The organism is Virgibacillus oceani (genome assembly GCF_014638995.1).
In the GTDB taxonomy this organism is placed as follows: domain Bacteria; phylum Bacillota; class Bacilli; order Bacillales; family Amphibacillaceae; genus Virgibacillus_E; species Virgibacillus_E oceani.
Genome location: NZ_BMFR01000017.1, coordinates 1 through 57671 on the forward strand (window position 1 = coordinate 1; position 57671 = coordinate 57671).

69 protein-coding genes, 2 pseudogenes and 2 other annotated features are annotated in these 57671 nt (G+C 39.6%); of the genes and pseudogenes, 67 read left to right on the forward strand and 4 right to left on the reverse strand.

Annotated elements, in window-relative coordinates:
* Positions 1-655 precede the first annotated feature (655 nt).
* Positions 656-1198: pseudogene (locus IEV74_RS15830) on the forward strand (reverse transcriptase domain-containing protein); the annotation flags it as partial.
* 671 nt (positions 1199-1869) lie between these two features.
* Here the strand turns inward: IEV74_RS15830 and IEV74_RS15835 are convergent.
* The 3 genes and pseudogenes from IEV74_RS15835 to IEV74_RS15840 form a co-directional block, all read right to left on the reverse strand.
* The gene (locus tag IEV74_RS15835) at positions 1870-2055 is read right to left on the reverse strand and encodes an NUDIX hydrolase (protein ID WP_308419008.1); all 186 of its coding nucleotides are present in this window, start codon (positions 2053-2055) and stop codon (positions 1870-1872) included.
* Between the two features lie 27 nt (positions 2056-2082).
* A pseudogene (locus IEV74_RS19950) lies at positions 2083-2139 on the reverse strand (hypothetical protein); the annotation flags it as partial.
* On the reverse strand, positions 2139-3065 hold the full coding sequence (locus tag IEV74_RS15840; RefSeq protein WP_188456350.1) for a hypothetical protein: 927 nt from the start codon (positions 3063-3065) through the stop codon (positions 2139-2141). The pseudogene IEV74_RS19950 and the gene IEV74_RS15840, both read right to left, overlap by 1 nt.
* Before the next feature lie 188 nt (positions 3066-3253).
* Here IEV74_RS15840 and IEV74_RS15845 point away from each other — a divergent pair, with 188 nt between their 5' ends.
* From IEV74_RS15845 to rpsI, 66 genes are all read left to right on the forward strand, one after another.
* Positions 3254-3952 (forward strand): MgtC/SapB family protein, encoded by a 699-nt coding sequence (locus tag IEV74_RS15845; protein WP_188456351.1) that lies wholly within the window; start codon positions 3254-3256, stop codon positions 3950-3952.
* A gap of 253 nt (positions 3953-4205) precedes the next feature.
* On the forward strand, positions 4206-4673 hold the full coding sequence (locus tag IEV74_RS15850; RefSeq protein WP_188456352.1) for a CtsR family transcriptional regulator: 468 nt from the start codon (positions 4206-4208) through the stop codon (positions 4671-4673).
* A gap of 15 nt (positions 4674-4688) precedes the next feature.
* Complete coding sequence (mcsA, locus tag IEV74_RS15855) at positions 4689-5225, forward strand: protein-arginine kinase activator protein McsA (protein WP_188456353.1); 537 nt, start codon at positions 4689-4691, stop codon at positions 5223-5225.
* The gene (gene mcsB / locus IEV74_RS15860) at positions 5222-6286 is read left to right on the forward strand and encodes a protein-arginine kinase McsB (RefSeq protein WP_188456354.1); all 1065 of its coding nucleotides are present in this window, start codon (positions 5222-5224) and stop codon (positions 6284-6286) included. Before mcsA ends, mcsB begins: the two co-directional genes overlap by 4 nt.
* A gap of 16 nt (positions 6287-6302) precedes the next feature.
* On the forward strand, positions 6303-8729 hold the full coding sequence (gene clpC / locus IEV74_RS15865; protein WP_188456355.1) for an ATP-dependent protease ATP-binding subunit ClpC: 2427 nt from the start codon (positions 6303-6305) through the stop codon (positions 8727-8729).
* Between the two features lie 380 nt (positions 8730-9109).
* The gene (gene radA / locus IEV74_RS15870; protein ID WP_188456356.1) at positions 9110-10483 is read left to right on the forward strand and encodes a DNA repair protein RadA; all 1374 of its coding nucleotides are present in this window, start codon (positions 9110-9112) and stop codon (positions 10481-10483) included.
* A gap of 187 nt (positions 10484-10670) precedes the next feature.
* Positions 10671-11768, forward strand: a complete 1098-nt coding sequence (locus tag IEV74_RS15875) for a PIN/TRAM domain-containing protein (RefSeq protein ID WP_188456357.1) — start codon at positions 10671-10673, stop codon at positions 11766-11768.
* Between the two features lie 120 nt (positions 11769-11888).
* Positions 11889-13358, forward strand: coding sequence for a glutamate--tRNA ligase (gene gltX, locus IEV74_RS15880; protein WP_188456358.1), 1470 nt, complete (start codon positions 11889-11891; stop codon positions 13356-13358).
* A gap of 43 nt (positions 13359-13401) precedes the next feature.
* Positions 13402-13615, forward strand: a binding site (T-box leader).
* Between the two features lie 179 nt (positions 13616-13794).
* Positions 13795-14454: a serine O-acetyltransferase gene (gene cysE, locus IEV74_RS15885; RefSeq protein WP_188456359.1), complete on the forward strand. Its 660-nt coding sequence runs from the start codon at positions 13795-13797 to the stop codon at positions 14452-14454.
* On the forward strand, positions 14445-15845 hold the full coding sequence (gene cysS, locus IEV74_RS15890; protein ID WP_188456360.1) for a cysteine--tRNA ligase: 1401 nt from the start codon (positions 14445-14447) through the stop codon (positions 15843-15845). The genes cysE and cysS overlap by 10 nt, the downstream gene beginning before the upstream one ends.
* A gap of 2 nt (positions 15846-15847) precedes the next feature.
* Complete coding sequence (locus tag IEV74_RS15895; RefSeq protein WP_188456361.1) at positions 15848-16246, forward strand: Mini-ribonuclease 3; 399 nt, start codon at positions 15848-15850, stop codon at positions 16244-16246.
* On the forward strand, positions 16247-16990 hold the full coding sequence (gene rlmB / locus IEV74_RS15900; protein WP_188456362.1) for a 23S rRNA (guanosine(2251)-2'-O)-methyltransferase RlmB: 744 nt from the start codon (positions 16247-16249) through the stop codon (positions 16988-16990). It abuts the gene before it with no gap.
* Between the two features lie 3 nt (positions 16991-16993).
* Positions 16994-17503 carry an NYN domain-containing protein gene (locus tag IEV74_RS15905; protein WP_188456363.1) on the forward strand — a complete coding sequence of 170 codons (510 nt, stop codon included), beginning with the start codon at positions 16994-16996 and terminating at the stop codon, positions 17501-17503.
* 137 nt (positions 17504-17640) lie between these two features.
* Positions 17641-18291: an RNA polymerase sporulation sigma factor SigH gene (gene sigH, locus IEV74_RS15910; protein ID WP_188456364.1), complete on the forward strand. Its 651-nt coding sequence runs from the start codon at positions 17641-17643 to the stop codon at positions 18289-18291.
* A gap of 169 nt (positions 18292-18460) precedes the next feature.
* The gene (gene rpmG, locus IEV74_RS15915; protein WP_188456365.1) at positions 18461-18610 is read left to right on the forward strand and encodes a 50S ribosomal protein L33; all 150 of its coding nucleotides are present in this window, start codon (positions 18461-18463) and stop codon (positions 18608-18610) included.
* Positions 18611-18642: 32 nt separating this feature from the next.
* Positions 18643-18819, forward strand: coding sequence for a preprotein translocase subunit SecE (gene secE / locus IEV74_RS15920; RefSeq protein ID WP_188456366.1), 177 nt, complete (start codon positions 18643-18645; stop codon positions 18817-18819).
* Positions 18820-19055: 236 nt separating this feature from the next.
* On the forward strand, positions 19056-19589 hold the full coding sequence (gene nusG / locus IEV74_RS15925; protein WP_188456367.1) for a transcription termination/antitermination protein NusG: 534 nt from the start codon (positions 19056-19058) through the stop codon (positions 19587-19589).
* Positions 19590-19888: 299 nt separating this feature from the next.
* Positions 19889-20314: a 50S ribosomal protein L11 gene (rplK, locus tag IEV74_RS15930; protein WP_188456368.1), complete on the forward strand. Its 426-nt coding sequence runs from the start codon at positions 19889-19891 to the stop codon at positions 20312-20314.
* A gap of 248 nt (positions 20315-20562) precedes the next feature.
* Entirely contained in the window at positions 20563-21255 is a 693-nt protein-coding gene (rplA, locus tag IEV74_RS15935) for a 50S ribosomal protein L1 (RefSeq protein ID WP_188456369.1), read from the forward strand.
* A 48-nt stretch (positions 21256-21303) separates the two neighbouring features.
* Positions 21304-21450: a sequence feature (ribosomal protein L10 leader region), on the forward strand.
* Positions 21451-21585: 135 nt separating this feature from the next.
* Positions 21586-22086 carry a 50S ribosomal protein L10 gene (rplJ, locus tag IEV74_RS15940; protein WP_188456370.1) on the forward strand — a complete coding sequence of 167 codons (501 nt, stop codon included), beginning with the start codon at positions 21586-21588 and terminating at the stop codon, positions 22084-22086.
* A gap of 56 nt (positions 22087-22142) precedes the next feature.
* The gene (rplL, locus tag IEV74_RS15945) at positions 22143-22508 is read left to right on the forward strand and encodes a 50S ribosomal protein L7/L12 (RefSeq protein WP_188456371.1); all 366 of its coding nucleotides are present in this window, start codon (positions 22143-22145) and stop codon (positions 22506-22508) included.
* 97 nt (positions 22509-22605) lie between these two features.
* On the forward strand, positions 22606-23208 hold the full coding sequence (locus IEV74_RS15950) for a class I SAM-dependent methyltransferase (RefSeq protein WP_188456372.1): 603 nt from the start codon (positions 22606-22608) through the stop codon (positions 23206-23208).
* Positions 23209-23696: 488 nt separating this feature from the next.
* Positions 23697-27233 carry a DNA-directed RNA polymerase subunit beta gene (rpoB, locus tag IEV74_RS15955; protein WP_188456373.1) on the forward strand — a complete coding sequence of 1179 codons (3537 nt, stop codon included), beginning with the start codon at positions 23697-23699 and terminating at the stop codon, positions 27231-27233.
* 121 nt (positions 27234-27354) lie between these two features.
* On the forward strand, positions 27355-30957 hold the full coding sequence (rpoC, locus tag IEV74_RS15960) for a DNA-directed RNA polymerase subunit beta' (RefSeq protein WP_188456374.1): 3603 nt from the start codon (positions 27355-27357) through the stop codon (positions 30955-30957).
* Between the two features lie 168 nt (positions 30958-31125).
* On the forward strand, positions 31126-31380 hold the full coding sequence (locus tag IEV74_RS15965) for a 50S ribosomal protein L7ae-like protein (RefSeq protein WP_188456375.1): 255 nt from the start codon (positions 31126-31128) through the stop codon (positions 31378-31380).
* A gap of 138 nt (positions 31381-31518) precedes the next feature.
* On the forward strand, positions 31519-31932 hold the full coding sequence (rpsL, locus tag IEV74_RS15970; RefSeq protein WP_099156801.1) for a 30S ribosomal protein S12: 414 nt from the start codon (positions 31519-31521) through the stop codon (positions 31930-31932).
* A 46-nt stretch (positions 31933-31978) separates the two neighbouring features.
* Positions 31979-32449 (forward strand): 30S ribosomal protein S7, encoded by a 471-nt coding sequence (gene rpsG, locus IEV74_RS15975; RefSeq protein WP_188456376.1) that lies wholly within the window; start codon positions 31979-31981, stop codon positions 32447-32449.
* Between the two features lie 42 nt (positions 32450-32491).
* Positions 32492-34570: an elongation factor G gene (fusA, locus tag IEV74_RS15980; RefSeq protein ID WP_188456377.1), complete on the forward strand. Its 2079-nt coding sequence runs from the start codon at positions 32492-32494 to the stop codon at positions 34568-34570.
* A gap of 120 nt (positions 34571-34690) precedes the next feature.
* The gene (gene tuf, locus IEV74_RS15985; RefSeq protein WP_188456378.1) at positions 34691-35881 is read left to right on the forward strand and encodes an elongation factor Tu; all 1191 of its coding nucleotides are present in this window, start codon (positions 34691-34693) and stop codon (positions 35879-35881) included.
* 637 nt (positions 35882-36518) lie between these two features.
* The gene (rpsJ, locus tag IEV74_RS15990) at positions 36519-36827 is read left to right on the forward strand and encodes a 30S ribosomal protein S10 (RefSeq protein ID WP_188456379.1); all 309 of its coding nucleotides are present in this window, start codon (positions 36519-36521) and stop codon (positions 36825-36827) included.
* Between the two features lie 31 nt (positions 36828-36858).
* Positions 36859-37488 (forward strand): 50S ribosomal protein L3, encoded by a 630-nt coding sequence (gene rplC, locus IEV74_RS15995; protein ID WP_188456380.1) that lies wholly within the window; start codon positions 36859-36861, stop codon positions 37486-37488.
* A gap of 26 nt (positions 37489-37514) precedes the next feature.
* A complete protein-coding gene (rplD, locus tag IEV74_RS16000) occupies positions 37515-38138 on the forward strand; it encodes a 50S ribosomal protein L4 (RefSeq protein WP_188456381.1) in 624 nt (207 codons plus the stop codon).
* The gene (gene rplW / locus IEV74_RS16005) at positions 38138-38425 is read left to right on the forward strand and encodes a 50S ribosomal protein L23 (protein ID WP_188456382.1); all 288 of its coding nucleotides are present in this window, start codon (positions 38138-38140) and stop codon (positions 38423-38425) included. The genes rplD and rplW overlap by 1 nt, the downstream gene beginning before the upstream one ends.
* A gap of 31 nt (positions 38426-38456) precedes the next feature.
* Positions 38457-39287 carry a 50S ribosomal protein L2 gene (gene rplB / locus IEV74_RS16010; RefSeq protein WP_188456383.1) on the forward strand — a complete coding sequence of 277 codons (831 nt, stop codon included), beginning with the start codon at positions 38457-38459 and terminating at the stop codon, positions 39285-39287.
* A 57-nt stretch (positions 39288-39344) separates the two neighbouring features.
* The gene (gene rpsS / locus IEV74_RS16015; protein WP_188456384.1) at positions 39345-39623 is read left to right on the forward strand and encodes a 30S ribosomal protein S19; all 279 of its coding nucleotides are present in this window, start codon (positions 39345-39347) and stop codon (positions 39621-39623) included.
* An 18-nt stretch (positions 39624-39641) separates the two neighbouring features.
* Positions 39642-39983, forward strand: a complete 342-nt coding sequence (gene rplV / locus IEV74_RS16020) for a 50S ribosomal protein L22 (RefSeq protein ID WP_188456385.1) — start codon at positions 39642-39644, stop codon at positions 39981-39983.
* Between the two features lie 3 nt (positions 39984-39986).
* Positions 39987-40628 carry a 30S ribosomal protein S3 gene (gene rpsC / locus IEV74_RS16025; RefSeq protein ID WP_188456386.1) on the forward strand — a complete coding sequence of 214 codons (642 nt, stop codon included), beginning with the start codon at positions 39987-39989 and terminating at the stop codon, positions 40626-40628.
* Positions 40629-40647: 19 nt separating this feature from the next.
* Positions 40648-41082 (forward strand): 50S ribosomal protein L16, encoded by a 435-nt coding sequence (gene rplP, locus IEV74_RS16030; protein ID WP_188456387.1) that lies wholly within the window; start codon positions 40648-40650, stop codon positions 41080-41082.
* On the forward strand, positions 41072-41272 hold the full coding sequence (gene rpmC, locus IEV74_RS16035) for a 50S ribosomal protein L29 (protein ID WP_188456388.1): 201 nt from the start codon (positions 41072-41074) through the stop codon (positions 41270-41272). Before rplP ends, rpmC begins: the two co-directional genes overlap by 11 nt.
* Positions 41273-41297: 25 nt before the next feature.
* Positions 41298-41561 carry a 30S ribosomal protein S17 gene (gene rpsQ / locus IEV74_RS16040; protein WP_088051834.1) on the forward strand — a complete coding sequence of 88 codons (264 nt, stop codon included), beginning with the start codon at positions 41298-41300 and terminating at the stop codon, positions 41559-41561.
* Positions 41562-41603: 42 nt separating this feature from the next.
* Positions 41604-41972 carry a 50S ribosomal protein L14 gene (rplN, locus tag IEV74_RS16045; protein ID WP_188456389.1) on the forward strand — a complete coding sequence of 123 codons (369 nt, stop codon included), beginning with the start codon at positions 41604-41606 and terminating at the stop codon, positions 41970-41972.
* Positions 41973-42009: 37 nt separating this feature from the next.
* Positions 42010-42321 carry a 50S ribosomal protein L24 gene (gene rplX, locus IEV74_RS16050; RefSeq protein WP_188456390.1) on the forward strand — a complete coding sequence of 104 codons (312 nt, stop codon included), beginning with the start codon at positions 42010-42012 and terminating at the stop codon, positions 42319-42321.
* A gap of 26 nt (positions 42322-42347) precedes the next feature.
* Positions 42348-42887 carry a 50S ribosomal protein L5 gene (rplE, locus tag IEV74_RS16055; protein WP_188456391.1) on the forward strand — a complete coding sequence of 180 codons (540 nt, stop codon included), beginning with the start codon at positions 42348-42350 and terminating at the stop codon, positions 42885-42887.
* A 24-nt stretch (positions 42888-42911) separates the two neighbouring features.
* The gene (locus IEV74_RS16060; protein ID WP_010652082.1) at positions 42912-43097 is read left to right on the forward strand and encodes a type Z 30S ribosomal protein S14; all 186 of its coding nucleotides are present in this window, start codon (positions 42912-42914) and stop codon (positions 43095-43097) included.
* A gap of 29 nt (positions 43098-43126) precedes the next feature.
* The gene (gene rpsH / locus IEV74_RS16065) at positions 43127-43525 is read left to right on the forward strand and encodes a 30S ribosomal protein S8 (RefSeq protein ID WP_188456392.1); all 399 of its coding nucleotides are present in this window, start codon (positions 43127-43129) and stop codon (positions 43523-43525) included.
* 29 nt (positions 43526-43554) lie between these two features.
* A complete protein-coding gene (rplF, locus tag IEV74_RS16070) occupies positions 43555-44091 on the forward strand; it encodes a 50S ribosomal protein L6 (RefSeq protein WP_188456393.1) in 537 nt (178 codons plus the stop codon).
* Between the two features lie 32 nt (positions 44092-44123).
* Entirely contained in the window at positions 44124-44486 is a 363-nt protein-coding gene (gene rplR, locus IEV74_RS16075) for a 50S ribosomal protein L18 (protein WP_188456394.1), read from the forward strand.
* Positions 44487-44506: 20 nt separating this feature from the next.
* Positions 44507-45010 carry a 30S ribosomal protein S5 gene (gene rpsE / locus IEV74_RS16080; RefSeq protein ID WP_099156780.1) on the forward strand — a complete coding sequence of 168 codons (504 nt, stop codon included), beginning with the start codon at positions 44507-44509 and terminating at the stop codon, positions 45008-45010.
* A 13-nt stretch (positions 45011-45023) separates the two neighbouring features.
* On the forward strand, positions 45024-45206 hold the full coding sequence (gene rpmD / locus IEV74_RS16085; protein ID WP_099156779.1) for a 50S ribosomal protein L30: 183 nt from the start codon (positions 45024-45026) through the stop codon (positions 45204-45206).
* A gap of 30 nt (positions 45207-45236) precedes the next feature.
* A complete protein-coding gene (gene rplO / locus IEV74_RS16090; protein ID WP_099156778.1) occupies positions 45237-45677 on the forward strand; it encodes a 50S ribosomal protein L15 in 441 nt (146 codons plus the stop codon).
* Positions 45677-46969, forward strand: coding sequence for a preprotein translocase subunit SecY (gene secY / locus IEV74_RS16095; RefSeq protein WP_188456395.1), 1293 nt, complete (start codon positions 45677-45679; stop codon positions 46967-46969). The genes rplO and secY overlap by 1 nt, the downstream gene beginning before the upstream one ends.
* Positions 46970-47001: 32 nt before the next feature.
* Positions 47002-47646, forward strand: a complete 645-nt coding sequence (locus IEV74_RS16100) for an adenylate kinase (protein WP_188456396.1) — start codon at positions 47002-47004, stop codon at positions 47644-47646.
* Between the two features lie 195 nt (positions 47647-47841).
* The gene (locus IEV74_RS16105; RefSeq protein ID WP_099156775.1) at positions 47842-48177 is read left to right on the forward strand and encodes a KOW domain-containing RNA-binding protein; all 336 of its coding nucleotides are present in this window, start codon (positions 47842-47844) and stop codon (positions 48175-48177) included.
* Positions 48155-48373: a translation initiation factor IF-1 gene (gene infA, locus IEV74_RS16110; protein ID WP_099156774.1), complete on the forward strand. Its 219-nt coding sequence runs from the start codon at positions 48155-48157 to the stop codon at positions 48371-48373. The genes IEV74_RS16105 and infA overlap by 23 nt, the downstream gene beginning before the upstream one ends.
* A gap of 36 nt (positions 48374-48409) precedes the next feature.
* On the forward strand, positions 48410-48523 hold the full coding sequence (gene rpmJ, locus IEV74_RS16115) for a 50S ribosomal protein L36 (RefSeq protein ID WP_010095733.1): 114 nt from the start codon (positions 48410-48412) through the stop codon (positions 48521-48523).
* A gap of 24 nt (positions 48524-48547) precedes the next feature.
* Positions 48548-48913 (forward strand): 30S ribosomal protein S13, encoded by a 366-nt coding sequence (gene rpsM, locus IEV74_RS16120; RefSeq protein ID WP_099156850.1) that lies wholly within the window; start codon positions 48548-48550, stop codon positions 48911-48913.
* Between the two features lie 22 nt (positions 48914-48935).
* Positions 48936-49325: a 30S ribosomal protein S11 gene (rpsK, locus tag IEV74_RS16125; protein ID WP_188456397.1), complete on the forward strand. Its 390-nt coding sequence runs from the start codon at positions 48936-48938 to the stop codon at positions 49323-49325.
* 233 nt (positions 49326-49558) lie between these two features.
* Entirely contained in the window at positions 49559-50503 is a 945-nt protein-coding gene (locus IEV74_RS16130; protein ID WP_188456398.1) for a DNA-directed RNA polymerase subunit alpha, read from the forward strand.
* A 46-nt stretch (positions 50504-50549) separates the two neighbouring features.
* Positions 50550-50903, forward strand: a complete 354-nt coding sequence (gene rplQ / locus IEV74_RS16135) for a 50S ribosomal protein L17 (protein ID WP_188456399.1) — start codon at positions 50550-50552, stop codon at positions 50901-50903.
* A 447-nt stretch (positions 50904-51350) separates the two neighbouring features.
* Positions 51351-52190, forward strand: a complete 840-nt coding sequence (locus tag IEV74_RS16140) for an energy-coupling factor ABC transporter ATP-binding protein (protein WP_188456400.1) — start codon at positions 51351-51353, stop codon at positions 52188-52190.
* The gene (locus tag IEV74_RS16145; RefSeq protein ID WP_188456401.1) at positions 52166-53038 is read left to right on the forward strand and encodes an energy-coupling factor ABC transporter ATP-binding protein; all 873 of its coding nucleotides are present in this window, start codon (positions 52166-52168) and stop codon (positions 53036-53038) included. The genes IEV74_RS16140 and IEV74_RS16145 overlap by 25 nt, the downstream gene beginning before the upstream one ends.
* Complete coding sequence (locus IEV74_RS16150) at positions 53031-53828, forward strand: energy-coupling factor transporter transmembrane component T family protein (RefSeq protein ID WP_188456402.1); 798 nt, start codon at positions 53031-53033, stop codon at positions 53826-53828. The genes IEV74_RS16145 and IEV74_RS16150 overlap by 8 nt, the downstream gene beginning before the upstream one ends.
* 75 nt (positions 53829-53903) lie before the next feature.
* The gene (gene truA, locus IEV74_RS16155; RefSeq protein ID WP_188456403.1) at positions 53904-54650 is read left to right on the forward strand and encodes a tRNA pseudouridine(38-40) synthase TruA; all 747 of its coding nucleotides are present in this window, start codon (positions 53904-53906) and stop codon (positions 54648-54650) included.
* Between the two features lie 79 nt (positions 54651-54729).
* On the forward strand, positions 54730-55071 hold the full coding sequence (locus IEV74_RS16160; RefSeq protein WP_188456404.1) for a hypothetical protein: 342 nt from the start codon (positions 54730-54732) through the stop codon (positions 55069-55071).
* A gap of 184 nt (positions 55072-55255) precedes the next feature.
* A complete protein-coding gene (rplM, locus tag IEV74_RS16165) occupies positions 55256-55693 on the forward strand; it encodes a 50S ribosomal protein L13 (protein ID WP_188456405.1) in 438 nt (145 codons plus the stop codon).
* A gap of 19 nt (positions 55694-55712) precedes the next feature.
* Positions 55713-56105, forward strand: a complete 393-nt coding sequence (gene rpsI, locus IEV74_RS16170) for a 30S ribosomal protein S9 (RefSeq protein ID WP_099156764.1) — start codon at positions 55713-55715, stop codon at positions 56103-56105.
* Between the two features lie 962 nt (positions 56106-57067).
* On the opposite strand, the gene IEV74_RS16175 is transcribed toward rpsI, so the two are convergent.
* Entirely contained in the window at positions 57068-57490 is a 423-nt protein-coding gene (locus tag IEV74_RS16175; RefSeq protein WP_188456406.1) for a DoxX family protein, read from the reverse strand.
* Positions 57491-57671: the final 181 nt, after the last annotated feature.

Below are 57671 nucleotides of genomic sequence, written 5' to 3' on the forward strand. Positions count from 1 at the left end.
GCAGTTAAGCTCTTCAGCGCCGATGGTAGTTGGGGCTTTGCCCCTGCAAGAGTAGGACGCCGCCAGGCAAAAAGATTTAAGCTAAGATCTCATGATCTTAGCTTTTTTTAGTGTGCCAGGCATGCACACATTCTCTAGGGTTAGAGTCCCGAACCGTGAAGGCAGTAGTAGCGGTTAGCTAAAGACAAGGGTTTCTGGGGTGATCCAGAATCTGAAGGAAGTCCGAGGCAAATCTCCGCCCTGAGGAACACGAACTTCATAGAAGGCTAGGTGTATTTGGGAGAAACTGCATAACAAGTTAAAGCCCTTACTGCCGAAGGATACACGAAGTAAATGGAGTGGGGATATGGAGAGGAAGAATGCGTGCTTACCCTGGGAGGTCTGATAGGAGTGCGGTGCACACGCCGTAACCGAACATGCGAATGTTCGCTGAACTATCAGAAGTCAGCCGAAGCTGTAGTATTGAATAGCTCTAGACTATTCAAGAAGGGCTGAATCATTTAAGAAGAATTGTCACTTTGCGTACGTAATGCTTGATGAAGCAGAAACATGAAACCTTCCTAATGGAGGAAACGGTGAATCCCGTGGGGGACATTAGAAGGGCTGAAAGTTATTGCCACACAAGAAGATTGAACAATTCACGCAGGAGTTAGATATCATGTTGGAACAAATCTTATCACGGGAAAATTTAACACTCGCATTAAAACGTGTGGAACGTAATAAAGGGAGTCATGGCGTAGATGAGATGCCCGTACAAAACCTACGAACGTATGTCATGGAACACTGGACTGCCCTGCGAGAGGAACTTCAGAAGGGAACCTATTATCCTCAACCTGTTCGTCGTGTCGAAATCCCGAAACCGAACGGCGGGAAGAGGAAGTTAGGTATCCCCACCGTGCTGGACAGATTCATCCAACAGGCAATTGCACAAGTTCTCACCAAGGAATATGACCCAACGTTCTCGAAACACAGTTATGGATTCCGTCCAAACAAACGTGGACATGATGCGGTAAGGGAAGCAAGAAGTTATATTAAGCAAGGTTATCGCTGGGTTATTGATATGGATTTGGAGAAATTTTTCGATAAAGTAAACCATGACAGATTAATGCGTACCTTGAGCAAGCGAATTCAAGATTCGAACGTGTTGAAATTAATCCGCAGATATCTGCAAGCAGGTATCATGGAAGACGGAACCGTACGTACGGTGGTGTGAGAGGTCGGAGGTTAGTCACCTCCTCCTACTCGATTGTTTATAAAATTTAAATGTTGTGATATCAAAACCTCTAATATATCCTGGTCCAGCTTCAGTACTAAATACATGAAGGACTCTCACCTTTGTACGTTAACGACAACGACAATTCCCCCCAAGCTTATCGCATTTCCTTTATTCTGCTGCAAAGGTAGAACATTCGACTAGAAACGCTACTTTGCGGGGAATGACCAAATCACCCTGCATTGCAGGATGGGAGGAGTACACCTAAACGGACGCCAGAAATTTTCATATGCTTAATTACACCAATAAGGAACCAATGGTAAACCCACTTTTCACATATTCCCTGATTTTCTTCCATTCATTATTTTCTTTATGGAAGGTTTCCATGAATAATAACTTTGTATCAGTTAATTCATGATCAACTTCAAAACGTACCCAAAATACTGCAACACCTTCCTGATTCTTATTAACCTCTATTAAGATATCCTCAAAATACCATTTTGGGTTTCTGCCATTATATATTTTAAAAGCTTGTTCCCAACCCTTTTTGGCAGTTTCGTGACCCCAGTCGTCAGGTATCTAAATTTGCCCACCTAACCTTTATATCCTTTGAAAAATGACTTGCCATGTTTGAGGTATTGCAGCTATTCCGTGTTTTAACCACCCTCCTCATTAAAAACAGCAGCTTTAGTGGGATCTTTTAAAAATTCAAAAAGCATATATATTTGTGACGCAGTGTTTCTCCCTTTAGAGGTGGGTAAATTATCCTCAGAAAAAAAGTTAATATCCTTTGTTCCTAAGCCAACACTTGCTGCACCGCCAACTATCTCGCACCGTTCCATATCAAATGGATCCTTTGAGAAAGCAAGTCCCGATTGAGATAGTGCCTGTATTTTTTTTGCCCATTCTAACCATTTAAGGCTAATTAATTTGAAACACCTTCTATTCTATCAAAACTCCTTAATGTAAGAAGATTTCTTAGAGTTATGTAACCTTTCCACTCATTTTTAGCGTGATTCCATTCTTCATCGTACTGCCCAAACCATGACCAATTTGGATTCCAGCTGCCTTCACTCGTAAAATTGTTAATGACATAATCAAGGTTTTCTTCCATCTCTTCCTTCACAAACTTATAAAACGGTGAATCTGGGCTTAAGCAAACATGTAAAGGTGTAATACCATAGTCACTCCATTTGCTTTTATCGAAATTTGTTATCGCTACTGACTTTTCAAGACATTGTAGAATAGTTTCAGCAATTGATGGAGGTGCGGTATCCAATAGTCGCTGATAACAAGCAAAATCATGCATTTCGATTTGTTCCGGCAGTTCCGTTAATTCATCAAGTGCCAGTAAATTTATCATATCTAAAAAGTCCTTGGATACTAGACTATTGTAGAGATTGAAATAACTTGCAATTTCAGCACTGGGATTTGCCCAAGTATCCTCTACACCACATCTGTTCTTTTCTATATCGAAATGCCACCAAGGTGCATGAGCGAATTCATTAACTTCTTTTGGTACTGCATGCCATCTTCGCTCATCTTCATCATAATTCGTTAATAAATAGTTTATAGCCTGGTTAACGATTGCGTGGTCGGTATGCAGGTTGATTTCCTTTGCGTATTGCATGCCAATTGTTGTAGCCATTGGTGAGGAGTTCGGCAATCTGAAATCCGGTTCTATAGCATTTCCAAATCCGCCATCATTATTTTGAAACTTTTTCAGTTCTTTTGCGACTTCTTCCGGGTCACCGGATTCAAAGTGAAAATCAAATAGTGCTTTATCAATGTATCGTGCCTGTGTTTTTATAAAATTCTTAGCGAGATTAAATTGTTCTCTGGATAACTTCACATGTATCAGCTCCTTATAACATTTCCTATTTATTAAGTTCTTCATTAACAGGTGAAATCCTTTAACTGGCTTATAAAATTCCTGTGAATATCATATACATGTAAGCTATATGGCTAATTTTTTTGCTATATAATTTTACTTATATCATGTAAAATAAACTATTACATAGAAATGAGAGGGTGCGGAAAATGGTGGAGCATATTGATGAACTAATGGGTGAGCACTATTTGTTAATTATGGTGCGTGTACTCATTGCCTTAGTATTGTCCGGTGTTATCGGTTTCGAACGGGAGCTGAAGAATCATTCGGCTGGATTTCGCACACATATCTTAGTGGGAATTGGATCATGTTTGATGATGTTATTATCGCTGTATGGATTTGAAGCATATATTGATAAATATGATAATGTCCGATTTGACCCTGCGCGGATTCCGTCATATGTTATTAGTGGAATTGGGTTTCTTGGTGCAGGAACCATTATGGTTTATGGTGGAACTATTCGCGGATTAACAACAGCTGCTTCTATTTGGGCAGTTGCTGGACTTGGCCTGGTTGTTGGTGCTGGAATGTATGCTACAGCAGTGTTTACTACGTTGGTTATATTATTAAGTCTCGTTTTTCTAAATAACTTTGAGAAATTGTTTACCAAAGGAAGCTCCTCTACAATTATTGAAATTGTTGCATCGCCAAACTTACGAATTACTAACATTGTTAAAGTATTGGAGTCGTATAATATAAACTTGAAAAAGGTCGAGATCGTAAAAGTTGAAAATGATTTAAGAAACATTTTTATAAAGATTGATAGAGATATAAAAATCGACCGAATTGTATTGTTTGAGGAAATATCAAAAATTGATCATGTGAGAAATATTACAGAAAGAAGCTAACCATCAAGGGCCCCCGCAGACGATTGTTTGTGAGGGGCCATTTAACAATTCTTATGTAAAATGGCCGGATGAACAAAAGTGTGTTTCAATTTTCCCCACTTTGTCTAAAATATGTAGGGACAATGTATTTGCATCTCTCCGAATATGTCGTATAATATTAATAAAGTCAAAGATAGTCAAAGTCAAAATAATACTATATTTTATTAAAGGAAAATAAGGCTAATAAATCGAATAAAGGAGAGGAGGGTGGAGTATGGGCAATATTTCAGACATTATTGAACAGCATTTAAAGCAAATACTTCAAAAAGCGGCTCAAGACGCTATTGAGATTAAACGAAGTGAAATAGCCGATCAGTTTCAATGTGTACCATCGCAAATTAATTATGTGATTAATACACGATTTACCGTGGAAAAGGGATATATAGTGGAGAGTAAACGTGGCGGCGGCGGATATATTCGGATTATTCGTATTAAGCATCAGGATAAAGCTGAATTGATTGATGAAATTATTGAAATGATTAATCCTACCATAACACAGCAGGCAGCTGTAGATGTTTTAGAACGATTATTGGAGGAAAAGTTAATTACCGAACGGGAAGCAAAGCTAATTGCCAGTGCGATTGGACGTAATACATTAGCATTTCAGCTCCCATTACGAGATGAAGTTCGTGCTCGTATCTTAACCGCGATGTTAAGCACGTTAAAATATTTAAATAAGTAGGAGGGGGAAATAGTTATGGAATGTCAGGAATGCCAGGAACGGCCAGCCACACTTCATTTTACACAGGTTATGAATGGTACGAAAAAGGAAGTTCATGTGTGTGAAGTGTGTGCTAAGGAAAAGGGCTATATGACGTATCCCGAGGAAGGTTATTCCCTTCATAATCTATTAACGGATTTATTTAATTTTGAATCCGTACCACTTGGAAATACAAATGGTGATACATTTAGGCAGACAAAGGAACTGCAATGTCCCCAATGCAAAATGACCTTCACTGAATTTAAGCGAATAGGAAAATTTGGCTGTGCAACATGTTATCATACATTTTCTGACAGATTGGATCCAGTTTTCCGCCGTGTTCATAGTGGTAATACAAAGCATCATGGTAAAATCCCGACACGTAAAGGCGGCGACTTGCATGCTAAAAAGCAAGTGGAAAGCTTAAAAACAGAGTTAAAAAACTTAATTGAAAATGAAGCGTTTGAAAAGGCTGCAACTGTTAGGGATCAAATTAAGGAAATAGAAAAGCAGATGCGGGGTGATGATGCATGACGTTACAACAATTTATGAATGAAGCAATTAGCCCTTGGATGCGTGAGGATGGGCCTGATAGTGATATTGTTTTAAGCAGCAGAATTCGCCTGGCACGAAATTTCGCTGAAGCATCGTTTCCGCTTATAGCCAAGCAGGAGGTTCTTGAAGAAATAAAGGTGTTTTTTCAAAAAGAATATGAACATCAATCGTTTCAAGATTATCAGGATTTTGCTTTTGTACCGATACGCGGGCTGTCACCAGTTGAGAAGCGTGTTCTAGTCGAAAAACATTTGATTAGCCCACATTTAGCCAAGCATGCGGAATCAGCTGCAACGCTTATTTCAGAGAATGAGCAAGTCTCCGTTATGATAAATGAAGAGGATCATATACGAATTCAGATGTATTTTCCAGGCTTTCAATTAAACAAGGCACTTAAAAAGGCGTTTGAATTTGATGATTGGCTGGAGGAAAAAGTTAATTACGCATTCGATGAAACAAGAGGCTATTTAACAAGCTGTCCAACTAATGTTGGTACAGGGATGCGCGCATCGGTTATGATGCACTTGCCTGCATTAGCAATTACTGGGCAACTGAATAGAATGATTCCAGCAATTAATCAATTAGGTCTTGTTGTAAGAGGAATTTATGGTGAAGGCAGTGAAGCGGTAGGAAATGTATTTCAAATCTCTAACCAAATAACCTTAGGAAAATCAGAGGAAGATATTGTAGAAGATTTACAAAGTGTTGTAAAGCAATTAATTGAACATGAACGAAAAGCACGAAGCCGATTGGTGGACCAGTCGGGTACACAGTTAGAAGATCGCATCTATCGTTCCTACGGTGTATTAGAATACAGCAGAATAATAGAGTCAATGGAAGCAGCTAAATGTTTATCCAATGTTCGCTTGGGAATTGATTTGGGTATTATTAAAAACGTATCCAGACATATACTTAATGAACTAATGATTCTTACACAACCGGGTTTCCTTCAGCAGTATGCGAAGAAGACCTTAACAGCAAATGAACGTGATGTATTGCGTGCTTCACTAATACGTGAACGATTACAATTAGAAAAATAGATAGGAGGAACACTATATGATGTTTGGACGTTTTACAGAAAGAGCACAAAAGGTTTTAGCTTTATCCCAAGAAGAAGCGGTCAGACTTGGCCATAACAATATAGGAACCGAACATATTTTATTAGGGCTTGTTCGTGAAGGGGAAGGAATCGCTGCTAAAGCACTGCAATCGTTAGGTTTAGAAGTTGGGAAGATTCAAGAAGAAGTCGAACAGTTAATTGGTGTTGGAAAACAAGCAATGCAAACAATCCATTATACACCACGTGCAAAGAAAGTAGTGGAGTTATCACAGGACGAGGCAAGAAAATTAGGGCATTCTTACGTCGGAACCGAACATATTTTATTAGGCTTAATTCGTGAAGGAGAAGGGGTTGCAGCACGTGTTTTAAGCAATTTAGGTGTTAGTCTAAATAAAGCCAGACAACAGGTTCTCCAGCTTTTAGGCAGCAATGAGTCACAAGCTGGAAGACAAGGACGAAACCAATCCACGAGTGCGAATACACCAACACTTGATTCACTTGCAAGGGATCTTACAACAATAGCTAAAGAAGGGAACATTGATCCTGTAATTGGCCGCAGCAAGGAAATTGAACGCGTTATTCAAGTGTTAAGCAGAAGAACGAAGAACAATCCAGTATTGATCGGGGAACCAGGTGTAGGTAAAACAGCTGTTGCCGAGGGGCTTGCACAGCAAATAGTAAACAATGAGGTCCCGGAAACGCTGCGTGATAAACGTGTAATGACATTAGATATGGGGACGGTTGTCGCTGGGACGAAATATCGCGGTGAATTCGAGGATCGCCTTAAAAAGGTTATGGAAGAAATCCGTCAGGCAGGAAATATTATTTTATTCATCGATGAGCTTCATACATTGATTGGTGCAGGAGGAGCTGAAGGTGCAATTGATGCTTCAAATATATTAAAACCGTCACTTGCTCGCGGCGAATTGCAATGTATTGGTGCTACAACACTTGATGAATACCGTAAATATATTGAAAAGGATGCAGCATTAGAGCGCAGATTCCAGCCGATTCAAGTGGATGAACCTACACTTGAAGAAACAATCCAAATTTTAAAAGGACTCCGTGATCGTTATGAAGCGCATCACCGTGTAACCATTACGGATGAAGCGGTTGATGCTGCAGCCAATTTGTCTGATCGCTATATTACGGATCGTTTTTTACCAGACAAAGCTATCGATTTAATAGATGAAGCAGGATCTAAGGTACGATTGCGTTCGTATACTGTTCCGCCTAATCTGAAAGAATTGGAGCAAAAGTTAGAAGAAGTGCGAAAGGAAAAAGATGCAGCAGTACAAAGTCAGGAATTTGAAAAAGCTGCCTCATTACGTGACTCTGAACAGCGGTTACGTGAAGAACTGGAAACGACGAAAAATCAATGGAAAGAAAAGCAGGGCCAAGAAAACTCTGAAGTTACCGTTGAAGATATTGCGAATGTCGTCTCAACATGGACTGGTGTACCGGTATCTAAATTGACAAAAGATGAAACAGAGCGCTTGTTAAACATGGAAGAAGTTTTACACAATCGTGTAATTGGCCAAGGAGAAGCGGTGAAAGCCGTATCAAAAGCAATTCGCCGTGCGCGTGCTGGCCTAAAGGATCCAAAACGCCCAATTGGTTCGTTTATTTTCCTAGGACCAACCGGTGTCGGAAAAACAGAGCTGGCAAGAGCACTTGCAGAAGCAATGTTTGAGGATGAGGACGCAATAATCCGTATTGATATGTCTGAGTACATGGAGAAGCATTCCACCTCCCGATTGGTTGGATCACCTCCAGGATACGTTGGTTATGAAGAGGGCGGACAGCTTACGGAAAAAGTACGCAGAAAGCCATATTCAGTTGTACTGCTTGATGAGGTTGAAAAGGCACATCCAGAAGTGTTTAATATCCTTCTCCAAGTATTAGAGGATGGCCGATTAACAGATTCCAAAGGCAGGGTTGTTGATTTCCGCAATACTGTATTAATAATGACGTCAAATGTTGGAGCCAGTGAGTTAAAACGTAATAAATACGTTGGTTTTAACCTTGGAGAAGAGGGCAAGGAATACAGCGATATGAAATCCAAAGTAATGGAAGAATTAAAGAAAGCCTTCCGTCCAGAATTCTTAAATCGGATTGATGAAACAATTGTGTTCCATTCCTTAGAGAAAAAACATATGAAGAACATTGTTTCATTAATGGTCCAGCAATTACAGCGACGTCTGAGGGAACAGGATATTGATTTTTCATTAACAGATAAAGCCTTGGAAAAAATTGCTAGTGAGGGCTTTGATCCTGAATACGGTGCAAGGCCGTTGCGCAGATCGATCCAAAAAAATGTCGAGGATTTGCTGTCTGAAGAATTACTGAAGGAAACAATCGCCAAAGGCCAAAAAGTAAAAATTGGATTAAACAATAAAGGAGAATTTATTGTTTTAGCTTAGAAAAACAGATTTTGCTAGTCACAATTAGCGGAAGAAAGCCAGTAGGAAGCACCCTGCTGGCTTTTTGCAAATTACCAAAGGAATCGTATCAATGTTAATGTAAGAGTAGCGTTTCTAATATTTCTCTTCATTCTCTTACGAAGCATGCCAAACTGTAAGCCGGGTAAACAAGGACACGGATGGGATGCAAGAAATAGCAGCCCAGGCACAAACCTGGCAGTTTAATACCCATTTGTTAAGCTTGACTGCTGACTCACGGGTTCCTCCTGCTAAATGTGGCATAGATATGGAAAATTATTTATAAAATTGATAGATTGTTGTAACTTTGACGTTATGTATTTCGTATATAATAAAGGATAAGCTGAAAGGGTTGGATTGAATTGGCGAAACGTAAGACAAAATACGTATGCCAAGAGTGTGGCTATGAATCTGCAAAGTGGATGGGCAAATGCCCGGGCTGCAATAATTGGAATACATTAGTAGAAGAAATTGAAGCATCCAATATGAAGAACCGACATGGATTAGGAATAGATAAAAGATCGATAAGTAAGCCGGAAAAAATCACCGCAATTGAATCGCAAAAAGAACCACGAATGACAACATCGATGAAGGAATTTAACCGGGTGCTTGGCGGCGGAATCGTACCAGGCTCACTTATGCTAATAGGTGGGGATCCCGGAATCGGGAAATCCACGCTTTTGCTGCAAATATCATCACAGCTTGCTGAAAAACAATTGCCTGTTCTTTACATATCTGGTGAAGAATCGACTCGGCAAACGAAATTGCGAGCCGACCGTCTTGATATAAAAACAGACATGTTATACGTTTTATCGGAAACGAACTTATTTGATATTGCAAATCAGATTGAAGAAATTAAACCATCATTGGTTATCATTGATTCAATTCAAACCATTTTTCGCGAAGAAGTTACGAGTGCACCTGGAAGTGTTTCACAAGTACGTGAATGTACAGGGGAATTAATGAGGATTGCAAAAACAAATGGAATTCCGATTTTTATTGTTGGGCACGTTACAAAGGAAGGTGCCATTGCTGGTCCCAGAATGCTTGAGCATATGGTGGATGCAGTACTTTATTTTGAAGGTGAACGACATCACTCGTACCGTATATTGCGAGGGGTTAAAAACCGTTTCGGAAGTACGAATGAAATGGGGATTTTTGAAATGAAGGAATCTGGACTCAGGGAAGTATTAAATCCTTCTGAGATATTTTTGGAAGAACGATCACAGGGTGCCGCTGGTTCAACAGTTGTAGCCTCGATGGAGGGGACAAGGCCTGTTCTAGTAGAAATCCAGGCATTGATTTCACCATCGAGCTTTGGCAATCCGCGAAGAATGGCAACGGGAATTGATCATGGCCGGGTTCCCCTGCTAATGGCAGTACTGGAAAAACGTGTTGGGTTAATGTTACAGAACCAAGATGCATATATTAAAGTTGCGGGCGGGGTAAAGCTGGATGAACCAGCTATTGATTTGGCGATTGCAATTAGTATTGCGTCAAGTTTCCGGGATCAACCGACAAAGCCGGATGATATTTTTGTGGGTGAAGTTGGGTTGACTGGAGAAATCAGACGCGTTTCCAGGATTGAACAGAGAGTACAAGAAGCTGCTAAACTGGGTTTCAAACGGGTGATTTGTCCGAAAAAAAATCTGGATGGATGGACCATTCCTAAATCAATTGAAGTCATTGGGGTAGATACGGTTCAGGAGGCACTTCAGGTCGGGGTATCCAGATAAAATTCAACAATTCTAGTAATTTTTAAATTGACATCTATATTTTACTATGATAAAATTTTATGTTTATCCAATTGACTGATTTTTACAGCTATGCTATTCTTTATTTAATGTAACAGGCATATTATTTCGATTTTACGATTATTTTTCATAAATATAGGAAATAATGAAAGCTAGGAGGTGAGCAGTGGTGCTGAAAAAAATTGTGCATTTGTTTTTTGTTATTACAGGAGGTACCATTGGGTATTTATATATACCAGATATAGTAAAGTTATTAGATTTTACCGATTCGAATTGGGTTGCATCCCCATATCTTGGTTTAGTAGTAGGTGCAATTATATTATTTCTATTCTCTTATTTGGTTGCGGATTATATTGTTGGGTTTCTAAAATGGTGTGAGGATGCTCTCATCAAGGCCCCGGTAGGAGATTTGTTTTTTGGTAGTTTAGGATTAATCGTTGGTCTGGTTATCGCATTTTTAATCAATATTCCGCTGACAGATATTAAAATTGATTTAGTTTCACAAGTCTTACCGCTATTTTTAACTATTTTATTAGGGTATTTCGGTTTCCAGGTTGGCTTTAGGCGCAGGGATGAATTAACAAACTTACTAAACTTCAACCGCAAAGAGCGCGATAAAAAACGTGTATTTGAGGGGGAAGGTACTGATCAAATCCAGCCAAAAGCCAAGATACTAGATACAAGTGTCATTATTGATGGACGTATAGCCGATATTTGTCAAACCAGCTTTTTAGAAGGTACAATAGTTATTCCGCAATTTGTTTTAGGAGAGTTACAGCATATTGCAGATTCATCGGATGCTTTAAAACGAAACAGAGGGCGCCGGGGCTTGGATGTGCTAAATCGTATTCAAAAGGAATTGCCGGTTAAGGTTGAGATTTATGAAGGTGATTTTGAAGAGATACAAGAGGTGGACAGCAAGCTAATTAAACTAGCAAAAGTTATTAATGGTATCGTTGTTACAAATGACTTTAATTTGAACAAAGTTTGTGATCTTCAAGGTGTTCATGTGCTGAATATTAACGATTTGGCAAATGCAGTAAAACCGGTCGTTCTGCCTGGAGAGGAACTAATGGTGCAGGTAATTAAGGATGGTAAAGAACAAAATCAAGGTATCGCCTATTTAGATGACGGAACAATGATTGTTGTTGAGGAAGGCAGAGATTATATCGGAAAAACGATAGAGGTACTTATTACCAGTGTTTTACAAACCTCTGCTGGCAGAATGATTTTTGCAAAACCAAAATTACTTGAAAAAGCACTGTAAAAAGGGTATAACTTATAAAGGATATATAAAAGTGATAACAGTATTGTTATCGCTTTTTGTTGTAAACAAAATAAAGTGTAATTTACTATAGAAAATGCAAATTAAGGAAGGGGTAACATCATGACAAATCAAGTCCGTGTTCGTTATGCGCCAAGCCCAACTGGTCATTTACATATTGGGAACGCAAGAACTGCACTATTTAATTATTTATATGCAAAACATTTTGATGGAAAATTTATTATCCGTATTGAAGATACCGATGACAAACGAAATGTTGAAGGTGGAGAAGAAAGTCAATTACGCTATTTAAAATGGCTTGGAATTGAATGGGATGAGGGAGCGGATATTGGCGGAGATTATGGTCCATACCGCCAAATGGAACGCCTTGCTATTTATCAGAAATATGTGGATGAACTTCTCGAAAGAGGCCTGGCATACAAATGCTATATGACAGAAGAGGAGCTTGATGCTGAACGTGAAGAGCAAAAAGCGAAAGGACAAGCTCCAAAGTATTCCGGAGCACATCGTGAACTAACGTCTGAGCAAATTGCCGCGTTTGAACAGGAAGGACGTAAGCCTAGTATTCGTTTGCGCGTTCCTGAAGATACAACATACACATTCCCGGATATTGTACGCGGAAATATTACCTTTGAATCTAGTGACTTTGGTGACTGGGTAATTGTGAAAAAGAACGGCATTCCGACATACAATTTTGCAGTAGCAATTGACGATCATCTGATGAGCATTACGCATATTTTGCGTGGGGAAGAGCATATTTCAAATACACCAAAACAAATGATGATCTATGATGCATTTGGCTGGGAAGCACCGAAATTTGGTCACATGACACTGATTTTAAATGAAGAACGGAAAAAGTTAAGCAAGCGTGATCAGCACATCTTGCAATTTATTGAGCAGTATCATAACTTAGGTTATTTACCACAGGCCATATTTAATTTCATTACGCTCCTTGGATGGTCACCAGTTGGGGAAGAAGAGATTTTTGATAAAAATACACTTGTTAATATTTTTGACCCTGATCGTCTGTCAACATCGGCAGCAATTTTTGATCCGCAAAAACTAAAGTGGATGAACAATGAATATATTAAATCATTAGATATTAAAGCGGTTGTTGATTTAACCATGCCACACTTAATTGATGCAGGTAAATTGCCTAGTGATATGGATGAGGATACACGCACATGGGCAGAGAATGTTATCGCACTTTATAAGGAACAATTACGCTACGGTGCGGAAATTGTGGAGTTAACGGAGTTGTTCTTTAACGAGCATATTGAGTATGATGAGGCTGCCATGGAAGTGCTTAGTGGTGAACAAGTTCCAGAGGTTTTGCAAGTCTTTACGGATAAGCTGATTCACCTTGATGATTTTACTAAAGATTCCATTAAAGCAGAAATTAAAGCAACACAAAAAGAAACTGGACATCGTGGCAAAAAGCTTTTTATGCCAATTCGGGTTGCTGTAACTGGACAAATGCATGGCCCTGAGTTGCCAATGGCTATTGAGCTTTTAGGAAAAGAAGTTATTTTGGCTCGTTTGGATAAAATTTTAAAACAATTGGATGCTTAATTTGTTCACATTCTAGGCGAAATGTAATATAGTAATAATACAATATGGAACGCTGACAGGGAGAAGTAAAAAACGAATGTCTTAATCAGAGAGAATCACCATCGGCTGCAAGTGATTTTAAGCTATCGTTTTTGAAGTGCACCCTTGAGTCCGTTATGGAAGTCAAGTATATAACGGCGGTACTCTACCGTTACTAGAGCATAAGTAGGGGGAAGATTCTCCAAACAGAGTGGAACCGCGCGATAAGCGTCTCTGTGTAGTTATTACACAGGGACGCTTTTTTATTTCCGTAATTTCATGGTTCTTTAGTTCACCCGGAATAGTGGAGTGATATATTGCAGTTTTAGAAAACAGTCTTAATTTATAAATTAATAAGTAGCGGATAAGGGGATTATAACCGCAAAGACCAATTACTAAGCAAAGGAGGCTTGTTCTCATGGGGCTTTTTAAACGGATGAAGGAAGACATGGACGTTGTATTTGAACAGGATCCGGCAGCACGCACTTATTTTGAAGTATTTTTAACATACTCTGGCCTGCATGCAATATGGTCGCACCGTATTGCGCATGCCTTTTATAAACGAAATCTATTTTTTATTGCCCGCGTAATTTCGCAAGTCAGCAGATTCTTTACAGGGATTGAAATACATCCAGGGGCTAAAATAGGCAGGAGGTTTTTTATTGATCATGGAATGGGGGTCGTAATTGGGGAGACGTGTGAGATAGGAGATAATGTTACTGTGTTTCAGGGAGTTACCCTTGGCGGAACAGGTAAGGAAAAAGGGAAAAGGCATCCAACTGTTAAGGATAATGCCCTCATATCAACAGGTGCAAAGGTACTTGGCTCGATAACAATTGGCGAAAGTTCAAAAGTTGGCGGCGGATCTGTTGTGCTGCATGATGTACCAGACCATTCAACGGTGGTTGGAATACCTGGCAGGGTAGTTGTGCAAAATGGTGAAAAGGTGCGTCGGGATTTAGATCATCATAAAATACCAGATCCTGTTGCTGATAAATGTGATTATTTACAAGCCGAAATTAATGCATTACGAGAAGAAATAGCAAAGTTGAAAGAAGGGAAGCAAAAATGTCAATAAAACTTTATAATACATTAACACGTGAAAAAGAGTTGTTTCAGCCGCTTGAAGAGGGCAAGGTAAGTATGTATGTTTGCGGACCTACCGTTTACAACTATATTCACATAGGAAATGCTAGACCCGCAATTGTTTTTGATACAGTACGAAGGTATTTGGAATATAAGGGATATCATGTTGACTATGTACTGAATTTTACGGATGTTGATGACAAAATTATTAAGGCAGCACAGGATTTAGGAGAAGAAATTCCTGAAGTTTCTAATCGGTTTATTGATGCCTATTTAGAAGATGTTGGGGCGTTAGGTGTTAAAAAAGCAACACATAATCCACGCGTGACGGACACAATGGATGACATTATTGACTTTATTGCTAAGCTAATTGAAAAGGATTATGCCTATGCAGTTGATGGAGATGTATATTTTAAACCGCGTGCCTTTGACGGGTATGGTAAATTATCACACCAATCCATCGATGAATTACGATCGGGAGCACGAATACAGATCGGTGAGAAAAAGTCAGATCCTCTCGATTTTGCCCTTTGGAAAAGTGCTAAACCCGGTGAAATTGCTTGGGAAACCCCGTGGGGCAAAGGACGTCCGGGGTGGCATATCGAATGTTCGGCAATGGTTAAAAAATACCTTGGTGATACAATTGATATTCATGCAGGTGGACAGGACCTAACGTTTCCGCACCATGAAAACGAAATTGCTCAATCAGAAGCAATGACAGGGAAAACATTTGCGAGGTATTGGATGCATAATGGGTATATTAATATCGATAATGAAAAGATGTCCAAGTCACTTGGGAATTTTGTTTTAACAAGGGATTTAATTGACCAGCATGATCCACAGGTTCTTCGCTTTTTTATGCTGAGTGTGCATTACCGTAATCCGATTAATTTTTCCGAAGAACTGCTGGAAGGGGCAAAGAATAGCCTGGAACGAATGAAAACAGCTTATTTTAATTTGGAACATCGTAAAGCGTCAAGCATGAATTTAGATAATGAGACTGACCAATGGCTGGAAAAAATAGCAGAATTTAAGAAGTTGTTCGAATCAGAAATGGATGACGACTTTAATACAGCCAATGCAATTTCTGTGTTGTTTGATGTAACAAAAGAAGCCAATGTTTATTTGCAGTCGAAACAAACATCTTCTAAGGTTATAGAAGCTTTCCAGGAAGCAATAGAAGCATTCCTTGGAGTACTGGGAATTAACTTGAAGAAACATGAGGAGTTACTAGATGACGATATTGAGGCCTTGATTCAAGAACGAATTGAGGCAAGAAGGAATCGCGATTTTAGCAGGGCAGATGAAATACGTGATGAATTGAAGAGAAAAAGTATTATTTTAGAAGATACTCCCCAAGGTACACGATGGAAAAGGGGGTAGACATGAGACTGGAAGTAAAGCAACTTAAGAGCCTTGCCCTGGCTTACATAGGGGATGCTGTTTACGAAATACACGTTAGGGAGCATCTTATTGGAACTGGTCAGGTTAAACCGAATCAATTACATCGGAACGCGGTTCGGTTTGTGTCGGCAAAATCCCAGGCGATGGTGATTTTACATTGGTTAGACACTTCGTTTTTAACGGAAGAAGAAGAACGTGTTGCTGCTCGTGGAAGAAATGCTAAATCCGGTTCTATTCCGAAAAATACGGATGTTCAAACTTACCGATACAGTACAGCGTTTGAAGCGTTGCTTGGCTATCATTATTTACTAAAAAATAATGAACGTTTAGAGCAACTGCTCATAAGTGCGATAGAATTTGTGGAGGGGAGGAATAGGTAAATGGACCAGGAAATGATTATTGGCAAAAACCCGGTTATAGAAGCATTGAAATCTGGACGTTCGGTTAATAAAGTGTTGCTGTCCGAACAATTAAATGTCAATTCACAAGGAAAGATCCGGAAATTGGCAAAAAGTGCTGGCACGATTGTGCAAAAGGTGCCACGTAATAAACTCGATCATTTAAGCGATGGAAACCATCAAGGAGTTATTGCATATGTGGCATCATATCAATATGCAGACTTGGATGATTTGTATGCTAGGGCTGATAAGCGGGGAGAGGAACCTTTTTTTATCATTTTGGACGAGCTTTGGGACCCGCATAATTTAGGATCAATTTTGCGTACTGCCGATGCAACAGGTGCACATGGTGTTATAATTCCTAAACGCCGTTCCGTTGGTTTAACGCAGGTTGTAGCAAAAACTGCCGCCGGGGCATTAGAACATGTTCCTGTTGCTCGTGTTACCAATATTGCTAATACGATTGATGAATTAAAAGGCAAGAACATTTGGGTAGTGGGAACTGAGGCGACCGCAAATGAAGATTACCGGTCATTGGATGGGACAATCCCTATTGCACTTGTTATTGGCAATGAAGGAAAAGGAATGAGCCGATTAGTTAAAGACAAATGTGATTGGACTGTGAATCTTCCTATGAAAGGTAAAGTCTCATCCTTAAATGCATCTGTTGCTTGCAGTTTACTGCTGTACGAAGTATTTCGCAAAAGGTATCCACTGGGTGAATAGCGTATGGTTGTTTTGGTGGTGGATGGCTACAATATAATTGGTGCATGGGAAGAGCTGCAGAAACTAAAAGACAAAGATATGAGTCAAGCGAGAGATCGGTTAATTGAACTAATGGCAGAGTATCAAGCGTTATCCGGAAATCGTACTATTGTGGTGTTTGATGCTTACTATGTAAAAGGTATATCGAGTAAATTGGAAGAGTATAATGTGGAAATTATTTATACAAAGGAAAAGGAAACAGCAGATGAGTGTATAGAGAAGCTTGTGAAAGATATTAAGAATGTTGATACACAGGTATATGTCGCAACGTCTGATTACGCGGAACAACGAACTGTTTTTGGGAGCGGTGCATTACGAAAATCGGCAAGAGAGCTGTATATTGAATTAAGAAATATAGAAGGAGAAATTGAAGAAAGTATTGATCGTTACAAGAAGGTTAAACCACAGGCAAGAATACCGTTAGAAAAAAATATTTTAGAAACTTTCGAAAAATGGAGGAGAGGTGACAAATAGGCGTATAAAAGCCTATTTTGTGCGTTATCTCCTCATATTGTCCTGTATTCCGCGTCAGGAAGCTATTGACTGTATGGAAACGGTTACTGTATACTATCTCTATATATTGACTGTATTAGGTCGGGGGGTCATATTTGGTGAGTGTCAAGCAGATAGAGACAGATAATAAAAGCATCGAATTGCTTGATGATGATGCAATCATTAATTTGATCCAGCAGGGAAACAGTCATGCACTTGATTTTTTGATTAATAAATATCGAAATTTCGTTCGGGCAAAAGCGCGGACTTATTTTCTTATCGGTGCAGATAAGGAAGACATTGTGCAGGAAGGAATGATTGGTCTCTATAAGGCAATACGCGATTTTAATGGGGACAAGCTATCATCGTTTAAAGCTTTCGCTGAGCTTTGCATTACCCGGCAAATCATTACCGCTATTAAGACAGCTACAAGGCAAAAACACATTCCGCTAAATTCATACGTTTCCTTGGACAAGCCAATATACGATGAGGAATCAGATCGAACATTGCTGGATGTTATTGCCGGTTCAAAAGCGATTGATCCTCAGGAATTACTCGTAAATAGAGAGAAATTTGACGATATGGAATATAAATTATCCGAATTGTTAAGCGAGTTAGAAAAAGAGGTGCTGCTGTTATATTTAGATGGAAGGACATATCAAGAGATTTCGGTTGAATTAAAAAGGCATGTTAAATCAATAGACAATGCCTTACAGCGGGTTAAACGGAAGCTCGAACAATTGATAGAAGAAAGTGAATTAAGCCTTTAATCTGGTGCAAAATGCCGTTGACACATGTACACAGGCGTGCTACATTAAAATGAGGACTGATGTCGATAATTGTTTTATAGTGGGAAATCAGGCTGAAGATATTGAACTTATATATTTATATTTATTTTATCGATGTTTATAGCTAAATACCCTATGGTGGGGTGAAATGATGAACAAAAAGATAACATTAGCGTGTGCAATATGTTCGAGCAGGAATTATACAACAAACAAAAATGTATCCACACAACCTATACGATTAGAAGCAAGAAAATATTGCAAGACATGTGGGAAACATACGTTGCACCGTGAGACGAAATAAGCACTCTTCGGGTAGAGTTTGGGGGTACAAGGATGGGTCTTTTTAAATTTTTCAAAAACGTTTCAAGAGAAATGAAAAAAGTGAGTTGGCCAAAGGGCCGTGAATTAACCAGTTATACGATTACTGTCATCACAACAGTTGTATTTATCGCTGTGTTTTTTACGTTAATCGATCTTGGAATTACACAAATATTATATCTCTTTGAATAATAGTGTTATAATTATGCTATAATGAAAATAAACATTTTTTTCTTTCAAAAAAACCCGAATTAACGGGTTTTTTAATATTGTATTTTTTTATACAGTTAAGAGCCCTCCATTTCGTTCTGGAAAAGGTAAAAACAACATCATGGTTAAATGCTGGCTGTTCAGGTGGTAAAGGGAATTAAAATGACTGTTAATTTATATAAAGGGAGGGAAGGGCAAGTTCGATTTGTCCTGTTCAAATGGAGAAAAACTGGTATGTTGTTCATACCTATTCAGGGTATGAAAACAAAGTAAAAACGAATCTGGAAAAACGCGTCGAAACAATGGGCATGGAAGATAAGATTTTTCGTGTAATTGTTCCTGAGGATGAAGAAACAGAAATCAAAAATGGGAAAAAGAAAGTGCTGAAGAAAAAGTTCTTCCCTGGTTATGTTCTTGCTGAAATGATTATGACTGATGATTCCTGGTACGTTGTAAGGAATACACCTGGGGTTACGGGGTTTGTTGGATCGAGTGGTCATGGATCAAAACCGACACCGTTATTGCCTGATGAAGTAGATACCGTATTAAAACGTATGGGCATGACAGAAAAGGTCACCCAGGTTGATTTTGAAATTAAAGAAAATGTCCGCGTTACTGATGGACCATTCTCGAATTTCACCGGTACAATCGAACAAATTGATGCCGATAAACAAAAGATCAAAGTACACGTCAACATGTTCGGAAGAGAAACCCCGGTAGAATTAGACTTCTCACAAATAGAGAAGTTATAAGAAAAGTGCAGCGGGCTTGGTCAGCGACGCAGGTCATAGACAAGGGATTAAAGAGCGCATGATTTTGGCGTGCTTACATCACAATCCACCATGCCCGAGAGGTTAGACAAGCGTGGCGATTGGTACTATCCAATAAACTCAAAAAAACGAAATCTAGAATAAACCTTGCATAATTTAGTTTTTCGTGCTAAAATTCTTTTGTTAATTATGACCTCAGAAACTAGAGGTGAATGGCTAATAATGAGTGGGAGGGGACAAACCCCTATTACCACATCACGGACTTTAAGGAGGTGTGTCTCGTGGCTAAAAAAGTAATTAAAATTGTAAAATTGCAAATCCCGGCTGGTAAAGCGAATCCAGCACCGCCAGTAGGACCGGCATTAGGTCAAGCGGGTGTTAACATCATGGGATTTTGTAAAGAATTTAATGCTCGTACGCAAGATCAAGCTGGTATGATTATCCCGGTTGAAATCTCGGTATTTGAAGACCGTTCATTTACATTTATTACAAAAACTCCACCTGCTGCAGTATTATTGAAAAAAGCAGCTGGTATAGAATCTGGTTCAGGTGAGCCAAACCGTAATAAAGTCGCAACTGTTAAACGCGATAAAGTAAAAGAAATTGCGGAAACAAAAATGCCTGACCTTAACGCCGCTGATGTAGAAGCAGCGATGCGCATGGTTGAAGGAACTGCACGCAGCATGGGTATTACGATTGAGGAATAATACTCAGAAAGCGGAACGGGCTTGGTCAGCGTCAGAGGGTCGCTAGCCTGTGGAGCTTGCTTGAGCTTTAAAAATAAGGTACGGGTTGCGAAAGTGGGATTCCATCTCTCGCAACCTTTTTCGTGAACGGGATAAATGATAAGGAAGTTTTCCTTATAGTAATCCTAAGCGCAGGCTTTATAAGGGTCGATTCGGCCTTTGTAAGTGGGAGGTATTACCGCTATAACCACAAATGAGGAGGAAACAAAATGGCTAAAAAAGGTAAAAAGCATCAAGAAGCATTAAAGCTTGTTGATCGTTCAAAATCGTATGAAACAAAAGAAGCTGTTGCATTATTAAAAGAAGCTTCTAGAGCAAATTTCGATGAAACAGTTGAGGTTGCATTTCGTTTAGGTGTAGATCCTAAAAAAGCAGATCAGCAAATTCGTGGAGCAATGGTTTTACCGCATGGTACTGGTAAAACACAACGCGTATTAGTGTTTGCAAAAGGTGACAAAGCGAAAGAAGCTGAAGCGGCTGGAGCAGATTATGTTGGAGATCAAGACATGATCAACAAAATTAATCAAGGCTGGTTCGAGTTTGATGTAATTGTTGCTACTCCAGACATGATGGCTGAAGTTGGTAAGCTTGGCCGTGTTTTAGGACCTAAAGGATTAATGCCTAACCCTAAAACAGGAACTGTAACCTTTGACGTAGAAAAGGCAGTTAAAGAAATCAAAGCTGGTAAGGTAGAGTATCGTGTGGATAAACAATCTAACATCCATGTTCCGATTGGAAAAATCTCTTTCGATGATCAAAAACTAATCGAAAACTTTGAAGCTATTACAGAAACTATTGTAAAAGTTAAACCGCAAGCAGCAAAAGGCATATACATGAAAAATGTATCGGTAACTTCTACAATGGGACCTGGCATCAAAGTTGATGTTTCTGCTTACCGTTAATTCACTATTGACTTTTTAATCGAGATTAGATATACTGAGTCTCGTTGAATATCTGAATACGTTGTACCGTAGACAGCAGGTGCGTTTTATCGCTTAATTTCCTGCCGAGGTGTTTGAGAACAATACGATCATGTTAATGTGATTCATTTGTTATAAAAGCCTCCATGTCTGCATGGGGGCTTTACTTATCTTGAAGGCATTGTTTGTATGAAATTGGCTAATTGCCGCTTTCTGCCAATCGGCCTTCTTGCTTCTGACCTCTGGAAAGATGAGGCCAAGCCAAGCTTTTCTATGTCCGGTATGATGAGAATGTTAACAGGAGGTGGAATAATGTCCAAAATTATCGAGAGCAAAAAACAACTAGTTCAAGAAATTGCTGATAAATTTCAAGCGAGCCAATCTACATTATTAGTTGATTATCGCGGTCTTGATGTGGCGGAGGTTACTGAATTACGCAAACAGCTGCGTGAAGCTGGTGTTGAATTCAAAGTATACAAAAACTCTATGGCACGTCGCGCTGCGGATTCAGTGGAGTTAGGCGAATTAAATGAAACTTTAGTTGGTCCAACAGCAATCGCATTCAGTAATGAAGATGTGGTAGCTCCGGCTAAAATTTTGAACAAGTTCGCAAAAGATCACGAAGCATTGGAAATCAAAGGTGGCGTAATTGAAGGGAAAATCGCAACTCTTGACCAAATTAAGGAACTTGCAGATCTTCCAAATTACGAAGGTATGGTTTCTATGCTGCTTAGCGTGCTTCAAGCGCCAGTACGTAACTTTGCTTATGCTGCTAAAGCTATTGCAGAGCAGAAGGAAGAACAAGGGGCATAAGGTTAATGCCTGTCGATTTATAAAAATTTAATTAATTTATTAGGAGGAACTAAATCATGACTAAAGAGCAAATTATTGACGCTATAAAAGAAATGTCAGTTTTAGATTTAAATGATCTTGTAAAAGCAATTGAAGAAGAATTTGGAGTAACAGCTGCAGCACCAGTTGCGGTAGCAGGCGGAGCAGCAGGCGGAGAAGCTGCTGAAGAAAAAACTGAATTTGATGTAGTGCTTGAAAGTGCTGGAGCATCAAAAATTAAAGTTGTTAAAGCTGTACGCGAAATCACTGGCCTAGGACTTAAAGATGCTAAAGACTTAGTAGATAACGCTCCTAAAGCAATTAAAGAAGGCGTATCTAAAGACGAAGCTGAAGAAGTTAAAGGTAAGCTTGAAGAAGCTGGAGCAACTGTAGAAGTTAAGTAATTAAAAAAAGAGCTCGTCGTAATGTACGGCGGGCTCTCAATATATTAGTTCATCTTCTCTAAGAAAATAATACACAATAATTAAAGTAGGTGCCCAAATGACTGAGCATTACTTTTCACAAAAACCCCAATCTAAAAGTTCACCCAAGACATGGAATTATCAATTAAAAGGAAATTCATACACATTCACTAGTGATTATGGTGTTTTTTCTAAAAACGAAGTAGACTTTGGATCACGATTGCTGATTGAGTCATTCAATGAACCAGCTGTGGACGGAGATTTATTGGATCTTGGCTGCGGGTACGGTCCGATTGGAATCACATTAGCAAACTGTTATCGTAATCGAAATGTTATTTTAGCAGATGTGAATGAGCGTGCTTTAAAACTAGCAGAACAAAATGCTAAATTAAATCATGTAAAAAATGTATCGTTTGTTAATAGTGATCGATTTTCAAACATAGAAAGTCATACTTTTGCAGCTATTTTAACAAACCCTCCAATACGGGCTGGAAAAAAGGTTGTACACGCAATGTTTGAGGAAAGTAAACAGGCATTAGGTGTTCAAGGTGAATTGTGGGTTGTCATTCAAAAAAAACAGGGTGCGCCGTCTGCAAAAGAAAAATTGTACGATTTGTTTGGAAATGTAGAAGTAGTTGTTCGCGATAAGGGATATTATATTTTACGTACGATAAATGTTTGACCTACTAATACTCTTATGATATTATAATAAAATGCTAACATGGACCTTCTTTGTCAAGAGGAATTTTCATTAAATATAAACGTATAATTCATCGGTATTCGGAGACACTGTTAGAATCTGGACTTTTACACATTTACCATTTTTATACACGTATAAGGTTTTTACTGAAAAAACCTTTTTTGTTTTTCGATAATAGTGTTATAAGGAAATGTTTTTAAACCGATGTAAGAAGTATAATATTATATTTAGCATAACTGCTAGAATAATATTAACTTTCATTAAAACTTGCTTGTAATTATTATTGTTTTGCTGCAAGTTTTTCAGCGTGTTTAACGTTGAAGCTGGTGTTTTAAGCAAGATCTTACTTAAAAATCAAAAAACAGGCTGAAATATTAAGCGATATTCTCGGTATGTTTTTTAGAATATAATAGTCATTTTTCTGGAATCTCTAATTTTATGAAAAATGCTTGATTTGAGGGGTGAAGCTGTTGACAGGTCAACTAGTTCAGTATGGGCGGCACCGCCAGCGCAGGAGCTATGCGCGTATCAGTGAGGTATTGGAATTACCAAATCTTATCGAAATCCAAACCGCTTCTTACCAATGGTTTTTAGAAGAAGGATTGCGAGAGATGTTTCAGGACATTTCGCCAATTGAAGATTTTACAGGAAACCTATCATTAGAGTTTGTTGATTATAGTTTAGGTGAACCTAAATATCCTGTAGATGAATCAAAAGAACGAGATGTAACCTACAATGCTCCGCTTCGTGTGAAGGTTCGTTTGATCAATAACGAAACTGGAGAAGTAAAAGAGCAAGAAGTATTTATGGGAGATTTCCCATTAATGACTGACACAGGCACATTTGTTATCAATGGTGCAGAGCGTGTAATTGTATCACAGCTCGTTCGTTCACCAAGTGTCTATTATAATGAAAAGATTGATAAAAACGGGAAGCGAGGCATCGCTGCAACTGTAATTCCAAACCGTGGGGCATGGCTGGAATTTGAAACAGATGCAAAAGATGTTGCTTATGTCCGGATTGATAGAACACGTAAATTGCCAATTACCGTGTTATTACGTGCGCTTGGATTTGGTACAGATCAGGAAATCATTGACCTGGTTGGTGAAAATGAATACTTGAAAAATACCCTGGAAAAGGATAACACCGAAACAACTGAAAAAGCATTATTAGAAATCTATGAACGGTTGCGTCCAGGAGAACCGCCAACAGTTGATAATGCAAAAAGTTTATTAGTTTCACGTTTCTTTGATCCGAAGCGTTATGATTTAGCGCGTGTTGGCCGTTACAAAATGAATAAAAAGCTTCACATTAAAAACCGCTTGTTCAATCAGGTTTTAGCTGAAACAATTGTTGATCAGGAAACTGGTGAAGTTTTGGCTCAAAAAGGCGACAAACTGGAACGTAAATTACTTAATAAAATAATTCCTCACCTTGATAAAGAAGAGGATAAGCTTGGCGAACGAATGATGGAGCCGCATGATGGTGTATTGGAGGACCCGATTCGTTTGCAATCAGTTAAAATTGTCGACCCAACAGACCCTAGCGGTGAAAGAGAATTAAACGTTATCGGTAATGCCGGTATTGATAAAAGTGTTAAAAATATAATGCCAGCTGATATTTTATCTGCAATCAGCTATTTCTTTAACCTATTACACAGAGTCGGAGATACAGACGATATTGATCACTTAGGAAATCGTCGCATACGTTCAGTTGGTGAGTTGCTGCAAAACCAATTCCGTATTGGTCTTTCCCGTATGGAGCGTGTGGTACGTGAAAGAATGTCTATTCAGGATACTTCAAGTGTAACACCGCAGCAATTGATTAATATTCGACCTGTAATTGCGTCAATCAAAGAATTTTTTGGCAGCTCGCAGCTATCTCAATTTATGGATCAAACAAATCCATTGGCGGAATTAACAAATAAACGCCGGCTGTCAGCGCTTGGACCTGGTGGTTTAACTAGAGAACGTGCAGGCTTTGAAGTTCGAGATGTTCACTATTCCCACTACGGCCGCATGTGTCCGATTGAGACTCCAGAGGGTCCGAACATTGGTTTGATTAACTCGCTGTCAAGTTACGCAAAGGTAAATACATTTGGGTTTATTGAAACGCCATATCGCCGGGTTGATCCGGATACTGGTAAAGTAACTGCCCATATTGATTACCTGACAGCGGATGAGGAAGATAATTATGTTGTGGCACAGGCAAATGCCCATTTAGATGAAGACGGTACTTTTGTGGATGATGAAGTTATTGCTCGTTTCCGCGGGGAAAACACAGCTGTTCCAAAAGACCGAATCGACTATATGGACGTATCACCTAAGCAGGTTGTGTCGGCTGCAACAGCTTGTATTCCGTTCCTGGAAAACGATGACTCAAACCGTGCGTTAATGGGTGCAAACATGCAGCGTCAATCAGTACCTTTGATGCAGCCGGAAGCACCGATTGTTGGTACAGGAATGGAATATGTAAACGGTAAAGATTCCGGTGCAGGGATAATTTGCCGTAATGCCGGTATTGTTGAACGTGTTGAAGCGAAAGAAATACATGTTCGCCGTATTGAAGAAGTGGATGGAAAAGAAGTTAAAGGTGATGTGGATCGCTACAAACTTCGGAAATACATTCGCTCCAACCAGGGGACCTGCTATAACCAACGTCCGATTGTAAGTAAGGGAGATCGTGTTACAAAGGGCGAGATATTAGCTGATGGCCCTTCGATGGAAGACGGGGAACTTGCTCTTGGCCGTAACGTATTAGTTGGCTTTATGACATGGGAAGGCTATAACTATGAAGATGCGATCATTATGAGTGAGCGCCTGGTAAAAGATGATGTATATACATCTATTCATATTGAAGAATATGAATCAGAAGCGCGCGATACGAAGCTTGGACCTGAAGAAATCACAAGAGATATTCCAAATGTCGGGGAAGAAGCTTTGAAAAATCTTAACGAACAGGGAATTATTCGCGTCGGTGCTGAGGTTTCCGATGGTGATATTTTAGTGGGCAAGGTAACACCAAAAGGGGTTACGGAATTATCTGCTGAGGAACGATTACTTCATGCTATTTTCGGTGAAAAAGCTCGTGAAGTACGCGATACATCATTACGTGTACCACATGGGGCCGGCGGAATCGTGCTGGATGTTAAGATTTTCAATCGTGAAGACGGTGATGAATTGCCGCCGGGCGTTAATCAATTGGTCCGTGCTTATATTGTTCAAAAACGGAAGATCCATGAAGGAGATAAAATGGCTGGCCGCCACGGTAATAAAGGTGTTATTTCTAAGATATTGCCTGAAGAAGACATGCCGTTCTTACCAGATGGAACTCCGGTTGACATCATGCTTAACCCATTAGGTGTTCCATCACGAATGAATATCGGACAGGTGTTCGAATTGCATCTCGGTATGGCTGCTAGAGCACTAGGAATTCATGTAGCAACACCTGTATTTGATGGTGCTACAGAGCAGGATGTATGGGATACATTACAAGAAGCCGGAATGCCTAGAGATGCTAAAACCGTACTATATGATGGAAGAACAGGCGACCCTTTTGATAATCGTGTTTCTGTCGGGGTTATGTATATGATCAAACTTGCACACATGGTTGATGATAAATTGCATGCCCGTTCAACTGGACCATACTCATTAGTCACACAGCAGCCACTTGGCGGTAAAGCACAATTTGGCGGACAGCGATTTGGTGAGATGGAGGTTTGGGCACTTGAAGCATACGGTGCTGCATACACACTTCAAGAAATATTAACAGTTAAATCTGATGATGTTGTTGGCCGTGTGAAAACATATGAGGCAATCGTGAAAGGTGATAATGTTCCAGAACCTGGTGTGCCAGAATCGTTCAAGGTATTAATTAAAGAACTTCAAAGTCTTGGCTTGGATGTTAAAATGCTTTCTGGTGACGATCAAGAAATTGATATGCGTGAAATTGAAGAGGAAGAAACCCAAGCGGCGAGCAAGCTGAATTTGGAAGTTGAAGAAAATTAGAAGCAATGAAACGGAGTGTTGACCTTTCATATATGGAATGGTCAACTTCTCCAACTTTTATATAAAAATTCTGTGACTTATGATCATGGTAAAATCGGACACTAAAAGGGAGGTAGACCCCTTGCTAGATGTAAATAACTTTGAGTATATGAAAATTGGTTTAGCTTCACCTGAAAAAATTCGCTCTTGGTCTTACGGCGAGGTCAAAAAACCGGAAACGATTAACTACCGTACATTAAAGCCTGAGAAGGATGGTCTATTTTGTGAGCGTATTTTCGGGCCGCAAAAGGACTGGGAATGTCACTGCGGTAAGTATAAGCGTGTACGTTATAAAGGTGTTGTCTGTGACCGCTGCGGTGTTGAGGTTACGAAAGCTAAGGTCCGCCGTGAACGTATGGGCCATATCGAATTAGCAGCACCAGTGTCGCATATTTGGTACTTTAAGGGTATACCGAGCAGAATGGGACTTGTTTTAGACATGTCACCACGTGCCCTAGAAGAGGTTATTTATTTTGCTGCTTACATTGTAACTGATCCGGGCAGCACTCCTCTTGAGAAAAAACAATTATTATCCGAGAAAGAATACCGAGCATACTACGATAAATACGGTAAAACCTTCAAAGCCCAAATGGGTGCAGAAGCAATCCGCAAGCTGCTTCAGGATATTGACCTTGATAAAGAGGTTGATGCATTAAAAGAAGAGTTAAAAACTGCACAGGGTCAACGCAGAACACGGGCAATTAAACGTTTGGAAGTATTAGAAGCGTTTCGTCATTCAGGCAACGAACCTTCCTGGATGGTTTTAGATGTATTACCAGTAATACCGCCTGAAATCAGACCAATGGTACAGCTTGATGGTGGACGATTTGCTACATCCGATTTAAACGATTTATATCGCCGTGTTATTAATCGCAATAACCGTTTAAAACGTCTGTTAGATCTTGGTGCACCAAGTATTATTGTACAAAATGAAAAAAGAATGCTTCAAGAAGCGGTTGATGCATTAATTGATAACGGCCGTCGCGGACGTCCTGTTACAGGCCCGGGTAATAGACCGTTAAAATCGTTATCCCATATGCTAAAAGGTAAACAAGGTCGTTTCCGTCAAAACTTATTAGGAAAACGTGTTGACTATTCCGGTCGTTCCGTTATCGTCGTTGGCCCGCATTTGAAAATGTACCAATGCGGATTACCTAAAGAGATGGCTTTAGAGTTATTTAAACCATTTATTATGAAAGAGTTAGTTGAAAGAGGATTAGCTCACAATATAAAATCAGCTAAGCGCAAAATTGAACGCGTGCATCCAGAAGTATGGGATGTATTGGAGGAAGTAATCAGGGAACACCCTGTATTACTTAACCGTGCACCAACATTGCACCGTCTTGGAATTCAAGCATTTGAACCAACACTGGTTGAGGGTCGTGCAATTCGTCTGCATCCACTGGTATGTACAGCCTATAATGCTGACTTCGACGGTGACCAAATGGCGGTACACGTTCCGTTATCAGCAGAGGCGCAGGCGGAGGCACGTATTCTCATGCTTGCTGCACAGAATATTTTAAATCCTAAAGATGGTAAACCAGTTGTTACTCCATCTCAGGATATGGTATTAGGTAACTATTACTTGACACTCGAACGTGAGGATGCAATAGGAGAAGGAAGTATTTTTAAAGATATAAATGAAGCATTGCTTTCTTACCAAAATGGGTATGTACATTTGCATACACGTATAGCTGTTCAAGCTTCAAGTGTTAATAATAAAACCTTTACCGAGGAACAGCGTAATCAATTACTGATTACAACAGTAGGTAAATTGATTTTTAATGAAATCTTGCCGGAATCGTTCCCTTATATTAATGAACCAACAAAAAGTAATCTAGAGGTTCGTACTCCAGAAAACTATTTTGTAGAAAAGGGAATAAACGTTAAAGACGAGATTAAATCGCGTGAAATCATTAAGCCGTTTAAGAAAGGTTTCCTTGGTGATATCATTGCTGAGGTATTTAAACGATTTAAAATTAGTGAAACATCAAAAATGCTTGACCGAATGAAAGATCTCGGCTTCAGTTATTCAACAAAAGCAGGTATGACGGTTGGGGTATCTGATATCGTTGTATTAGCCGAAAAGAAAACAATACTTGATGAAGCACAGAATAAAGTTGATAAAGTATTAAAACAATTCCGTCGTGGTTTGATTACGGAAGAAGAACGTTATGATAGAGTTATTGCTGTTTGGTCACAAGCAAAAGATACAATTCAAGATAAATTAATGAACTCGCTTGATGATCGTAACCCTATATTTATGATGAGTGATTCTGGTGCAAGGGGTAACGCATCAAACTTTACACAGCTAGCTGGAATGCGTGGTCTAATGGCCAACCCTGCTGGACGTATTATTGAATTGCCTATTAAATCAAGCTTCCGTGAAGGGCTGACCGTATTGGAATACTTTATCTCGACGCATGGTGCTCGTAAAGGATTGGCTGATACAGCGCTGAAAACTGCGGATTCTGGTTACTTGACACGCCGTCTGGTAGATGTAGCACAGGATGTTATTGTTCGTGAAACAGATTGTGGCACAGATCGCGGCTTGACGGTTTCATCATTAATGGATGGTACTGAAATGATTGAGCCTCTATTTGACCGTTTAGTTGGCCGGACATTGTTTGAAACAATTTACCACCCTGAAACAAATGAGGTTGTTGTGGAAAGTGACACAGTGATTTCTGAGGATCAGGCAAAACAAATTGTTGATGCTGGAATTGATGAAGTAACTATACGCTCCGTCTTCACATGTAATACGAAACATGGCGTATGTAAAAAATGTTACGGACGTAATTTAGCAACAGGTGATGAAGTAGAAGTTGGAGAAGCGGTTGGTATAATTGCTGCACAATCTATCGGTGAGCCAGGAACACAGTTAACTATGCGGACATTCCATACAGGCGGTGTTGCCGGGGACGATATTACACAGGGTCTACCGCGTATCCAGGAATTGTTTGAAGCGCGTAATCCTAAAGGTCAAGCGGTTATCTCTGAAATTCTTGGAACAATTCATGAGATTAAAGAGGTTAAGGACAAACAAGAAATTGTTGTTCAGGGTGAAGTGGAACAACGCTCTTATGCAGTTCCGTATAATGCTCGCCTCAAGGTATCAATTGGTGATTCGGTAATAGCTGGTCAAGAGCTCACGGAAGGTTCAGTTGATCCAAAAGATCTCTTGCGTGTTCAAGGGGTTGACGGTGTACAACAATACATTCTCAGAGAAGTGCAACGCGTATACCGCATGCAAGGGGTAGAAATCGGCGATAAGCACGTTGAGGTAATGGTGCGCCAAATGCTTCGTAAAATTCGTGTTATGGATTCTGGAGATACAAATGTACTTCCAGGTTCATTACTTGAGATCCATCAGTTTAAAGATGCTAACCATACTGTCTTGCACAATGGGGAACAGCCTGCAATCGGTAAACCTGTTCTGCTTGGTATTACAAAAGCATCGCTTGAAACAGATTCATTCTTATCTGCAGCATCCTTCCAGGAAACAACTCGTGTATTAACAGATGCTGCAATTAAAGGTAAACGTGATGAGCTGTTAGGACTGAAAGAAAATGTGATTATCGGTAAGCTTGTTCCAGCTGGTACGGGAATGCAGCGATATCGTAAAATTGAAACAGCATTAGACGAACCACAAGAGGAAGTACAGGAAACAGAGACAGTTCAATAAAGTTTGGAGAGTTCTGTAAAGGCTCTCTGGATTAACTTTATATAACTATTTAAAAAACAAGTGATGAATTAATCGGAATGCACCAAAAATAAGTTGACAATAAAATGTGATTTTGATACTATATTCAAGGTGCTTCCGATTATGCTTGTTGCTTTGGAGGATATGGCAATGTCTTATGAAAAAGTAACTCAGGTTAAATCACGATTATTAATTGGAACGAAGCAAACACTTAAAGCTATGAAAAATGGCGAGATAAGTGAAGTGTTTATTGCAGATGATGCAGACCAGCTAATGACACAAAAGGTAGTAAATTTAGCGGAACAGCTAGATATTCCTTGCGGGCGTGTAGATTCGATGAAGAAACTAGGCGTTGCATGTGGTATTGATGTCGGAGCGTCTACTGTAGCAATTAAACGTACATGAGTTTTGGCGATATAATCGCGAAAGCTTTGTTTTTTGCAAAAAGATGAACCACCTGGATATGTGGTATTACAAATATACAATAAATAGGTGGTCGCAGCTGTTTTTTTACATTACCAGCCAGAAAGGAGGAAAACAAAAATGCCTACAATTAATCAGCTAGTGCGTAAAGGTCGTGTCAGCAAAACAAGAAAGTCTGACTCACCAGCACTTAACAAAGGCTACAACAGCTTTAAAAAGTCTTTAACAGATCAATCTTCTCCACAAAAACGTGGTGTATGTACACGTGTTGGTACGCTAACACCAAAGAAACCGAACTCTGCACTTCGTAAATATGCACGTGTTCGTTTATCTAACAACATTGAGGTAACTGCATACATTCCTGGGATTGGACACAACTTACAAGAACATAGCGTAGTGCTCATTCGTGGTGGTCGTGTAAAAGACTTGCCAGGGGTACGTTACCACATTGTACGCGGTGCATTAGATACAGCGGGTGTTGAAGGGCGTGCACAAGGACGTTCTAAATACGGTACAAAACGACCTAAGAAATAATTTATTGAATTTATAGCAGCACAGACTTAGGAAAGGAGGGGGACATATGCCACGTAAAGGACCAGTACCTAAACGCGATGTCTTACCAGATCCACTTTATAAATCAAAATTAGTGACACGTTTAATCAACCAAATTATGATTGACGGTAAAAGAGGTAAAGCACAAAAAATACTTTATAATGCATTCAATCTTGTTGCTGAACGCAGCGGACAAAATGCTATGGAAGTTTTTGAGCAAGCAATGAAGAACGTAATGCCAGTATTAGAAGTTCGCGCACGCCGTGTTGGTGGTTCAAACTACCAAGTACCGGTGGAGGTTCGCCCTGAACGCCGTCAAGCATTAGGCTTGCGCTACATTGTTAACTATTCACGTTTACGCGGGGAAAAGACAATGGAAGAACGTTTAGCGAATGAAATTCTAGATGCTTCTAACAATACAGGGGCAGCTGTTAAAAAACGCGAAGAAATGCACAAAATGGCAGAAGCAAACAAAGCATTTGCGCATTATCGCTGGTAATATAAAACCAACTAAAGCTTTTTACAGGAAGGAGAAGAATACATGGCGAGAGAGTTCTCCTTGGAAAAGACGCGCAATATTGGTATTATGGCTCACATTGATGCAGGTAAAACTACAACGACAGAGCGTATTCTTTTCTATACAGGACGTATTCATAAAATTGGTGAAACGCATGAAGGTGCTTCACAAATGGACTGGATGGAGCAGGAACAAGAGCGCGGAATTACAATTACTTCCGCTGCAACAACTGCTCAATGGAAAGGTCATCGTATCAACATCATTGATACACCTGGACACGTAGACTTCACGGTTGAGGTTGAACGTTCATTGCGTGTACTTGATGGTGCGGTAACAGTTCTTGATGCACAATCAGGTGTAGAACCGCAAACAGAAACTGTATGGCGTCAGGCAACGACATATGGGGTTCCCCGTATCGTATTCATTAACAAAATGGATAAGATCGGTGCGGATTTCTTGTATTCTACAAAAACCTTGAATGATCGTTTAGGTGCAAATGCGCACCCAGTTCAGCTGCCAATTGGTGCTGAAGATGACTTTGAGGGTATAATTGACCTAATCACAATGCAAGCATATTTTTACGAAGATGATTTAGGAACACGCGCTGATGCACGCGAAATTCCTGCCGAGTACAAAGACAAAGCAGAAGAATTACGCGCTAATTTAGTAGAAGCTGTTTCTGAACTGGACGAAGAGCTTATGATGAAGTTTTTAGAAGGGGAAGAAATTTCCAACGACGAACTTAAAAAAGCAATCCGTACCGCAACACTAAATGTTGAGTTTTATCCAGTATTTGTTGGATCAGCTTTCAAAAATAAAGGTGTTCAATTAATGCTTGATGGTGTAATTGACTATCTTCCTGCACCAACAGATGTACCTCCAATTGAAGGTATCGTACCTGGTACAGAAGAAGAAGTTACACGCCCATCAGATGATAAAGCACCATTCTCAGCTCTAGCATTTAAAGTAATGACAGACCCATACGTTGGTAAATTAACATTCTTCCGCGTATACTCTGGAACTTTAGATTCTGGTTCATACGTTAAAAACTCTGTAAAAGATAAGCGTGAGCGTGTAGGACGTATCCTGCAAATGCATGCTAACTCACGTGAAGAGATTTCAACTGTATATTCCGGAGAAATCGCTGCAGCTGTTGGTTTGAAAGATACTTCTACAGGGGATACACTATGTGATGAAAAAGATCTTGTTGTCTTAGAGTCTATGGAATTCCCTGAACCGGTTATTGGTGTTGCTATTGAACCTAAAACAAAAGCCGACCAAGATAAAATGGCGATTGCATTAGGCAAATTAGCTGAAGAAGATCCTACATTCAAAACAGAAACAAACCCAGAAACCGGTCAAACTATTATTTCCGGTATGGGTGAGCTTCACCTTGATATCATCGTTGATCGTTTAAAACGTGAATTTAAAGTAGAAGCAAATGTTGGTGCGCCTCAAGTTGCGTACCGTGAAACATTCCGTGGCTCAGCTGAAGTCGAAGGTAAATTCGTACGTCAGTCTGGTGGACGCGGGCAGTACGGACACGTTTGGGTTAAATTTGAACCAAACGAAGAAGGTGCTGGCTTTGAATTTGAAAACAAAATTGTTGGTGGTGTTGTGCCACGTGAATACATTCCATCTGTTGAACATGGTATTAAAGAAGCAACAGAAAATGGTGTATTAGCTGGGTACCCATTAATTGACATTAAAGCTACACTTTATGATGGTAGCTACCATGATGTTGACTCGAATGAGATGGCATTTAAAATTGCAGGATCTATGGCATTAAAAGCTGCGAAAAATAAATGTCAGCCAGTTCTTCTTGAACCAATTGAAAGAGTTGAAATTGTAATTCCTGAAGAATACATGGGAGATATCATGGGAGATGTAACTTCCCGTCGCGGACGTGTGGAAGGTATGGAAGCGCGCGGACCTGCACAGGTTATTAAAGCATTCGTTCCGCTTTCAGAAATGTTCGGTTATGCAACAGCATTACGTTCTAACACACAAGGTCGCGGGCAATTCACAATGCATTTTGATCATTATGAAGAAGTGCCTAAGAGCATCTCTGAAGAAATTATCAAAAAAAATGCTGGTGAATAATTGATTTTTTGTTTATTCTAAAGTATAACTTTTATTGTAGGCTAGGAAATAACATAACCTGTTATTTCTTGGCTAAAATATACTTAAAAAATGTTCATTTAATTAAAGGAGGAAATATAAATGGCTAAAGAAAAGTTCGATCGCTCAAAAAGTCACGTAAACATTGGTACAATTGGACACGTTGACCATGGTAAAACTACTTTAACTGCTGCAATCACTACTACTTTGCACAAAAAATCTGGTAAAGGTACTGCAATGGCATATGATCAAATTGACGGTGCTCCAGAAGAAAAAGAACGCGGTATTACAATCGCAACATCTCACGTAGAATATGAAACAGATTCTCGTCACTATGCACACGTTGACTGCCCAGGTCACGCTGACTATGTTAAAAACATGATCACTGGTGCTGCGCAAATGGATGGTGCTATCCTAGTAGTATCTGCTGCAGATGGTCCAATGCCACAAACTCGTGAGCATATTCTATTATCACGTAACGTTGGGGTACCTTCAATCGTAGTATTCCTTAACAAATGTGATATGGTAGACGATGAAGAATTATTAGAATTAGTAGAAATGGAAGTTCGCGATCTATTAACAGAATACGACTTCCCTGGTGATGATGTACCAGTAATCAAAGGTTCTGCACTTAAAGCACTTGAAGGCGATGCAGATTACGAAGCTAAAATTTTCGAATTAATGGATGCTGTTGATGAATATGTTCCAACTCCAGAACGCGACAAAGAAAAACCTTTCATGATGCCAGTTGAGGATGTATTCTCAATCACTGGTCGCGGTACTGTTGCTACTGGTCGTGTTGAACGTGGAGAAGTTAAAGTTGGTGACGAAGTAGAAATTATCGGTCTTAACGAAGCTGCTTCTAAAACTACTGTAACTGGTGTTGAAATGTTCCGTAAGCTTCTTGACTATGCTGAAGCTGGCGATAACATTGGTGCACTTCTTCGTGGGGTTGCTCGTGAAGACATCAACCGTGGTCAAGTACTAGCAAAACCTGGTTCAATTACTCCACACACAAACTTCAAAGCTGAAGTTTATGTATTGTCAAAAGAAGAAGGTGGACGTCATACTCCATTCTTCGCTAACTATCGTCCGCAGTTCTACTTCCGTACAACTGACGTAACTGGCGTAATTTCACTTCCTGAAGGAGTAGAAATGGTAATGCCTGGCGATAACGTTGAAATGAACATTGAATTGATTTCACCAATCGCTATTGAAGATGGTACTCGTTTCTCAATCCGTGAAGGCGGACGTACTGTTGGGTCTGGTGTTGTAACAACAATTGATAAATAATAAGGTTTTATTAAAACAGGCAGCGTGACGACGCTGCCTGTTTTTTGTGTTGTGATTTAACAACTCCATTATTCTATTGATGTATTCTGTGATGGTTACTCATCAAGGTAATGAGCGCCCATCCAAAATTTAGCAAGGAAAGGTCACTCATCAATAGTATGAGTACCCATTTAGTAAAGTAAGGTAATTCATTGGCATTATGAATGTAATTTTAATAGTTAATTTGGCTTTTCTTATGATGACTGTATCCGAAAAAGCGATTCCCGGACAGTGGTATAGTATTGGATATAATTATAGAAAGTGAAAATTATTTTCGTCGCAATTCACTGAATATAAGAGGTTATAAAGCGATAAATTTAAAACGAAATTCCGAGTTAAACTTTCCCAACAAAAAAATCCTTGTACCTCTTGCATTCACTAGGAAAAGTAAGTATAATACATAGATGTGCAACGAGAGCAATTAATGCCGAAAAAGGTTGCATTGACCATGTTTTTTCTATATAATAAGAACGTTGGTCGTAAAAGGCGATGAAGTGAAAGGTTGTTGATACACCCGGCCCCTTTGCCATGGCGAGGTGTTCAAGAAATTTTCATGGAGAATGTCTATTTATAAAATGGGCGAAAAGGAGGGTAAATGATGGCAAAAGAGAAGATTAGAATCCGTTTAAAAGCGTATGATCACCGCATTTTAGATCAATCCGCTGAAAAAATAGTAGATACTGCGAAGCGTTCTGGTGCAAATGTTTCCGGACCAATTCCATTACCTACTGAAAAGTCAGTTTATACAGTATTGCGTGCGGTGCACAAGTACAAAGACTCACGTGAACAATTTGAGATGCGTACACATAAACGGTTAATCGATATCGTTGATCCAACACCACAAACAGTTGATTCGTTAATGCGTCTTGACTTACCATCTGGTGTGGATATTGAAATTAAACTATAATAATTATGGATTACAATAGGAGGTGTAACGGATGACGAAAGGAATCTTAGGTCGTAAAATCGGCATGACGCAGCTTTTTTCAGAAACTGGGGAATTAGTTCCTGTAACAGTAATTCAAGCTGAAGACAACGTCGTATTGCAAAAAAGAACATTAGAAAATGATGGCTATGAAGCAATTCAGATCGGTTTTGCAGATGAGAAGGAATCACGTACAAACAAAGCGAAAAAAGGTCATGCTGAAAAAGCAAACACAACCCCTAAGCGCTACGTTCGTGAAATCCGTAACGCAAATCTTGATGAATATGAAGTAGGTCAAGCAATTAGCGTTGATGTTTTTCAAGCAGGGGACAAAATCGATGTAACTGGTACATCTAAAGGTAAAGGATTCCAGGGGGCTATTAAACGCCACAATTTCCAGCGTGGACCAATGTCTCACGGTTCTCATTATCATAGATCACCAGGTTCATTAGGTGCAGTAGACCCAATGCGTGTATTCAAAGGAAGAAAGCTTCCAGGTCAAATGGGCGGAAAACAAATTACCATTCAAAACCTAGAAGTGGTTAACGTCGATACAGAACGTAATCTTCTTTTAATCAAAGGTAACGTACCTGGTGCGAAAAAATCATACGTGAAAATCACGAGTGCCATAAAGTCTAACTAATCACATACACGAAGGGAGGATATGTCATGACTAAAGTAGCACTTTATAATCAAAGCGGTTCACAGGTCGGAGATGTTGAATTAAACGATTCCGTATTTGGTATTGAACCGAACACACATGTATTACACGAAGCTGTAGTAATGCAACGCGCTTCATTGCGTCAAGGGACACATGATGTGAAAAATCGCTCTGAAGTTCGTGGTGGTGGTCGTAAACCATGGCGTCAAAAAGGTACAGGTCGTGCTCGCCAGGGTTCAATCCGTTCTCCACAATGGGTAGGTGGCGGAACAGTATTTGGACCGACTCCACGCAGCTATAGCTACAAACTACCAAAAAAAGTACGTCGTTTAGCGTTAAAATCTGCATTAGCTTCTAAAGTGAAAGAAGATAATCTAGTAGTTCTAGAAAGCATTGCAATTGATGCTCCTAAAACAAAAGAAGTAGTTAAAATGCTAGATGCTCTTAATGTAGATACTAAAGTATTAATTGTTACAGCTGAAAAGGACGAAACTGTAATCCGTTCAGCAAACAACCTTCAAGCAGTAAAAGTACTTACTGTAGAAGAAGTAAATGTATTAGACTTGCTTACGCATGACAAGCTGATCCTAACGAAGGAAGCAGCTGAAAAAGCAGGGGAGGTGCTTGCATAATGAAAGATCCACGTGATATTATTAAGCGCCCTGTCATCACAGAACATTCTGCTGACTTAATGGCAGAGAAAAAATATACGTTTGAAGTAAACCCAAAAGCAAATAAAACAGAGATTAAAGATGCTGTTGAGTTAGTTTTTGGTGTTAAAGTATTAAAAGTAAACACAATGAACCTAAAGGGTAAATTCAAGCGAATGGGACGTTATGGTGGATATCGTTCAGATCGCAAAAAAGCTATCGTACAGCTTTCAGAGGATAGTAAAGAACTAGACTTTTTTGAAGGCTAAGAACAAACTCAAGTGAAGGAGGGAAAACAAGATGGCGATTAAAAAGTATAAACCAACCAGTAATGGTAGACGCGGAATGACTTCTTCTGATTTTGCAGAAATCACTACTGATAAACCAGAAAAATCCCTGCTTAGCCCGTTGTACAAACGCGGCGGACGTAACAACCAGGGGAAATTAACTGTTCGTCATCAAGGCGGCGGTCATAAGCGTCAATATCGTATTATCGACTTCAAGCGCGATAAAGATGGAATACGCGGACGCGTTGCTACGATCGAATATGATCCAAACCGTTCTGCTAATATAGCATTAATTAATTATGTTGATGGAGAAAAAAGATATATTTTAGCTCCAAAAGGACTTAAAGTAGGTCAAGAAATTGAATCTGGTGCAGAAGCTGATATTAAACTAGGAAATGCACTTCCACTTCAAAACATCCCTGTTGGTACAATTATTCACAACATTGAATTGAAGCCTGGTCGCGGTGGTCAGCTTGCAAGATCTGCTGGAGCAGAAGCACAAGTTCTTGGACGCGAAGATAAATATACGTTAGTTCGTTTAGCATCTGGAGAAGTTCGTTTAGTTCTTTCAACTTGCCGTGCTACAGTAGGTCAAGTTGGAAACATTGAACACGAGCTTATCAATGTTGGTAAAGCAGGACGTTCTCGTTGGATGGGTAAACGCCCAACTGTACGTGGTTCTGTTATGAACCCTAACGATCACCCGCATGGCGGTGGTGAAGGACGCGCTCCAATCGGACGTAAGTCACCAATGTCTCCTTGGGGTAAACCGACACTTGGATATAAGACTCGTAAACGTAACAAACCTACAGATAAATTTATCGTTCGTAAGCGTAAAAAATAACGGAATTAATGGGCGGGGAAACAGACCCGTCTCTCAATTGCGAAAGGAGGTTTATCCATGGGTCGTAGCTTAAAAAAAGGACCTTTTGCAGATGACCATCTATTGAAAAAGATCGAAGTATTAAACGAAGGAGACAAGAAACAAGTAGTTAAAACTTGGTCTCGTCGTTCAACAATATTCCCGACATTTATTGGTCATACAATTGCTGTTTATGATGGACGTAAACATGTTCCAGTTTATATTACAGAAGATATGGTCGGACATAAATTAGGTGAATTCGCGCCAACCCGTACGTATAAAGGGCATGCAGGCGATGACAAGAAAACAAAACGCTAATGAGAGGAGGCACTTTACATGCAAGCTAAAGCCGTTGCGAAATCAGTTCGTATTGCTCCTCGTAAAGTCCGTTTAGTTGTAGATTTAATTCGAGGAAAAAATGTTGGCGAAGCAGTTGCAATCCTACGCCATACACAACGCGGTGCTTCTCCAGTCGTAGAAAAAGTTCTAAATTCTGCAATCGCAAATGCAGAGCATAACTACGAAATGGATGCAGATAACTTAGTTGTATCTGAAGCATTTGTAAACGAAGGTGCTACATTGAAACGTTTCCGTCCACGTGCACAAGGACGCGCAAGTAAAATTAACAAACGCACAAGTCACATTACTGTGGTTTTAACAGAAAAGAAGGAGGGATAGTCAGTGGGTCAAAAAGTGAATCCAACAGGTCTTCGCGTCGGCATCATTAAAGACTGGGAGTCTAAATGGTATGCTGGCAAAGACTATGCAGACTTACTACATGAAGATATTAAAATTAGAGAATATCTTGAGAACCGTCTACGCATTGCTGCTGTTTCTTCTATCGAAATCGAACGTGCAGCAAACCGTGTAAACATTACAATTCATACTGGAAAGCCTGGTATGGTAATTGGTAAAGGCGGGTCTGAAGTAGAAGCTCTACGTAAATCATTGAACAGTTTGACTGGAAAAAGAGTACACATTAACATTGTGGAAATTAAGAAGGTTGACCTAAATGCAACATTAGTTGCTGAAAATATTGCTCGTCAATTAGAAAATCGTATCTCTTTCCGTCGTGCTCAAAAACAAGCAATTCAACGTGCAATGCGCGGAGGAGCAAAAGGTATCAAAACACAAGTATCTGGACGTCTTGGCGGAGCAGATATCGCTCGTGCAGAACATTACAGTGAAGGAACAGTACCACTACACACATTGCGTGCTGACATTGATTATGGAACAGCAGAAGCAGACACTACTTATGGTAAATTAGGTGTTAAAGTGTGGATCTACCGTGGGGAAGTCCTTCCAGCAAAAACTAACAAATAAGGAAGGGGGCTTTTTACTTATGTTAATGCCTAAACGTGTAAAATATCGTAGACAACACCGTGGTAAAATGAGAGGCCAAGCTAAAGGCGGAACAACAGTAGCTTTTGGTGAATATGGTTTACAGGCAATTGAAGCATCTTGGATCACAAGTCGTCAAATCGAGGCTGCTCGTATTGCAATGACTCGTTACATGAAACGTGGCGGTAAAGTTTGGATTAAGATCTTTCCTGACAAACCATACACTGCAAAACCTCTAGAAGTTCGAATGGGTTCCGGTAAAGGGGCTCCTGAAGGCTGGGTTGCAGTAGTAAAACCAGGAAAAATTATGTTTGAAATCGCAGGTGTACCAGAAGAGGTAGCGCGTGAAGCACTAAGACTTGCTTCTCATAAATTGCCGATTAAAACAAAATTCGTAAAACGTGAAGAAATTGGTGGTGAAATCAATGAAGGCTAATGAAATCAGAGAACTAACCACTGCCGAAATTGAACAAAAAGTTAAATCCTTAAAAGAAGAATTATTTAATTTACGCTTTCAATTAGCAACTGGTCAATTGGAGAACACTGCACGCATTCGCACAGTTCGCAAATCGATCGCACGCTTAAAAACAGTAGCTCGTCAAAGAGAACTAAGCGTAAATAACTGAAACTAGAGGGGAGGTTAGCTCCAAAATGACTGAACGTAATAATCGTAAAGTATACACAGGCCGTGTTGTTTCTGACAAAATGGATAAAACAATTACTGTTTTAGTTGAGACTTATAAGTTCCATAAATTATACGGTAAGCGTGTTAAGTACTCTAAGAAGTTCAAGACACATGATGAAAATAACCAGGCAAAAACTGGTGACATCGTTCGCATCATGGAAACTCGTCCGCTTTCAGCTACAAAGCGTTTTCGACTAGTTGAAGTCGTTGAAGAAGCGGTAATTATATAATTAAAGTTCGCTAAGGAAGATCGAAGGGAGGTCTCAGGGCGTATGATTCAACAGGAAACACGCTTAAAAGTTGCAGATAACTCTGGCGCTCGTGAAGTATTGACTATTAAAGTACTAGGCGGATCTGGACGTAAAACAGCAAACATTGGTGATGTCATCGTTTGTACGGTCAAACAAGCAACACCAGGTGGCGTTGTCAAAAAAGGCGAAGTAGTAAAAGCTGTTATTGTTCGAACTAAATCTGGTATGCGTCGTAAAGATGGGTCATATATTCGTTTTGATGAAAATGCTGCCGTAATCATCCGTGATGACAAAAGTCCAAGAGGTACACGTATTTTCGGACCAGTTGCTCGCGAATTGCGTGATGCGAAATTCATGAAAATCGTATCTCTAGCTCCAGAAGTTTTATAAAGCGTAAGAAAAGCCTTGTCAAGGAGGTGCGAAAAGCATGCATGTAAAAAAAGGTGATAAAGTTAAAGTAATTTCCGGTAAAGACCGCGGTAAACAAGGCACTATTTTAGAAGCATATCCCAAAAAGGATCGTGTGCTGGTAGAAGGGATTAACATGATTAAGAAACACGCTAAACCTTCTCAAGACAACCCACAGGGCGGGATTCTTAATCAAGAAGCAGCAATTCATGTTTCTAATGTAATGCCAATTGATCCTAAATCCGGTGAACCAACTCGTGTTGGGTATGAAGTACGTGACGGAAAGAAAGTCCGCATCGCTAAAAAATCCGGTGAAGCATTAGATAAATAATTTTTAGGCGAAAGGAGGGCGACACTATGAACCAACTTAAACAAAAATATCAAGATGACGTATTACCATCTTTAATGAATAAATTTAATTATGAGTCTGTTATGCAGGTGCCAACAGTTGAGAAAATTGTTATCAACATGGGTGTTGGTGATGCGGTACAAAATTCAAAAGCATTGGACAGTGCAGTTGAAGAATTAACACTACTTTCTGGGCAAAAGCCTATGGTAACACGTGCCAAAAAATCTATTGCAGGTTTTCGCTTGCGTGAAGGAATGCCAATTGGAGCAAAGGTAACGCTTCGTGGTGAACGCATGTATGAATTCTTGCAAAAGCTTATCGCAGTATCACTTCCTCGTGTTCGTGATTTCCGCGGAATTTCTAAAAAAGCTTTTGATGGCCGTGGTAACTATACTTTAGGTGTTAAGGAACAATTAATTTTCCCAGAAATTAACTATGATAAAGTAAGCAAAGTGCGTGGTATGGATATTGTTATCGTAACAACATCGAATACTGACGAAGAAGCGCGTGAATTGTTGGCTCAGCTAGGCATGCCTTTCCAAAAGTAAGAGCTAATACAAGGAGGGAAAATTGTGGCTAAAAAATCAATGATTGCAAAACAAAAACGCCCACAAAAGTATAAAGTACAAGAATATACACGTTGTGAACGCTGTGGTCGTCCACACTCTGTAATTCGCAAATTTAAACTATGCCGTATTTGTTTCCGTGAACTTGCCTATAAAGGTCAAATTCCTGGTGTCAAAAAAGCAAGCTGGTAAACCCCGATTCGGGAAGGAGGTAATGAGTAATGGTTATGACAGATCCAATCGCAGATATGCTAACTCGTATTCGTAATGCTAACATGGTACGCCATGAAAAGTTAGAACTTCCAGCATCTAAAATGAAAAAAGAAATCGCTGATATCTTAAAACGTGAAGGTTTCGTACGTGATTATGAATTCATTGAAGATAGCAAACAAGGTCTATTACGTATTTTCCTTAAGTACGGTGCAAATAACGAGCGAGTGATTACAGGTATCAAACGTATAAGTAAACCAGGACTACGTGTCTATGCAAAAGCTGATGAGGTACCACGTGTACTTAATGGTTTAGGTATTGCTATCGTCTCAACATCAAAAGGTGTGTTCTCTGATAAAGAAGCGCGTGCTCAAGCTGTTGGTGGCGAAGTTCTAGCGTATGTTTGGTAATTAACATTTTTGATGAGGAGGTGCATGGAATGTCTCGTATAGGACTTAAGCCAATTCAAATTCCAGATGGTGTTGAAGTGAAGCTTAATAACAACACTGTTACTGTAAAAGGCCCAAAAGGCGAATTAACTAGAGATTTTCATCATGATATGAAAATTGTTATAGAAGAGAACGTGATTACAATTGAACGTCCGAGTGATCATAAAGACCATCGCGCATTGCATGGTACAACACGCAGCCTGATTTCAAATATGGTTGAAGGTGTTCACAAAGGATTTGAAAAGAGCCTTGAGATTATCGGTGTCGGATACCGTGCTCAAAAACAAGGCAATAAAGTTGTGATTAACGCTGGTTATTCACATCCAGTCGAAATCGATCCAATCGATGGAATCGAGATTGATGTTCCTAAAAACACACAATTAATCGTAAAAGGAATAAATAAAGAAACAGTTGGAGCAGTTGCTGCTAACATTAGAGCGATCCGTCCGCCTGAACCATATAAAGGTAAAGGTATTCGCTATGAAGGTGAATATGTACGCCGTAAAGAAGGTAAAACTGCTAAGTAAGGTTAGTTAGGGAGCAGAAAGGAGTGACCTAGATGATCACAAAGCCTGACAAAAACGTAGTGCGCAAAAAAAGACACGTGCGGGTTCGTAAAAACCTTTTTGGTACTGAACAACGCCCACGTCTAAACGTGTACCGTTCAAATAAACACATTTATGTACAATTAATAGACGATATTAAAGGTGTTACATTAGCAAGTGCTTCTACAAAAGATAACGAATTAAAGGTTGAAGCTTCTGGTAATGTAGACGCAGCTAAACAAGTCGGAGAATTAATCGCTAAACGTGCCCAAGATAAAGGTTACAAATCGATAGTGTTTGATCGCGGAGGCTACCTTTATCATGGACGTGTAAAAGCATTGGCAGATGCTGCTCGCGAAGCAGGTCTTGAATTTTAATCGATAAAGGAGGGACATACATGCAAAAAAGTATTGATCCGAACAAATTAGATCTTGAAGAACGTGTTGTTACGATCAACCGTGTTGCAAAGGTAGTTAAAGGTGGACGTCGTTTCCGTTTTGCTGCATTGGTAGTGGTTGGAGACAAAAATGGTCATGTAGGCTTTGGTACTGGTAAAGCACAAGAGGTACCAGATGCTATTAAAAAAGCTGTTGACGATGCAAAGAAAAACTTGATCGAAGTACCAATCGTTGGTACAACTATTCCACATGAAATCCATGGGAGATTTGGTTCTGGTAATGTATTAATGAAACCAGCTGCAGAGGGTACTGGAGTTATTTCCGGCGGACCAGTTCGTGCGATTTTAGAACTTGCAGGTGTTGGTGATATTTTGACTAAATCACTTGGAGCAAACACACCTATCAACATGATTCGTGCAACTTTAAATGGTTTAACAAACTTAAAACGCGCAGAAGACGTAGCAAAACTACGCGGAAAGTCTGTAGAAGAACTGTTAGGATAAGGAGGGAAATACTATGTCTAAAAAATTAGAAATCACCCTCAAGCGCAGTGTTATTGGCAGAGCAGAGGTTCAAAAACAAACTGTTCAAGCGTTAGGACTTAAGAAAATTCATCAATCCGTAGTTCGAGAAGATACACCATCCGTTCGTGGAATGGTTAACAGAGTATCCCATCTCGTAGCGGTTAAAGAAGTTTAATTACACATTAGCGTAAAGGGAGGTGCTCGCATGAAACTTCATGAATTGAAGGCATCAGAAGGAACTCGCAAAAATAGAAACCGTGTAGGTCGTGGTATGTCATCTGGTAACGGAAAAACTTCCGGCAGAGGACATAAAGGTCAAAAAGCACGTTCAGGCGGCGGTACACGTCCAGGCTTTGAAGGTGGCCAAATGCCATTATTCCAACGTCTGCCTAAGCGTGGATTTACAAACATCCATCGCAAGGAATTTGCTATTGTAAACCTTGATGCATTAAATCGTTTTGAAGACGGCACAGAAATTACACCTGAGCTATTACTTGAAGAAGGTGTCGTAAGCAAACTTAAAGCTGGTATCAAAGTGCTAGGTAAGGGTGCTATCGAAAAGAAACTTACAGTAAAAGCTCATAAATTCTCTGCTTCAGCTGTGGAAGCAATCGAAGCAGCGGGCGGTAAAACAGAGGTGATCTAATGTTCCGTACAATCTCCAATTTTATGCGCGTGGGTGATATCAGACGGAAAATCATCTTTACATTATTGATGTTAGTTGTATTCCGTCTTGGTACATTCATTCCAGTGCCATATACAAATAAAGAAGCAATTGATTTTATGAACTCACAAAACGTTTTTGGGTTTTTGAATACATTTGGTGGTGGGGCATTACAAAACTTCTCCATTTTTGCAATGGGGATTATGCCTTATATCACCGCCTCAATTATAATGCAATTACTTCAAATGGATGTTGTACCAAAGTTCGCTGAGTGGAAAAAGCAAGGTGAAATGGGCCGTAAAAAATTAGCTCAAATCACTCGTTATGGCACGGTTGTTCTTGCATTTATTCAAGCGATAGCAATGTCAATTGGATTTAACGCAATGGCTCAGGGTGGTTTAATTTCTGACCCAAGCATCGTTAAATTTATAATTATTGCACTTGTCTTAACGAGTGGAACGACATTTTTGATGTGGCTGGGTGAACAAATTACTGCAAACGGAGTAGGAAATGGTATTTCTATTTTAATCTTTGCTGGTATCGTTGCCGCGGTCCCAAATGGCGTGAAACAATTATATATACAGTATTTTGATAATCCCGGTGATCAGTTGTTTATTAACATAGTCATCGTTGCACTAATTGTATTGGTAGTTATTGCAGTAACAGTTGGGGTTATTTTCATCCAGCAGGCATTGCGTAAAATTCCAATTCAATATGCAAAAAAACTTGTTAACCGTTCTCCGGTTGGAGGGCATTCTACACATTTACCACTTAAAGTAAATGCTGCAGGTGTTATCCCAGTAATCTTTGCAATTGCATTTATTATTGCTCCAAGAACAGTAGCTGGTTTCTTTGAAGGCAGTGATGTGGCTGGAACAATCGAAATGATTTTTGATTACACCAAGCCAATTGGAATGGTAATCTATGTAGCATTAATTATTGCTTTCACATATTTCTACACATTTGTTCAAGTAAACCCTGAGCAAATGGCAGAAAACCTGCAAAAACAAGGTGGATATATCCCAGGAATTCGCCCTGGTAAAAATACAGAGACGTATCTTACACGTGTTATGTATCGTCTGACATTTGTAGGGTCGATTTTCTTGGCAGCAGTATCTGTGCTACCTATGATTCTAGGTGGTCTTGCAAATCTGCCTCAAGCAGTACAAATCGGCGGTACGAGTTTACTAATCGTTGTTGGTGTAGCACTGCAAACGATGAAGCAGCTAGAGAGCCAGTTGGTTAAGCGACACTACAAAGGTTTCATTAAGTAAACCAAGTACCAACGAGAGCGAGGGGAAAATTGTTGAATCTAATTTTAATGGGTCTACCTGGTGCTGGCAAAGGTACACAGGCAGAAAAAATTGTTGAAAAATATAACATCCCTCATATCTCAACTGGAGATATGTTCCGTTTAGCTATAAAAGAAGGAACAGAGCTTGGCAAAAAGGCAAAAGAATTTATGGACCAGGGTGCACTTGTTCCTGATGAAGTGACAATTGGTATTGTAGATGAACGTTTACGCAAGGACGATTGCCAAAATGGTTTTCTGTTAGATGGATTCCCAAGAACAATCGCCCAAGCAGAAGCGTTGCAAACACTGTTGGAAAATAGGCATGAAGACATTGATTACGTATTACATGTAGATGTACCAGAAGGAAACTTAGTTGAACGTCTTACTGGCCGCAGAATATGTCCGACATGTGGAGCTACCTATCATGTTATGTACAATCCACCTAAAGTAGATGGAGTATGTGATAAAGATGGTTCAAGCTTAATTCAACGTGAAGATGATAAAGCAGAAACGGTAAAAACGCGTTTAGATGTTAACATTAAACAAACTAAACCGTTACTTGATTTTTATCAAGAAAAAGGATATCTTGTAACCATTAATGGGGATCAGGAAATTAATAAGGTGTTTCAGGATATTCAAGCTGAATTAGAAAAATAAGCATATAACTGTATGAATTATACAGGATGGATGCATTTCTATCTGTTAAAAGGTATAATATAGTCTCGAGAGGAAATACATTACTACCCGGGGATACTGGATAGTAACGTGGCACATGGTGTTAACTCATTATAATTTACAATCTTTGTTATTAATGAAGTAATTAAACTATAGCCTAAGTGAAGGTGATCTTTGTTGAGCGAAGATGATTCGATTCCGCTAATAGGTCAAGTTGTTCGTATTATGCAAGGACGTGAAGCAGGCCAATATGCGGTAGTCATAAAAATGATTGACGATCGGTATGTTCTGCTAGCAGATGGGGAAAAACGTAAATATGATCGACCAAAGAAAAAGAATCTACATCATATTGAAATTATGGATTATATTTCTCCGGAAGTCCAAAACAGCCTTCTAGAAACTGGTCGTGTCACAAATGGTAAATTACGGTTTGCCATAGCTAAATTTGTCAATGAAGTTGTGACTGATTTGAAGAAGGGAGATCAACACGATGGCGAAAGACGATGTAATTGAAGTGGAAGGTACCGTTAATGAGACATTGCCAAACGCAATGTTTAAAGTAGAGCTTGAGAATGGGCACACGGTATTGGCTCATGTATCTGGAAAGATCCGTATGCATTTTATTCGTATTTTACCAGGTGACAAGGTGACGGTAGAACTTTCCCCGTATGATTTAACCAGAGGACGAATTACGTACCGTTATAAATAAATTGAGTGAGCTCCGATATAAAAGGAGGTAAAGATGATGAAAGTAAGGGCATCTGTAAAACCTATATGCGAAAAATGTAAAGTTATTAAGCGTAAAGGTAAAGTAATGGTGATTTGTGAAAATCCAAAACACAAGCAAAAACAAGGCTAATAATCAAGGAGGTGCACTATAGCTATGGCACGTATTGCAGGTATAGATATTCCGCGTGATAAACGTGTAGTAATCTCATTAACTTACATTTATGGTATTGGGAAAAATACTGCACAAGCAATCCTTAAAGAAGCAGGCGTTTCAGAAGACACTCGTGTACGCGATCTTACTGAAGATGAATTAGGTAAAATTCGTAAAGTAATGGACGAATATACAACAGAAGGTGATCTTCGCCGTGAAGTTTCACTTAATATTAAACGTTTAATTGAAATCGGATCTTACAGAGGAATCCGTCATCGCCGTGGATTACCGGTTCGTGGACAGAAAACGAAAAACAATTCACGTACTCGTAAAGGTCCGCGCCGTACAATGGCTAACAAGAAAAAGTAACGTGAAGGAGGTAAGTTAACAAATGGCTCGTAAAACTAATACACGTAAACGTCGTGTGAAAAAGAATATTGAATCAGGTGTAGCTCATATCCGTTCTACGTTCAATAACACAATTGTAACGATTACAGATGTTCAAGGTAATGTAATTGGCTGGAGCTCAGCTGGCGCACTTGGATTTAAAGGTTCTCGTAAATCAACACCATTTGCTGCACAATTAGCAGCTGAAACAGCAGCTAAATCAGCAACTGAAAATGGTATGAAAACATTAGAAGTAACAGTAAAAGGCCCTGGTGCGGGACGTGAAGCGGCTATCCGTTCTCTTCAGGCAGCAGGCTTAGAAGTTACAGCTATTCGTGACGTAACACCAGTTCCTCACAATGGTTGTCGCCCACCAAAACGTCGTCGTGTATAATTGTACCGTATAGAATTTGTCACCCTGTCAATAATGGGTTATGATAGCTAAAAGTGTAAGGTGATTAAAAAAGGCTGCTTTTTTAATCAACCATTACCATTCGGCATCTAGATTGACAAGAAAGTACGAAAGAAAGACAGGTAGTGCAGAAACGCCAACTGCCTATTTGGGGAATTTCGGTTAGACCGGCTTGTCTAACCGGGGTTTCGACGTTTTTAAGGAGGGTTTTATGAATGATCGAAATTGAAAAACCAAAAATAGAAACGGTAGAGATCAGCGATGATGCCAAATTTGGAAAATTCGTCGTCGAACCGCTTGAACGTGGATATGGTACTACTCTAGGAAACTCCTTGCGTCGTATCCTATTATCCTCACTTCCAGGTGCTGCTGTTACTTCTGTTCAAATTGATGGAGCTTTACACGAATTTTCAACGATCGATGGTGTTGTTGAAGATGTAACGACTATCATTTTGAACTTGAAGAAACTAGCTCTAAAAATTTACTCCGATGAAGAGAAAACACTAGAGATTGATGTGCAAGGAGAAGGTAAAGTTACGGCTGCAGATTTAACATATGATAGTGATGTGGAAGTATTAAATCCTGATCTCCCAATAGCTACAATTAGCAGTAATGGAAGTTTGTATATGAAAATTACTGCAGAGCGTGGCCGAGGCTATCGTCCTGCTGAAGCAAACAAGCGTGAGGATCAGCCAATTGGTGTTATTCCAGTTGATTCTATTTTTACACCAGTATCACGTGTGACATATCAAGTTGAGAACACTCGTGTGGGGCAAGTTACGAACTATGATAAATTAACATTGGACGTATGGACAGATGGAAGCATTCGCCCTGAGGAAGCTGTTTCTTTAGGTGCTAAAATCTACACAGAGCATCTTAATATTTTTGTAGGTTTAACAGATGAAGCACAGAATGCTGAGATAATGGTTGAAAAAGAAGAAGACCAAAAAGAAAAAGTAATGGAAATGACAATTGAGGAACTTGATCTATCTGTTAGATCTTACAATTGTTTGAAACGTGCTGGAATTAATACAGTTCAAGAGCTTTCAAATAAATCTGAAGAAGATATGATGAAAGTGCGTAATCTTGGCCGTAAATCGCTAGAAGAAGTTAAAGTTAAACTAGAGGATCTTGGTTTAGGATTACGTAACGACGATTGATTATATACAGACACCTTTAGATTTTCAGGAAAGGGAGGGATAGTCCATGGCTAGAAAATTAGGTCGTACAACAGACGCTCGTATGGCACTACTTCGCAACCTTGCATCTGATTTAATTATACATGAACGTGTTGAAACAACAGAAGCAAAAGCGAAAGAATTAAAATCTGTAGTAGATAAAATGATCACACTTGGAAAACGCGGTGATCTTCATGCACGTCGTCAAGCAGCAGCATACCTGTATAACCAGGAAGCTAACGAAGACGAAAACGTTATTCAAAAACTATTTAATGACGTTGCTGCGCGCTACGAAGATCGTCAAGGCGGATATACACGCGTTCTTAAACTAGGAGCCCGTCGCGGTGACGGAGCTGAAATGGCAATTATCGAACTAGTTTAATGAAGCATACACGCGTTAAGGGCAGGACTGAATCTCTTCAAAGAGGTGAATCCAAGCCCTTTTTTTGTAGGTTGAAAGGATGAAGCGACTGGTCAGAAGCGGACGCATAAGCAAGGGGCCGTAAAGCGTGTGATTTTTCACGCTTGGAGTGCCCATTGCTTATGACGGCAGCTTCTAGGAACTGAATCTAGATCTAGTAATAAAAAGTGTAGCGGGCTTGTTCAGCGACGGAGGCCATAGTCAAGGGACCGTAGAGCGCATGGTCTTGGCGCTCGGAGTGTCAATTGACTATGGCAGTAGTCGCTAGCCCACGCAAAACTGGATTGGTTGAAAGGATGAAGCGCCTGGCTAATATGTCCAATCACAGCCAGTACCTATTCCAAGCAACTTTCAAAATCAACACAACACCCTAGGCCATAGAGCCGAGTTTGAGGAGGTTTGAGCATATTGAGGAATAAATTTATAGAGTTTAGAAATGTATCGTTTCGATATAGTGACGAGGAGCCTTGGGTGTTAAAAAATTGCTCGTTTGAAATCTATGAAAATGAATGGATCGCAATTATTGGTCATAATGGTTCAGGAAAGTCGACAATAGCAAAACTGATGAATGGATTGTTATTTCCACAAGAAGGCGAAATTATTATTAACGGGCAGCAGGTAAATGAAGAAACGATTTGGGATATCCGGAGAGATGTTGGTATGGTTTTTCAAAATCCGGATAACCAGTTTGTTGGGACAACTGTACAAGATGATGTTGCATTTGGAATGGAGAACCGCGGATTTCCCCGTGCAGAAATGGTTAAGCGAATTGAACAAAATTTAACAGCGGTTGGTATGCAGGAATACCGGCTGACGGAACCGCATCGATTGTCTGGTGGACAAAAGCAGCGGGTTGCCATTGCAAGTGTATTGGCGATTTCTCCAAAGGTGCTGATATTAGATGAGGCAACTGCCATGCTTGATCCAAAAGGGCGTATGGAAATTATGCGTACCGTATCTAATGTACAGGAGGAGTATAAGCTGTCATTAATTACGATTACCCATGATCTTCAAGAGGTTGTCCAAGCGGAACGTGTTCTTGTTATGAACAAAGGTGAAATCTGGGATGAAGCAACACCTAGAGAGATTTTTGCCAAAAAGGAAGCGCTAAGAGAAATAGGTCTTGATGTACCATTTGTAGCTATATTAACTGATGAATTGAAACAGGCAGGTATTTCGATTACAAATGAACCCCTAAATCAAGAGGAATTGCTGGAGGACTTATGGACATTACATTCAAGAACGTAAGCTATATATATCAACGTAACACCCCATTTGCGCACAAAGCAATTGAAGATTTGTCATTTCATATACCGTCGGGTTCATTTGTAGCCATTATTGGTCATACAGGTTCAGGAAAGTCTACGCTTATTCAGCACTTAAATGGTTTAGTATCACCAAGCAGCGGGGAAGTGACAATTGGCGACTATCGTTTGACTGATGAAAAGAAGCCTAAACAGATGAAGGAACTAAGAAGTCGCGTCGGTGTTGTCTTTCAATATCCGGAACACCAATTGTTTGAAGAAACAGTGGAAAAGGACATTGCATTTGGTCCGCAAAACTTCGACATATCAGAAACAGAAATTAATAAACGAATAAAAGAGGTAATCCCTAAAGTCGGTCTTCAGGAAGAACTCCTCAAACGGTCTCCATTTGAATTAAGCGGTGGGCAAATGCGCCGTGTAGCAATTGCTGGTGTTTTAGCAATTAAGCCAGATGTTCTTGTCTTAGATGAGCCAACTGCAGGACTTGATCCTCGTGGCCAAAAAGAAATGATGGATATGTTTTATACGATGCATCAAGAAGAAGGGTTAACCACTGTACTCGTGACACACAGTATGGAAGATGCTGTAAAATACGCTGACCATGTCATTATTTTAAATAACGGTACTAAATATATGGAAGGCAAGCCGGAAGATGTTTTAACGCAACAAGAGGCTTTAAATAAGGTGCAGTTAGATGTTCCGGAGGCTGTACAATTTCTGCAGTCATTTGAGAAGCGATTTGGTGTACAAATTCCGTTTACACGTCAATCAACGAAGGAAATTGCTCAATCGGTTCAGCGATATATAAAGGGGGCTGGACCTCATGAGTAGCTCGCTTATAATTGGACAATATGTACCCGGCAATTCCATTGTTCATCGATTGGATCCCAGAACGAAAATTACAGTGATATTTTTCTTTGTGTTTATTGTATTTTTTGCAAATTCAGTGTTCAGTTATGCAACTTTAACCGTTTTTGCTTTGACGACTGTATTTATAACAAGGATACCAATTCGATATATTATGAAAGGCTTAACACCAGTATGGTTTTTAATTGTGTTTACGTTTATATTACACTTAATTGTAACGAAGGAAGGAACCGTTTTATTCCATATTTTTGGATTTAATATTTATTCAGGTGCACTTATACAAGGTTTTGCTATTTCAATGCGGTTTTTCTTGCTGATTCTTGTTACATCTTTATTAACGTTAACAACAACACCAATTGAAATTACGGATGCAATAGAAGACATGCTTCATCCTTTGAAAAAAATTAAATTTCCCGTCCATGAGCTTGCATTAATGATGTCGATATCGTTACGCTTTATTCCGACGCTTATGCAAGAGACGGAAAAAATATCACGGGCACAGGCATCACGTGGAGTCGATTTTAAAACAGGGCCGTTAAAAGAGCGGATTAAGGCTGTTGTTCCCCTGTTGGTGCCGTTGTTTGTCAGTGCGTTCAAACGTGCAGAAGAATTAGCAATGGCTATGGAGGCACGTGGCTATCAAGGCGGAGAAGGACGCTCAAAATTGCGAGAGTTAAAAATAGAAAAAATCGACATAGCCGTCTACCTATTATTTGCTCTTGCCGTTGCCATAGTTTTTTATACACGTAATTAGTGGGACAAGGGGTCATGGGACAAGGGGTCAGACCCCTTGTCCCATGACAACCTTTTTTAGGGGGGTGGATGAACGATGGGGAAGATTAAATGTGAGGTTAGCTATGATGGTACGAACTTTTCGGGGTTCCAAATCCAGCCTAAAAAACGCACTGTCCATGGTGAATTAGAAAAAGCGCTACTAAAAATTCATAAGGGTGAGCACGTCCGAATCCATCCCTCGGGACGGACCGATACAGGGGTACACGCAAAAGGACAGACAATTCATTTTGAAACACCTTTTCAAATACCACTGGACAATTGGAAAAGAGCGCTTAATACACTTTTGCCCGGCGATCTATATGTAAACACAGTTGAAGCAGTACCAGAATCATTCCATGCACGTTATGATGTAATTGAAAAGGAATATCGCTATTACGTTTGGAATGAAAAAGAAATGGATGTGTTCAAACGAAACTATGCCTATCAGTTTCAATACCCGCTGGATATATCGGTAATGCAAGAGGCGTGTCGTTATTTAGAAGGGACGCACGACTTCACCACGTTTTCCTCAGCAAAGGCAACGACCAAGGGAAGCAAGGTACGAACGCTTTATCAGGCATCCTGTGAAAAACGGGGAAGTGAAATTGAGTTTATTTTCAGAGGAAGCGGCTTTTTGTACAACATGGTTCGTATTATTGTTGGGGCGATGCTGGATGTTGGCCAAGGAAGGCGCAATCCACTGGATATAGCTAAGCTGCTCGAAAAAAAGGATCGCAGGCTGCTAGGCGAAACAGTGCCACCACAGGGGCTGTATTTATGGAAAGTAACGTATAAAAGTTGACTAATTTTGGCAGTTAGCACCTTTTCACGGTATACATGTGTTACTATTTAAAAAAATAGGGCATAATGGGGTGATACCAATGAAACGTGTTGATGAAGATGTCAAGCTGCTGCCTCGAGAAGCGGAATTTACACTTGGCATAATTGGAGGTATATTAGGGCTGTTCTGTTCCCTTTTATACATTTATTTTACCTTTTCGCTGGCCGATGAGTGGGTATTAAAACACTTTATTCCAGGACTATCGCGGATAATTGCTTCTGTCCTGGTGATATGGATGGCTTTCAAAGTGCAATATGAAGCCAAAAAAGCAGGTGCAATCTTCCTCGTTTGCGGTATATGGCTGCTGTTGCTTGCAAATGTCACGAAGCCAGCAGGTATTATTTTAATTATTACTGGATTTATGTGTTTATACAGAAACTAGCAATATTTCCCGTGAAATAATGCTTTAATATTTTCCGCTTGGACTTGACATTATACCCTTATTTGGTATATTATGATCTATGGCATTTTATTTCTAAAACCGCGATTAGCCCCGGAACTAATTGTGTTGAAAATATAGGAATAACGAATTGAAACGAATTATGAAAAATGGAGGGAAACCAATCATGCGCACAACTTTCATGGCGAATGAAAACAATATTGAACGCAAATGGCTCGTTGTGGATGCTGAAGGAAAGCGACTAGGTCGTTTAGCGAGTGAAGTTGCTGCAATCCTTCGTGGTAAGCATAAACCAACTTACACACCGCACGCTGATACAGGTGATAATGTAATTATTATCAACGCTGAAAAAATAGAATTAACAGGTAACAAAATTAATGACAAAATGTATTACCGTCATACTAACTATGCAGGCGGATTAAAAGAACGCAATGCAAACGAAATGCGTACAAAATACCCTGAACAAATGCTTGAGCTTGCTGTTAAAGGCATGCTTCCTAAAGGTCCACTAGGCCGTAAAATGGGTAAAAAATTGCACGTTTACAGAGGTTCTGAACACAACCATCAAGCACAAAAACCAGAAGAATACACGCTTCGTGGATAATTAAAAGGAGGTAAATCAATTGGCACAAGTACAATACTACGGCACAGGTCGTCGTAAAAGTTCAACTGCACGCGTACGCTTAGTTCCAGGAACAGGTCGTGTAGTCATTAATGATCGTGAAGCTAAAGACTATTTTCCATATGAAACACAACTATTAATTTTAAATCAGCCACTTGCGGCTACTGAAACAGAAGGCACATACGATGTGTTAGTAAACGTTCATGGTGGAGGATTTACTGGCCAAGCTGGTGCTATCCGCCACGGTATCGCTCGTGCACTTCTACAAGCGGATCCAGAATATCGCGGTTCTCTAAAACGCGAAGGATACCTAACTCGCGACGCCCGCATGAAGGAACGTAAAAAATACGGTCTTAAAGGCGCTCGTCGTGCACCACAGTTCTCAAAACGTTAATAAACCTTATATATCAAAGGTTTGCCCTCTTTGCTCTTATGGAGCAAAGAGGGCTTTTTCATGTCTAATCTTGAATTGAATACCCCAATCTAAAATTTCATGTATTTTTTGAACATCTCGGCTGTTTTCTCCTTCGCTTCATCGGTCATATGAGTGTAAATATCCATTGTGGTTTGAATATCAGTGTGGCTGAGTCGGTATTGGACATCTTGATAGAAGCACGGCTGCAAACAACAAACTGTCATGTGTATGCCGGAATTCGTGAACATAAGAACTTCTACAAATAAAAAGACAATTCGATATTTTATGTTAAAATATATATAAGATAAAAATCCATGGGAATAGGAAAAGGGGAAGTTTTAGGGTATAAATTGTTTACTAGCATAAACCTGTCAGCTTGTATAGTAGTATTGATGAAAACTATAGAAATTAAGTTATTGCTTCAAAGTTAAAGAATGAACAACATCTGTACTAAAAAGATAAAGGCTGTAGGCTCGTTCAAAGCAAAAAATAAATGGCACCATACGTTCATTATAAAAATGGTATTGATGGACATATAGCGATAATCGTGGATAACTAAAAGTAATTTTTGAAAAAGGTTTGTAAAGATATATTGCATTAAGCGCAATTCAGGAATTAGAATTAATGCCAATGTTGACAATAGGGACTGTTAATGCAATATAACCTAATCCTTACCTATGCCAAACAACATCGCTAGACATTTCAAGCTTTAACAAACTTTTCGGTAGCCGTATGAGGGAAAACCTCACGTACGGTTTGATGAGGGGGGGCAGGAAAAGGAATTGCTCTCTTGTCTGGCTTAGTAAGGTGGAAAACTCAAATCTGAGGACAAGAAGACAATATCTAATTCCTGCTTTCCGTCTAATCTGGAATTGAATTGGCCGCAAATGTAATAGCACGTTCTTCTTTCATAAAGTAACGGGCTTCATTTCCATCCATCTTTATAGTTTACGGCTCTCCGGACGCAGCGCCCATGAAGCGATATTGAGTGCAGCGTATGAAAGAGGGAGGATAAAATGGAACCCGTAATCACCAAAATCGTCAGCTAAAGCATGAGATAAAGCCGCACCAGTCATTAAAAAGAAGAGTCCAGCATGAGCCCATTCTTTAAGTCTAGGAAAACGTGGCACGATGATAGCGATGACTCCAAGTATCTTCCAATTTCCGAGAATAGTCGTGATGTATAATGGATATCCAATACTCGTCACCAACTCAACGTTTCCCCCAATTCGCATCAGTTGTCCGATACCACTTAACGTAATGGATACCGCGAGTAGTAATGTGACTGACCAATATGCAATCAATTTTCCTTGGATTTGGGTTTCTACCTTCGCGGTTGTTTCCGCACCAATAACCTTGTTCATTTGATTTTTCCTCCTCATTGTTTGTTTCAAGTGAAAATTTATTTAAAGTCGCAAACCTTCTAAATGTTTAAAGGATATCTCCTTTTATTTCCTAACAACAGGAATCCACATTTCAACAAAAACCAAGTCCATTCCGATACCTAAAACTGTAAAGCTTTCTTTTTGTTTTAAATTAAAATCT

Bases quoted from the DNA above. Each gene is read 5' to 3' on its own strand.
- IEV74_RS15835 (WP_308419008.1), bottom strand. From the start codon at position 2,055: ATGGAACGGTGCGAGATAGTTGGCGGTGCAGCAAGTGTTGGCTTAGGA.
- IEV74_RS15845 (WP_188456351.1), top strand. From the start codon at position 3,254: ATGGTGGAGCATATTGATGAACTAATGGGTGAGCACTATTTGTTAATT.
- IEV74_RS15850 (WP_188456352.1), top strand. From the start codon at position 4,206: ATGGGCAATATTTCAGACATTATTGAACAGCATTTAAAGCAAATACTT.
- mcsA (WP_188456353.1), top strand. From the start codon at position 4,689: ATGGAATGTCAGGAATGCCAGGAACGGCCAGCCACACTTCATTTTACA.
- mcsB (WP_188456354.1), top strand. From the start codon at position 5,222: ATGACGTTACAACAATTTATGAATGAAGCAATTAGCCCTTGGATGCGT.
- clpC (WP_188456355.1), top strand. From the start codon at position 6,303: ATGATGTTTGGACGTTTTACAGAAAGAGCACAAAAGGTTTTAGCTTTA.
- gltX (WP_188456358.1), top strand. From the start codon at position 11,889: ATGACAAATCAAGTCCGTGTTCGTTATGCGCCAAGCCCAACTGGTCAT.
- cysE (WP_188456359.1), top strand. From the start codon at position 13,795: ATGGGGCTTTTTAAACGGATGAAGGAAGACATGGACGTTGTATTTGAA.
- cysS (WP_188456360.1), top strand. From the start codon at position 14,445: ATGTCAATAAAACTTTATAATACATTAACACGTGAAAAAGAGTTGTTT.
- IEV74_RS15895 (WP_188456361.1), top strand. From the start codon at position 15,848: ATGAGACTGGAAGTAAAGCAACTTAAGAGCCTTGCCCTGGCTTACATA.
- rlmB (WP_188456362.1), top strand. From the start codon at position 16,247: ATGGACCAGGAAATGATTATTGGCAAAAACCCGGTTATAGAAGCATTG.
- IEV74_RS15905 (WP_188456363.1), top strand. From the start codon at position 16,994: ATGGTTGTTTTGGTGGTGGATGGCTACAATATAATTGGTGCATGGGAA.
- rpmG (WP_188456365.1), top strand. From the start codon at position 18,461: ATGAACAAAAAGATAACATTAGCGTGTGCAATATGTTCGAGCAGGAAT.
- secE (WP_188456366.1), top strand. From the start codon at position 18,643: ATGGGTCTTTTTAAATTTTTCAAAAACGTTTCAAGAGAAATGAAAAAA.
- nusG (WP_188456367.1), top strand. From the start codon at position 19,056: ATGGAGAAAAACTGGTATGTTGTTCATACCTATTCAGGGTATGAAAAC.
- rplA (WP_188456369.1), top strand. From the start codon at position 20,563: ATGGCTAAAAAAGGTAAAAAGCATCAAGAAGCATTAAAGCTTGTTGAT.
- rplJ (WP_188456370.1), top strand. From the start codon at position 21,586: ATGTCCAAAATTATCGAGAGCAAAAAACAACTAGTTCAAGAAATTGCT.
- rplL (WP_188456371.1), top strand. From the start codon at position 22,143: ATGACTAAAGAGCAAATTATTGACGCTATAAAAGAAATGTCAGTTTTA.
- IEV74_RS15950 (WP_188456372.1), top strand. From the start codon at position 22,606: ATGACTGAGCATTACTTTTCACAAAAACCCCAATCTAAAAGTTCACCC.
- IEV74_RS15965 (WP_188456375.1), top strand. From the start codon at position 31,126: ATGTCTTATGAAAAAGTAACTCAGGTTAAATCACGATTATTAATTGGA.
- rpsL (WP_099156801.1), top strand. From the start codon at position 31,519: ATGCCTACAATTAATCAGCTAGTGCGTAAAGGTCGTGTCAGCAAAACA.
- rpsG (WP_188456376.1), top strand. From the start codon at position 31,979: ATGCCACGTAAAGGACCAGTACCTAAACGCGATGTCTTACCAGATCCA.
- fusA (WP_188456377.1), top strand. From the start codon at position 32,492: ATGGCGAGAGAGTTCTCCTTGGAAAAGACGCGCAATATTGGTATTATG.
- tuf (WP_188456378.1), top strand. From the start codon at position 34,691: ATGGCTAAAGAAAAGTTCGATCGCTCAAAAAGTCACGTAAACATTGGT.
- rpsJ (WP_188456379.1), top strand. From the start codon at position 36,519: ATGGCAAAAGAGAAGATTAGAATCCGTTTAAAAGCGTATGATCACCGC.
- rplC (WP_188456380.1), top strand. From the start codon at position 36,859: ATGACGAAAGGAATCTTAGGTCGTAAAATCGGCATGACGCAGCTTTTT.
- rplD (WP_188456381.1), top strand. From the start codon at position 37,515: ATGACTAAAGTAGCACTTTATAATCAAAGCGGTTCACAGGTCGGAGAT.
- rplW (WP_188456382.1), top strand. From the start codon at position 38,138: ATGAAAGATCCACGTGATATTATTAAGCGCCCTGTCATCACAGAACAT.
- rplB (WP_188456383.1), top strand. From the start codon at position 38,457: ATGGCGATTAAAAAGTATAAACCAACCAGTAATGGTAGACGCGGAATG.
- rpsS (WP_188456384.1), top strand. From the start codon at position 39,345: ATGGGTCGTAGCTTAAAAAAAGGACCTTTTGCAGATGACCATCTATTG.
- rplV (WP_188456385.1), top strand. From the start codon at position 39,642: ATGCAAGCTAAAGCCGTTGCGAAATCAGTTCGTATTGCTCCTCGTAAA.
- rplP (WP_188456387.1), top strand. From the start codon at position 40,648: ATGTTAATGCCTAAACGTGTAAAATATCGTAGACAACACCGTGGTAAA.
- rpmC (WP_188456388.1), top strand. From the start codon at position 41,072: ATGAAGGCTAATGAAATCAGAGAACTAACCACTGCCGAAATTGAACAA.
- rpsQ (WP_088051834.1), top strand. From the start codon at position 41,298: ATGACTGAACGTAATAATCGTAAAGTATACACAGGCCGTGTTGTTTCT.
- rplN (WP_188456389.1), top strand. From the start codon at position 41,604: ATGATTCAACAGGAAACACGCTTAAAAGTTGCAGATAACTCTGGCGCT.
- rplX (WP_188456390.1), top strand. From the start codon at position 42,010: ATGCATGTAAAAAAAGGTGATAAAGTTAAAGTAATTTCCGGTAAAGAC.
- rplE (WP_188456391.1), top strand. From the start codon at position 42,348: ATGAACCAACTTAAACAAAAATATCAAGATGACGTATTACCATCTTTA.
- rpsH (WP_188456392.1), top strand. From the start codon at position 43,127: ATGGTTATGACAGATCCAATCGCAGATATGCTAACTCGTATTCGTAAT.
- rplF (WP_188456393.1), top strand. From the start codon at position 43,555: ATGTCTCGTATAGGACTTAAGCCAATTCAAATTCCAGATGGTGTTGAA.
- rplR (WP_188456394.1), top strand. From the start codon at position 44,124: ATGATCACAAAGCCTGACAAAAACGTAGTGCGCAAAAAAAGACACGTG.
- rpsE (WP_099156780.1), top strand. From the start codon at position 44,507: ATGCAAAAAAGTATTGATCCGAACAAATTAGATCTTGAAGAACGTGTT.
- rpmD (WP_099156779.1), top strand. From the start codon at position 45,024: ATGTCTAAAAAATTAGAAATCACCCTCAAGCGCAGTGTTATTGGCAGA.
- rplO (WP_099156778.1), top strand. From the start codon at position 45,237: ATGAAACTTCATGAATTGAAGGCATCAGAAGGAACTCGCAAAAATAGA.
- secY (WP_188456395.1), top strand. From the start codon at position 45,677: ATGTTCCGTACAATCTCCAATTTTATGCGCGTGGGTGATATCAGACGG.
- infA (WP_099156774.1), top strand. From the start codon at position 48,155: ATGGCGAAAGACGATGTAATTGAAGTGGAAGGTACCGTTAATGAGACA.
- rpmJ (WP_010095733.1), top strand. From the start codon at position 48,410: ATGAAAGTAAGGGCATCTGTAAAACCTATATGCGAAAAATGTAAAGTT.
- rpsM (WP_099156850.1), top strand. From the start codon at position 48,548: ATGGCACGTATTGCAGGTATAGATATTCCGCGTGATAAACGTGTAGTA.
- rpsK (WP_188456397.1), top strand. From the start codon at position 48,936: ATGGCTCGTAAAACTAATACACGTAAACGTCGTGTGAAAAAGAATATT.
- IEV74_RS16130 (WP_188456398.1), top strand. From the start codon at position 49,559: ATGATCGAAATTGAAAAACCAAAAATAGAAACGGTAGAGATCAGCGAT.
- rplQ (WP_188456399.1), top strand. From the start codon at position 50,550: ATGGCTAGAAAATTAGGTCGTACAACAGACGCTCGTATGGCACTACTT.
- IEV74_RS16145 (WP_188456401.1), top strand. From the start codon at position 52,166: ATGGACATTACATTCAAGAACGTAAGCTATATATATCAACGTAACACC.
- IEV74_RS16150 (WP_188456402.1), top strand. From the start codon at position 53,031: ATGAGTAGCTCGCTTATAATTGGACAATATGTACCCGGCAATTCCATT.
- truA (WP_188456403.1), top strand. From the start codon at position 53,904: ATGGGGAAGATTAAATGTGAGGTTAGCTATGATGGTACGAACTTTTCG.
- IEV74_RS16160 (WP_188456404.1), top strand. From the start codon at position 54,730: ATGAAACGTGTTGATGAAGATGTCAAGCTGCTGCCTCGAGAAGCGGAA.
- rplM (WP_188456405.1), top strand. From the start codon at position 55,256: ATGCGCACAACTTTCATGGCGAATGAAAACAATATTGAACGCAAATGG.
- IEV74_RS16175 (WP_188456406.1), bottom strand. From the start codon at position 57,490: ATGAACAAGGTTATTGGTGCGGAAACAACCGCGAAGGTAGAAACCCAA.